This is a genomic window from Streptomyces sp. NPDC047974 (genome assembly GCF_040653375.1).
Lineage (GTDB): Bacteria > Actinomycetota > Actinomycetes > Streptomycetales > Streptomycetaceae > Streptomyces.
In genome coordinates, this window is the sequence record NZ_JBEZNU010000034.1 from 1 (window position 1) to 56389 (window position 56389).

General features: G+C 68.4%; 52 protein-coding genes and 6 pseudogenes (1 of these 58 cut by a window edge). 23 read left to right on the forward strand and 35 right to left on the reverse strand.

Going from position 1 to position 56389, the window contains the following annotated elements; genetic code table 11:
• Positions 1-542: 542 nt before the first annotated feature.
• Positions 543-701: a hypothetical protein gene (locus tag AB0E19_RS32630; RefSeq protein WP_362186650.1), complete on the forward strand. Its 159-nt coding sequence runs from the start codon at positions 543-545 to the stop codon at positions 699-701.
• Positions 702-1483: 782 nt separating this feature from the next.
• On the opposite strand, the gene AB0E19_RS32635 is transcribed toward AB0E19_RS32630, so the two are convergent.
• On the reverse strand, positions 1484-1750 hold the full coding sequence (locus AB0E19_RS32635; RefSeq protein ID WP_362186653.1) for a Tn3 family transposase: 267 nt from the start codon (positions 1748-1750) through the stop codon (positions 1484-1486).
• Positions 1751-1758: 8 nt separating this feature from the next.
• Between AB0E19_RS32635 and AB0E19_RS32640 the strand changes: the two are divergent.
• A pseudogene (locus AB0E19_RS32640) lies at positions 1759-2033 on the forward strand (transposase); the annotation flags it as partial.
• Positions 2034-2302: 269 nt separating this feature from the next.
• On the opposite strand, the gene AB0E19_RS32645 reads toward AB0E19_RS32640, so the two are convergent.
• From AB0E19_RS32645 to AB0E19_RS32660, 4 genes are all read right to left on the reverse strand, one after another.
• Positions 2303-3183 (reverse strand): IS5 family transposase gene (locus tag AB0E19_RS32645; protein ID WP_362186656.1). Its coding sequence is split into 2 segments (ribosomal slippage): positions 2303-2730 and positions 2730-3183, totalling 882 coding nucleotides; the frame shifts between segments, so codons are not numbered across the junction.
• Between the two features lie 510 nt (positions 3184-3693).
• Positions 3694-4641 (reverse strand): oxidoreductase, encoded by a 948-nt coding sequence (locus tag AB0E19_RS32650; protein ID WP_362186659.1) that lies wholly within the window; start codon positions 4639-4641, stop codon positions 3694-3696.
• Positions 4638-5243 carry a TetR/AcrR family transcriptional regulator gene (locus AB0E19_RS32655; protein ID WP_362186664.1) on the reverse strand — a complete coding sequence of 202 codons (606 nt, stop codon included), beginning with the start codon at positions 5241-5243 and terminating at the stop codon, positions 4638-4640. The genes AB0E19_RS32650 and AB0E19_RS32655 overlap by 4 nt, the downstream gene beginning before the upstream one ends.
• Positions 5240-5698, reverse strand: a complete 459-nt coding sequence (locus AB0E19_RS32660; RefSeq protein WP_362186667.1) for an ester cyclase — start codon at positions 5696-5698, stop codon at positions 5240-5242. The genes AB0E19_RS32655 and AB0E19_RS32660 overlap by 4 nt, the downstream gene beginning before the upstream one ends.
• A 485-nt stretch (positions 5699-6183) precedes the next feature.
• On the opposite strand from AB0E19_RS32660, the pseudogene AB0E19_RS32665 reads away from it, so the two are divergent.
• A pseudogene (locus tag AB0E19_RS32665) lies at positions 6184-6426 on the forward strand (hypothetical protein); the annotation flags it as partial.
• Between the two features lie 196 nt (positions 6427-6622).
• Positions 6623-7660, forward strand: coding sequence for a hypothetical protein (locus tag AB0E19_RS32670; protein ID WP_362186670.1), 1038 nt, complete (start codon positions 6623-6625; stop codon positions 7658-7660).
• Between the two features lie 57 nt (positions 7661-7717).
• Here the strand turns inward: AB0E19_RS32670 and AB0E19_RS32675 are convergent.
• The 4 genes and pseudogenes from AB0E19_RS32675 to AB0E19_RS32690 form a co-directional block, all read right to left on the reverse strand.
• Positions 7718-8525, reverse strand: a pseudogene (locus AB0E19_RS32675) (IS5 family transposase).
• Between the two features lie 128 nt (positions 8526-8653).
• Positions 8654-8878 (reverse strand): hypothetical protein, encoded by a 225-nt coding sequence (locus tag AB0E19_RS32680; RefSeq protein ID WP_362186673.1) that lies wholly within the window; start codon positions 8876-8878, stop codon positions 8654-8656.
• Positions 8879-9638: 760 nt separating this feature from the next.
• Entirely contained in the window at positions 9639-9965 is a 327-nt protein-coding gene (locus tag AB0E19_RS32685) for a hypothetical protein (RefSeq protein ID WP_362186676.1), read from the reverse strand.
• 345 nt (positions 9966-10310) lie between these two features.
• Positions 10311-11276, reverse strand: coding sequence for a winged helix-turn-helix domain-containing protein (locus AB0E19_RS32690; RefSeq protein WP_362186679.1), 966 nt, complete (start codon positions 11274-11276; stop codon positions 10311-10313).
• Between the two features lie 417 nt (positions 11277-11693).
• Between AB0E19_RS32690 and AB0E19_RS32695 the strand changes: the two genes are divergently transcribed.
• Positions 11694-12434 (forward strand): acetylhydrolase, encoded by a 741-nt coding sequence (locus AB0E19_RS32695; protein WP_362186681.1) that lies wholly within the window; start codon positions 11694-11696, stop codon positions 12432-12434.
• 78 nt (positions 12435-12512) lie between these two features.
• Here the strand turns inward: AB0E19_RS32695 and AB0E19_RS32700 are convergent, their stop codons facing one another.
• Complete coding sequence (locus AB0E19_RS32700; protein WP_362186683.1) at positions 12513-12731, reverse strand: IS30 family transposase; 219 nt, start codon at positions 12729-12731, stop codon at positions 12513-12515.
• A 15-nt stretch (positions 12732-12746) separates the two neighbouring features.
• A complete protein-coding gene (locus tag AB0E19_RS32705; protein ID WP_362186685.1) occupies positions 12747-12911 on the reverse strand; it encodes a hypothetical protein in 165 nt (54 codons plus the stop codon).
• Between the two features lie 936 nt (positions 12912-13847).
• On the opposite strand from AB0E19_RS32705, the gene AB0E19_RS32710 reads away from it, so the two are divergent.
• The 3 genes from AB0E19_RS32710 (at position 13848) to AB0E19_RS32720 (ending at position 15528) form a co-directional block, all read left to right on the forward strand.
• Positions 13848-14276 (forward strand): hypothetical protein, encoded by a 429-nt coding sequence (locus tag AB0E19_RS32710; RefSeq protein ID WP_362186688.1) that lies wholly within the window; start codon positions 13848-13850, stop codon positions 14274-14276.
• 145 nt (positions 14277-14421) lie between these two features.
• Entirely contained in the window at positions 14422-15171 is a 750-nt protein-coding gene (locus tag AB0E19_RS32715) for a transposase family protein (RefSeq protein ID WP_362186691.1), read from the forward strand.
• 27 nt (positions 15172-15198) lie between these two features.
• Positions 15199-15528, forward strand: a complete 330-nt coding sequence (locus AB0E19_RS32720; RefSeq protein WP_362186694.1) for a hypothetical protein — start codon at positions 15199-15201, stop codon at positions 15526-15528.
• A 254-nt stretch (positions 15529-15782) separates the two neighbouring features.
• Here the strand turns inward: AB0E19_RS32720 and AB0E19_RS32725 are convergent, their stop codons facing one another.
• Both AB0E19_RS32725 and AB0E19_RS32730 read right to left on the reverse strand, forming a co-directional pair.
• A complete protein-coding gene (locus AB0E19_RS32725) occupies positions 15783-16406 on the reverse strand; it encodes a YoaK family protein (protein ID WP_362186830.1) in 624 nt (207 codons plus the stop codon).
• A 515-nt stretch (positions 16407-16921) separates the two neighbouring features.
• Complete coding sequence (locus AB0E19_RS32730) at positions 16922-17527, reverse strand: helix-turn-helix domain-containing protein (protein WP_362186697.1); 606 nt, start codon at positions 17525-17527, stop codon at positions 16922-16924.
• Positions 17528-17671: 144 nt separating this feature from the next.
• Here AB0E19_RS32730 and AB0E19_RS32735 point away from each other — a divergent pair.
• Positions 17672-18677 (forward strand): annotated as a pseudogene (locus AB0E19_RS32735) (alpha/beta hydrolase).
• A 617-nt stretch (positions 18678-19294) separates the two neighbouring features.
• On the opposite strand, the gene AB0E19_RS32740 reads toward AB0E19_RS32735, so the two are convergent.
• On the reverse strand, positions 19295-19831 hold the full coding sequence (locus tag AB0E19_RS32740) for a DUF4240 domain-containing protein (RefSeq protein ID WP_362186700.1): 537 nt from the start codon (positions 19829-19831) through the stop codon (positions 19295-19297).
• A 415-nt stretch (positions 19832-20246) separates the two neighbouring features.
• Between AB0E19_RS32740 and AB0E19_RS32745 the strand changes: the two genes are divergently transcribed.
• Positions 20247-20753, forward strand: coding sequence for a hypothetical protein (locus AB0E19_RS32745; RefSeq protein ID WP_362186703.1), 507 nt, complete (start codon positions 20247-20249; stop codon positions 20751-20753).
• Positions 20754-21427: 674 nt separating this feature from the next.
• On the opposite strand, the gene AB0E19_RS32750 is transcribed toward AB0E19_RS32745, so the two are convergent.
• Positions 21428-21895 carry a PASTA domain-containing protein gene (locus AB0E19_RS32750; protein ID WP_362186706.1) on the reverse strand — a complete coding sequence of 156 codons (468 nt, stop codon included), beginning with the start codon at positions 21893-21895 and terminating at the stop codon, positions 21428-21430.
• A gap of 741 nt (positions 21896-22636) precedes the next feature.
• Between AB0E19_RS32750 and AB0E19_RS32755 the strand changes: the two genes are divergently transcribed.
• A complete protein-coding gene (locus AB0E19_RS32755; RefSeq protein WP_362186833.1) occupies positions 22637-23353 on the forward strand; it encodes an ISL3 family transposase in 717 nt (238 codons plus the stop codon).
• A 7-nt stretch (positions 23354-23360) separates the two neighbouring features.
• Positions 23361-23744: a hypothetical protein gene (locus tag AB0E19_RS32760; protein WP_362186709.1), complete on the forward strand. Its 384-nt coding sequence runs from the start codon at positions 23361-23363 to the stop codon at positions 23742-23744.
• A 5-nt stretch (positions 23745-23749) separates the two neighbouring features.
• Here the strand turns inward: AB0E19_RS32760 and AB0E19_RS32765 are convergent.
• Positions 23750-24609, reverse strand: a protein-coding gene (locus AB0E19_RS32765; RefSeq protein ID WP_362186712.1) for an IS5 family transposase whose coding sequence is annotated in 2 segments (ribosomal slippage) — positions 23750-24258 and positions 24258-24609 — 861 coding nt in all. Because the reading frame shifts where the segments join, the coding sequence is not laid out codon by codon here.
• A 71-nt stretch (positions 24610-24680) separates the two neighbouring features.
• Between AB0E19_RS32765 and AB0E19_RS32770 the strand changes: the two genes are divergently transcribed.
• Positions 24681-24875 (forward strand): hypothetical protein, encoded by a 195-nt coding sequence (locus tag AB0E19_RS32770; protein ID WP_362186715.1) that lies wholly within the window; start codon positions 24681-24683, stop codon positions 24873-24875.
• Positions 24876-24951: 76 nt separating this feature from the next.
• Here AB0E19_RS32770 and AB0E19_RS32775 read toward each other — a convergent pair whose 3' ends face one another.
• The 6 genes and pseudogenes from AB0E19_RS32775 to AB0E19_RS32800 all read right to left on the reverse strand — a co-directional run bounded on the left by AB0E19_RS32775 (position 24952) and on the right by AB0E19_RS32800 (position 28936).
• Entirely contained in the window at positions 24952-25701 is a 750-nt protein-coding gene (locus tag AB0E19_RS32775) for a transposase family protein (RefSeq protein WP_362186718.1), read from the reverse strand.
• A gap of 286 nt (positions 25702-25987) precedes the next feature.
• On the reverse strand, positions 25988-26284 hold the full coding sequence (locus AB0E19_RS32780) for a hypothetical protein (RefSeq protein ID WP_362186721.1): 297 nt from the start codon (positions 26282-26284) through the stop codon (positions 25988-25990).
• Positions 26285-26416: 132 nt separating this feature from the next.
• Complete coding sequence (locus AB0E19_RS32785; protein ID WP_362186724.1) at positions 26417-26593, reverse strand: hypothetical protein; 177 nt, start codon at positions 26591-26593, stop codon at positions 26417-26419.
• Positions 26594-26652: 59 nt separating this feature from the next.
• A complete protein-coding gene (locus AB0E19_RS32790; protein ID WP_362186727.1) occupies positions 26653-26856 on the reverse strand; it encodes a hypothetical protein in 204 nt (67 codons plus the stop codon).
• Between the two features lie 314 nt (positions 26857-27170).
• A pseudogene (locus AB0E19_RS32795) lies at positions 27171-27425 on the reverse strand (transposase); the annotation flags it as partial.
• Positions 27426-27532: 107 nt separating this feature from the next.
• Positions 27533-28936 carry a S8 family serine peptidase gene (locus AB0E19_RS32800; RefSeq protein ID WP_362186730.1) on the reverse strand — a complete coding sequence of 468 codons (1404 nt, stop codon included), beginning with the start codon at positions 28934-28936 and terminating at the stop codon, positions 27533-27535.
• 521 nt (positions 28937-29457) lie between these two features.
• Here AB0E19_RS32800 and AB0E19_RS32805 point away from each other — a divergent pair.
• Complete coding sequence (locus AB0E19_RS32805; RefSeq protein ID WP_362186733.1) at positions 29458-30498, forward strand: SGNH/GDSL hydrolase family protein; 1041 nt, start codon at positions 29458-29460, stop codon at positions 30496-30498.
• Positions 30499-31059: 561 nt separating this feature from the next.
• On the opposite strand, the gene AB0E19_RS32810 is transcribed toward AB0E19_RS32805, so the two are convergent.
• The 3 genes from AB0E19_RS32810 to AB0E19_RS32820 form a co-directional block, all read right to left on the reverse strand.
• A complete protein-coding gene (locus AB0E19_RS32810; protein WP_362186736.1) occupies positions 31060-31620 on the reverse strand; it encodes a hypothetical protein in 561 nt (186 codons plus the stop codon).
• Between the two features lie 49 nt (positions 31621-31669).
• Positions 31670-32062, reverse strand: a complete 393-nt coding sequence (locus tag AB0E19_RS32815; RefSeq protein ID WP_362186739.1) for a DUF6292 family protein — start codon at positions 32060-32062, stop codon at positions 31670-31672.
• Positions 32063-32236: 174 nt separating this feature from the next.
• Entirely contained in the window at positions 32237-32719 is a 483-nt protein-coding gene (locus tag AB0E19_RS32820) for a GNAT family N-acetyltransferase (protein ID WP_362186742.1), read from the reverse strand.
• Between the two features lie 310 nt (positions 32720-33029).
• On the opposite strand from AB0E19_RS32820, the gene AB0E19_RS32825 reads away from it, so the two are divergent.
• On the forward strand, positions 33030-33878 hold the full coding sequence (locus AB0E19_RS32825; RefSeq protein ID WP_362186745.1) for an IS5 family transposase: 849 nt from the start codon (positions 33030-33032) through the stop codon (positions 33876-33878).
• Positions 33875-34303 (forward strand): hypothetical protein, encoded by a 429-nt coding sequence (locus tag AB0E19_RS32830; RefSeq protein ID WP_362186748.1) that lies wholly within the window; start codon positions 33875-33877, stop codon positions 34301-34303. The genes AB0E19_RS32825 and AB0E19_RS32830 overlap by 4 nt, the downstream gene beginning before the upstream one ends.
• 43 nt (positions 34304-34346) lie before the next feature.
• Here the strand turns inward: AB0E19_RS32830 and AB0E19_RS32835 are convergent, their stop codons facing one another.
• The 3 genes and pseudogenes from AB0E19_RS32835 to AB0E19_RS32845 all read right to left on the reverse strand — a co-directional run.
• Complete coding sequence (locus tag AB0E19_RS32835) at positions 34347-34730, reverse strand: hypothetical protein (RefSeq protein WP_362186751.1); 384 nt, start codon at positions 34728-34730, stop codon at positions 34347-34349.
• 235 nt (positions 34731-34965) lie between these two features.
• Positions 34966-35136, reverse strand: a complete 171-nt coding sequence (locus AB0E19_RS32840; RefSeq protein ID WP_362186754.1) for a hypothetical protein — start codon at positions 35134-35136, stop codon at positions 34966-34968.
• Between the two features lie 262 nt (positions 35137-35398).
• Positions 35399-35761, reverse strand: a pseudogene (locus tag AB0E19_RS32845) (transposase); the annotation flags it as partial.
• 472 nt (positions 35762-36233) lie between these two features.
• On the opposite strand from AB0E19_RS32845, the gene AB0E19_RS32850 reads away from it, so the two are divergent.
• From AB0E19_RS32850 to AB0E19_RS32865, 4 genes are all read left to right on the forward strand, one after another.
• Positions 36234-38630: a M4 family metallopeptidase gene (locus tag AB0E19_RS32850; RefSeq protein WP_362186757.1), complete on the forward strand. Its 2397-nt coding sequence runs from the start codon at positions 36234-36236 to the stop codon at positions 38628-38630.
• A gap of 113 nt (positions 38631-38743) precedes the next feature.
• Complete coding sequence (locus AB0E19_RS32855; RefSeq protein WP_362186760.1) at positions 38744-41212, forward strand: M4 family metallopeptidase; 2469 nt, start codon at positions 38744-38746, stop codon at positions 41210-41212.
• Positions 41213-41430: 218 nt separating this feature from the next.
• Positions 41431-43749, forward strand: a complete 2319-nt coding sequence (locus AB0E19_RS32860) for a beta-N-acetylglucosaminidase domain-containing protein (RefSeq protein ID WP_362186836.1) — start codon at positions 41431-41433, stop codon at positions 43747-43749.
• A gap of 139 nt (positions 43750-43888) precedes the next feature.
• Complete coding sequence (locus AB0E19_RS32865) at positions 43889-44797, forward strand: ROK family protein (RefSeq protein WP_362186763.1); 909 nt, start codon at positions 43889-43891, stop codon at positions 44795-44797.
• A 69-nt stretch (positions 44798-44866) separates the two neighbouring features.
• Here AB0E19_RS32865 and AB0E19_RS32870 read toward each other — a convergent pair whose 3' ends face one another.
• From AB0E19_RS32870 to AB0E19_RS32890, 5 genes are all read right to left on the reverse strand, one after another.
• Positions 44867-46039 (reverse strand): extracellular solute-binding protein, encoded by a 1173-nt coding sequence (locus AB0E19_RS32870; RefSeq protein WP_362186766.1) that lies wholly within the window; start codon positions 46037-46039, stop codon positions 44867-44869.
• Positions 46040-46228: 189 nt separating this feature from the next.
• Positions 46229-47137 carry a carbohydrate ABC transporter permease gene (locus AB0E19_RS32875; RefSeq protein ID WP_362186769.1) on the reverse strand — a complete coding sequence of 303 codons (909 nt, stop codon included), beginning with the start codon at positions 47135-47137 and terminating at the stop codon, positions 46229-46231.
• Positions 47137-48051 (reverse strand): sugar ABC transporter permease, encoded by a 915-nt coding sequence (locus tag AB0E19_RS32880; RefSeq protein WP_362186772.1) that lies wholly within the window; start codon positions 48049-48051, stop codon positions 47137-47139. The genes AB0E19_RS32875 and AB0E19_RS32880 overlap by 1 nt, the downstream gene beginning before the upstream one ends.
• Before the next feature lie 28 nt (positions 48052-48079).
• Positions 48080-49339 (reverse strand): extracellular solute-binding protein, encoded by a 1260-nt coding sequence (locus AB0E19_RS32885; protein WP_362186775.1) that lies wholly within the window; start codon positions 49337-49339, stop codon positions 48080-48082.
• A gap of 308 nt (positions 49340-49647) precedes the next feature.
• Positions 49648-50448, reverse strand: a complete 801-nt coding sequence (locus AB0E19_RS32890) for a DeoR/GlpR family DNA-binding transcription regulator (protein WP_362186779.1) — start codon at positions 50446-50448, stop codon at positions 49648-49650.
• 387 nt (positions 50449-50835) lie between these two features.
• Between AB0E19_RS32890 and AB0E19_RS32895 the strand changes: the two genes are divergently transcribed.
• The 3 genes from AB0E19_RS32895 to AB0E19_RS32905 all read left to right on the forward strand — a co-directional run bounded on the left by AB0E19_RS32895 (position 50836) and on the right by AB0E19_RS32905 (position 53775).
• Positions 50836-51768: a 1-phosphofructokinase family hexose kinase gene (locus AB0E19_RS32895; RefSeq protein WP_362186782.1), complete on the forward strand. Its 933-nt coding sequence runs from the start codon at positions 50836-50838 to the stop codon at positions 51766-51768.
• Between the two features lie 119 nt (positions 51769-51887).
• Entirely contained in the window at positions 51888-52838 is a 951-nt protein-coding gene (locus AB0E19_RS32900; protein WP_362186785.1) for a sugar isomerase, read from the forward strand.
• 100 nt (positions 52839-52938) lie between these two features.
• A complete protein-coding gene (locus tag AB0E19_RS32905) occupies positions 52939-53775 on the forward strand; it encodes a ketose-bisphosphate aldolase (protein ID WP_362186788.1) in 837 nt (278 codons plus the stop codon).
• Positions 53776-53856: 81 nt separating this feature from the next.
• Here AB0E19_RS32905 and AB0E19_RS32910 read toward each other — a convergent pair whose 3' ends face one another.
• The gene (locus tag AB0E19_RS32910; protein ID WP_362186791.1) at positions 53857-56007 is read right to left on the reverse strand and encodes a family 20 glycosylhydrolase; all 2151 of its coding nucleotides are present in this window, start codon (positions 56005-56007) and stop codon (positions 53857-53859) included.
• A 345-nt stretch (positions 56008-56352) separates the two neighbouring features.
• Positions 56353-56389, reverse strand: the 3' portion of a protein-coding gene (locus AB0E19_RS32915) for an alkaline phosphatase family protein (RefSeq protein WP_362186794.1). Its footprint extends 1478 nt past the window's final position; 37 of the gene's 1515 nt are visible here — the last part of the coding sequence; its start codon lies beyond the right edge, outside the window; its stop codon occupies positions 56353-56355.

A 56389-nucleotide genomic window follows, 5' to 3' on the forward strand; every position in this document is an offset into this window, starting at 1 on the left:
GCTACGAGCGCAAGCCCGAGCACTTCCTCGCCTTCACGGCCATCGCCACCAGTCTCATCAACTACCGGCGACTCACCAAGTGAAACGAGGTCTAACGAGCCATGTACGTCCAGCGACAACCCGAGCGTGGAGTTAACAGGTGGCGCCCGTTCGGTCGGGACTGGTCCGGTGGCAGACGCTCTTTCCTTGATCTAGCCTGAGGAAAGGGGTAGTCGAGAAAATGAGTTCCGAACATCACCGGATTTCATCAACAAATTTCGACACGGCTCGGGCATGGAACATCTGCGCGCAGAGCTCAGATTGATCATGACTCTGCAGCCTATTTTCCCTAGTCGGGGCGGTGCTGCGGCAAGGGAGTCCTCATGTACGACGAGTTGGACACTGTGGATCCCATCCCAAAGGGATCTGAATCAAAATCCCAGATGGAGCCACGAGTCCTCGCCAGCTCCGTTGACCTCCTAGTACACTTTCGTACGTTCAACCCATACCAAAAATGGTTTGACTTCAATCTGCCCCCGTGTAAAAGCAGTTCCCTTATCGCCGTGACCGCCTTCGAAGTCAAGAACGGCTTGCCGATCCAGGGGTCCGCACCGATCTTCTGCATGAACACCATCGCACGAGATGGCAAGGTTTCCATGATGGTTTCTGTCGTCTGGGACACGCCCCTTCGCGTTGAATTCGATTTCATGATCTTCAACTAGGACTTGGCCAGCCGTGGGCGCCCCGCTCAGCAGTGGCTCATCAGTCAGAAACTCCACCGGCACGACCGGGCCGTAGCCAGCGGCGCCCGCAATGAACCGCACGATCCTCGTGCGCGGCCGGGGTGGAAGGGGCATGACCCAGGGCCTTGGCCGCACCAGAGGCAGCAGCGTTCCCCGACCGAGTCGGCGGGAGTGTCGTCCATAACCGGACGGTACGTCCGGCCTCGCCCGACAGCCAGGCGGCTGCAGCAGATCTCTCTTCGCCTACTCTGCGCGCATGAACAGCGAGATCCCCCTGCACGGGGGAAAGAAGGGCCAGCAGCACCGGGCGCCCCCGGACGATCTGCGGTCCTACTCGGTCAGCCCTGCCTCCTCAGTCACCGTGACGCGGGCCGACGGAACGACGGAGACCAAGGCGGCGAAATCTCCCCGCGAGACAGCGCCGGCGCCCCGGCGGCGCGGCCCGGCGGCGCTGCCCGGCGGTGTGCGCCATGTGCGCCGACCTCGTCGAGGGCACCGTCTGGGTCAGCCGCGGTAGGTGTAGCTCCAGGGCTCGGCCCCGAGCGCTTCCCTCTGCCCGATCCGCGCGAGCCCCCACGGCGCGTTCTCCTGCCGCAGGGTTCCTTGCTGGTCCATCCGTCGCCCTCCCCTTCTCGTCTCACCGCGGTCCGACTGCCCTCGTCTCAACGGCAGCACGACCGCTCGGGCACGTTACGGCACCTACTCCCTCCATGATCGTTCTTGGTGGAAACGACCGTGCCGATGTTTCCCGAGGCCGTACTTCATCGCTTCTGCATGGTCGATCGGGTGGCGGTGTCCACCGGGGTGCGGGGGCGGGGCACGGCGGCAGCCGTCCCCAGGTCGAGGCGCTTGTCCATGTCGAGACGGAACGTGCCGTACGGGTTGACGTTCGACCAGAACAGCGCGGTCAGGCCGCGCCGGTCCTCGTCGTTCGGCTTCTTCGCCCAGGCCGGTTCGGCCAGGACCTGCTGCACCAGCAGGGTGTTGACGTGCACGAGCGCGAACTGGAGCAGGTGCAGGGCGAGCATGGACGTCTCGGCGTGCCCTCGGCTGGACCTGCCCGAAGATCCGCACCCCAGAGGCAGCCGACCGATGGACCTGGCTGATCCTCGCCGCCTACACCCAACTCCGTCTCGCCCGACCCCTGGCAGCTGACCGGCGACGGCCCGGGGAGAAACCCGCACCTGTCGAACGTCTCACGCCCGCCCGCGTCCGCCGCGACTTCGGCACATCCGCCCGACAGCCACCTGCCCGGCCGGTGCACCGAAACCCTCCCGCCCCGGCCCCGGCAGGCCACCAGGCAGCAAGAACACCCGACCCACGACACGACGTCCACACAGTCCGCAAAACCGGCACCGCCACGTCCGGGAACAAGAAGTCGACGACCCCACGACCTCACCGCACAGGCTAAAGATCAAGTTAGGCCGCGTATCGAAAGTGGATCTTTATTCGTGAGACGGTGTGGTGACCGGGCTCGGGTATCGTCGTTCCTGGCTGCAATCCCGGTGCTGCAAAGACGGGCGATCGCGCAACGGAAGACCGGGAGTTCCCCTTGTGTGCGCCCGTACCAAACCTCTTTGTCACAACCACTCGTTGATGGCCGCGACGAGGACTGTCGCCTCGTGGCGGACCGCGAGTTTGTCGTAGCGCGTAGCGACAGCACGATGCCTCTTGAGGCGGTTGATCCCGCACTCCACCGCGTGCCGCACGCGGTAGTCGACCGCGTCGAAGCGCGGCGGCCGGCCACCGCGGGAACCGATCTTTCGGCGGTTGCGTGCCTGATCGGCCTTGTCGGGAATGGTGCAGCGGATCCCTCGGCGGCGCAGGTAAGCACGGTTCTTACGGGAGGCGTACGCCTTGTCCGCACGAACCCGGTGGGGGCGGACGCGTGGCCGGCCCGGCCCGAGGCGGGGCACGCGGACCTTTGCCAGGACGGGGACGGTTTCGAACTGCAGTGAGTCCCCGCGCTGCCCGGCGGTCACCACGATCGCCATGGGCTTTGGCCCTGCTCGACGGCCAGGTGCAGCTTGGTGGTGAAACCGCCACGTGACCGTCCCAGTCCGTGATCTCCGGGCTCTTCATGGACACCACCCGATGGTTCCTTCTGCAGCTCAGCCTGCCTTCGGGCGCCGGCCGCGTGCTGGTGGGCGCGGCAGACCGTGGAGTCGACGTTCAAATCCCACACGATCGCTCCCTTCGCGTCGGCTAGAAATTGAAGACGAGTGAGGATGCGGCGCCAGGTGCCGTTGCGTTGCCATCGGCGAAACAGGTCGTAGACGCGGTTCCACGGTCCGTACTCGGCCGGCACGTCCCGCCACGGAACACCGGTCCGGACTCGGACCCGTATGCCGTCGATCAGCTGCCGTCGAAACCAGACCGGTGGCCGCCCCGGCTTGGCCCCTCTCGGCAGCAATGGCTCCAGCGTTGCCCATTGCTCGTCTGTGAGATTTCCCCGACCCATGAACCGTGATCATGCACAGTCCAAGATCCACTTTCGATACACGGCCTAACCGCTTCGCGGTCTAGGACCATCCCCGCGGGCGCGGGGAGCAGCTGAGCTGGATCTCGGGAACGTCCCACAGCATGGGGCCATCCCCGCACGTACGGGCAGCAGGTCTTCAAGATGACCTTGGCTGCGGCGGCGTGGGGGCCATCCCGCGTGCGCGGGGAGCAGGGAACGGGAAGGCAGAACCGTCGTTGGAAGGGCACACATCGAGCAGCTTCCGGACGGCACGGCGATCACACTGGGGGTGTTCCTGAGCAACCAGAAGGCCAGGCATGACCGGCTGGGTGCGAAACAGCGGGCCGCCCTCGCCGAACTGGGCTACTCCTGGGCCGCGGAACAGTCCGGGCGCAGCTGGCGTTCCTCTGCGGTCGGGGGCGTCCGACGCACCGGCGGCATCCCGGCTCAACACCCTGCGCACTGGTGAATGCCCCCTGTCGCCACCCGGCGAAGAATCCGCGGCGCCCGTCAGTCGGCGGCGCCGTGCGGAGCGAAGTCGTATCGGACTCCCGTGAGCTGCTCCGACAGGTCCCACAGGCGGTGGGCCGTTTCGGGGTCGGTGGCGGATTCGGCCGGCTGCACGAGGGTGGGGTGCCCCTTGGCCTCGTTGCGTCCGTCGGGTCCGATGAACTGGCCGCCCTGGGCGTTCGGGGCAGCGGCCGCGTAGAGCTGGTTGAGCGCGCCCGTCTCGACGTCCTGGGCGACGAGCCGGTTGGTGACCTTGAGGATCGCCTTGAGCAGTCCGGTCGGGCCGGAGGACTGGAGGTTCGTGGCCGAGTATCCGGGATGGGCCAGGACGCTGCGGACCGGGACGGCGCTCGCACGCAGTCGCCGGTCCAGTTCCAGGCCGAACAGCACGTTGGCGTACTTGGACTGGGCGTAGAACCCGCGCGGTGTGTAGGAGCGTTGGCCGTCGAGGTCGTCGAAGTGGATGGCTCCGTTCTTGTGCAGGGTCGAGGAGACCGTCACCACACGCGGATCCCGTCCGGCGCGCAGCCGCTCCAGCAGCAGGCCCGTCAGAGCGAAGTGCCCCAGGTGGTTGGTGCCGAACTGGGCCTCGAAGCCCTGCTTGGTGAGGGAGCGTGGCGGCATCATGATCCCCGCGTTGTTGACGAGTACGTCCACGGGTGTGTCGAGGGCGCCGGTGAAAGCGTGGACCGAGTCGAGGTCGGCCAGGTCCAGGGCGCGCAGTTCCACGGCGGATCCGGGGAGCTCTGCGCGGAGCCTGTCCAGTGCGGCTGTGCCTTTGTCCGTGTTTCGCGCGGTGAGGATGACGTGGGCGCCGTGGCGGGCGAGTTCCCGTGCGGTGACGTAGCCCAGGCCGCTGTTGGCACCGGTCACCACGACCGTGCGGCCGGTCTGGTCCGGAATGTGGTCGGCCGTCCACCGGCCGGGGACGTCGAGGGCTGTGGTCATCGGGCGCCTCCATCTGATAGCTGCGGGGTGCGGAGCAGGTCGTCGACGCTTGCCGCCAGCAGCCGGTGCAGGTGGGCGCGGTCGACGGGGAGTTTGCGGATGGCGTGCAGGGCGGCGAGGCCGTGCGCGGTGGCCCAGATGCGGGCGATGCGGTCGTCGTGGGGGTCGGTGATTCCCAGGGCGTCCGCGATCACGGCGCCGACCTCGGCGCCTTCGGTGACGGTTTCGGCGGCGGGCACGTGGACGCCGCCGAGGCCGTACATCACCTGGTAGACGTCCGGCTCGTCGAGCGCGAAGTCCAGGTAGGCGGCCGCCGCGGCCTGGACCGAGGTACCGGACGAGCGCATGCCGGCGGCGAGCCGGACGAACCCGTCCTTGACGAAGGCCAGCAGGATGTCGTCGCGGCCCTTGAAGTAGCGGTAGGCGTAGTTGGCGGAATAGCCGATCCGGTCGGCCAGGCGGCGCATGCTCACCGAATCCCATCCATCGGCGCGGGCCATCTCACGGGCGGCCTGCAGGATCTCGGCCCGCGCTTCGGCACGTTCCCGCTCCCGGCGCTGCCGGGAAGGAGAGGGCTTGGGTCCCTGCTCGGGAGGTGTCATGCCGCGTCGCCCTCTTCCCGGCTCCGCAGTCCGGCGGGCTCACCGGGCATGTCCATCGGCGCCAGCAGGCCCAGCTGGGTGAAGAACTCGACGGTGTTGAGCTCGTCCCAGTGCTCGACCGCCATGCCGTCGTCCCGTACCCGCCAGATGTCCAGCGACCGCATCTCCACCAGCCGGCCGGTGGGCTCCTCCCCGAGCAGCGACCCGAGATGGGTCGCACGGTAGGTGAACCTGCCGGCCACCCGGCTGCCGTCGACCATGACGTCCTCGAGGGTCACACGGGTGTCGGGGAAGGCGGCGAACCAGCGGCCCCAGAAAGCCCGGTTGGCCTCCCGGCCGTCCTCGACGTAGGGGTTGTGGTTGACGTACTCCTCGGCCACGAAGCCGTCCACGGCATCAGGGTCGTGACCGTTCATCAAAGCGGCGAACGCGTGCGCAACAGTCGGGTAGGACATCAGAACCTCCGATCATCGATGTGGTTACACCGTACACGATGTGTACGGTGTAACCAATCGTTGACCGGCCCTGCCGGACGACGAGTCGGATCCGCTGACCACCCGAACTCACCAGCCCACGGCTCAGCCAGCACCTCGGCGCCCGTCCCCACCGACCAGCCCGACAACCCCTCCCCCCTGCCGCATCGCGGGACACGACCAGCCGCGACCACTCCACCCCGCGCCAGCACACCACCTCCACGAATACCGCCCCACGACAATGAGCCCCACCCCGAAAACAGACCATCACCAGCACGTCCGGCCGGGCCACGGAAGCCTTCCACAAGGACCTCCAAGCGCTACACACACGCCATGCCAACCACCTGGGATACGAGATCGACCTGCACCGCGTACACGCCACACCCCCCTCAGCCAGCCCAGCTCAACGCCCCACCACACGGCGAACATCCCTGCCGCGGCCCATGAAAAACCGTGCCGCCCATCAGTCGGAGAGCATCGAGCGGGGGATCTTGGCTGGCTTCGAGACCGACGTGCTGGAAATCCGGGACCCCTCGCCCGTCCTCGGGCTGTCAGAGGAGACGCTGCAGGGCCGACGACTGGCCCTGCTGCAGACCGCGCTCCTGGAGCACGCCGCGCGGCACAACCTCAAGACAGTGATGACGTTCCACCAGCGGATCGAGGAAGCCCGCGCGATCGCGGACAAGCTGCCGCAGACGGCAGATGAACTGCGGTCGCCGAACGAGCCGTTGCTGCCTGAGACGGCGCCGAGCAGGTGGAGGGTGTCGGCGTCCGCGTGCAAGTGCACAGGGCGGTACGCGGAAACGTGCACACCTCGTGCTGTGCGATGCAGAGTCCCAGTGGCCGTCCAGCAGCGGAGCCATCCGCCTGCAGACGACTTGCCGGCGGGTCGTAGACTCGCGCGCCATGGAAGAGACACTCGAGCTGGGGACCATCATGTGCCCGTCCGGGACCCTGGTGCTCATTGACGGTGGCCACCTGGGACTGTGGAGCGGGGACCGGTCGCCGGCAGACATCGATCCGGCTTCCTTGGGTATCGAGGACGCTGCCATGGCCGCCGACGTCACAGGCGCCATTGACTTCATGGTCACCGGGCCGGACGCTTCCGAAGCCGTCCGGACCTTTGGCCGGCAGCCGGGCTCCAGGCTCCATGACATCCCGGCCTCGAAGGCTGCCGAGTTCGAGGCGACGTTCAACAGTCACCGCCGGTCTGCCGGCCTCGACGCCCGGCTGGAGTCCCTGCCGATCCGGGAGTCCCATGCCCAAAGGGCCCGCCGGACGGGCGAAGAGGGCGGTGGCAGCTTCTTGATGTTCGGGGTTCCCGTCGTTGCCGTAGGCGGCGTACCCCGCGGCCGGCACCTGCCCGTGCTCGCTACACGGGTCGACCACGGCGACGGTGTCGGGGAACACTGGTCCGAGATCTCGATCCGCATGGGTGAGGGCCAGGTGACGTCATCGGTTTCCCTGGGTGACATCGGCGTGGACTGGGCACGGGTACTTTTCGGTGATGTCGACGCCTTGAACATCTGGCAGCACGATGAGCCGGTGGACGGCCTGGCCGATGTGGCGTTCTGGGGTGCCGCGGCAGACGAGGCGACCGCCACGTTTGCCGCACCCGAACTGGGCGAGCCCGGCGAGGATGGTGTTCGCGGGTGGACTGGCCTGCCCATCGCGGAGGCCATGGACAGGGCACGCGCTCTGTTGAGATGGAAGGACGAGACCGGACGGCGCATGGCGGTGGACTTCCGGCCTCACTCCCATCACTGGCAGATCATGCGCGAGGTACGTGCTTCGCACGTCGAGGCCGGATCCATGGACCTCGGTGATGCCCGAGTGCTGTGCGCGATGACGACCTGGGGTGACGGCTACTTCCCGGTGATCGCCGATCTGGATCCGTCGGGTGACCTCCTCGCAGTGCGCGTGCGATTCTCCGACGCTCCCTGAAAGGCCAGCCCAGAGTGCGCGGGATGGGTACATAGCGCCATACCTCATCGAGCACTTTCATCCTGAATAGCTGCAGGTCAACAGGGTGTGGACGGCCTGGACGATGGTGCTGATGCGTCGGGTGGAGCATCTGGCCCGGCGGAGCAGTCGCCAGGACTTCAACTGCGCGAAGGCACGTTCGCCGGGGGCTCTGAGGTGGGCGTGGTCGCGGTTGAACTGCTGGTAGTGAGCGGGCTGTTCGCGGTGGTGGTAGTCGGGGGTTCGGAAGGTGGCCCCGGCGCCCTGATAGGCCCGGTCCGCGAGAACGAGGATCTGCCGAGTCAGGCACGCTTGGACGATGCCATGGGCCCGGGCCGCGGTCAGATCGTGGGTCCGGCCTGGTGTCGCGCGGGAGCACCAGAGCGGTGTGCCGTCGGGGCGGGCGATGACCTGCACGTTCATGCCGTGCTTGCGGTGCTTCATGGAGTAGTACGGCTCGTTCGCGGAGATGCGGTCGATGGGGATCAGGGTGCCGTCAACGATGACGTGGTCGCCTTCACCGAGGCCGGTGAGCGCTTCGTGGAGGCCCGGCGCCCAGCCGGCCAGTACGTCCAAGGTCTCGTCTACGTACCGCCAGGCGGTGGCCTGGGATATCCCGAAACCGGCTCTGAGCTGCGAGAACGTCTCGTTCTTCCGCAGGTGCACCAGGGTGAGCAACGCCTGCTGGAAGCAGCCGAGCTTGCGCCAGCGGGTGTTGCGGGCCCGGCGATGTTCGTGCAGCAGCCAGGCGACATGCTCGACGAGCTCATGCGGGACGTCGAGCGTGGCAGGATACGGAACCAATCAGGGCCCCTTCGGTCGCCGGTGTGATGAGTGGAATCACCACGCCAACGACAAGGGGCCCTGCCTCGTCACCATCCCCACTGACCAGCCCATTTCACCCTCCAGCACAGGATGAAAGAGGCTCAATTAGGGGATGGGCTCAATCAGCTCATCCCCTAACGTCATCGAGAATCAACCCTGTTCGCGTCTCTTTACCTCGTCGAGGGCAGCGAGCACAGCTTGCTTGTCCCATTCTGAACTGCCCCCCTCTTCCGGGGCATCGGCGATCACCGCCCCCAAGAGGCTGACGAATTTCGGCAGCTCGCCACCACGGCGAGAAAGGATGTCCGCCAACCTTTCTTCTGCTTCCCTCAGATCTCTTTCTGCGTCACTTTCTCCTGGCGATGGTGATGCCATGAGCTTCCCCGCCTTCCTTTTCTAACTGACCGTAGGCGCTTTGCGCCGTTCGGTTCGTTCTGCGGGCCCGGACAGGACAGACTGGTTAGCGCTGTCCCGTAACTCCGAAAGCTGCTTGCCGTTGTCTGATTCGACTTGGTTGATCGGGTAGCTGTTGGAACCGCGGGTCAGTACAAAACCGGACGAGATGATCCGAAAGAGGCGATCCGCTGGCCTCTGTGCCGAGTTACGGGACAGCGTTTAACCCCGACGACTGTCCAGCTGGAATGAGGGGATGTCGGTCGCGAATTCAACGTCCCATTCCCCTTTGCTAAATCCGACAAAAGGCAGTCGGATGCATTGGGTGGTCGAGACCGAAGGTGGATCGGAAATAGTCACAAGCCGCGCGTCACCGCTAGCCCCGGGGATAGAATCGGCAGTCTTCCCGATCCTCATGGGAGACAGTGCCTAATCCCCCGCGCCCGCAAGGCTGACAGTATCGAGGCTACGGAATACGGCGTTACGTCAGCACGCCCTGATTGAATAATGCAAAGTTGAATTGCGTAACAGAGTTGCCCACTCGCAATCACATAGGGAAGAGGTCGTGAGAACTGCCTGACTAAAAGGTCATGCAACCTCCTTGCGCCTTTCCGCTGCACTTTAACGCTGCCGCGCCTTTTCAAACGCAATTGGACGGAGCAGAAGCCTGCGAAAAGGTCAGTGACTGGATCGTCCAGCAACTCCAGAACCGCTGGGATGGCACCCTGTCCAGCAGGGGCGGCTATTTCAGCAAGGCGGCTTTTATCGTGTAGTCTGCCCCGTCCACACTGTATTGAAGGAAGAACGGGATGCCGGGCGTCTGATTTGTTACGGGATTCCATCCGAGGAAGTCATCGCCTTCGACGTCCTGCTCGTATATCTCTATATTGACCTGTTGGTCATCGCCATAAACTATGGTGTCGATGCTAGAGATGTCTACCGTCTGCCCGTCGGTTATCCTGCCTGACCACCTGGTGACTCCATCGACGCGGATGTAGATGTCGTCCATTCCTGTGGCGTCTTCAGTCTTGCGGCAGCCTAGGCTGTACAGTTTGAGTTGCCTTGCCATGGCTCGCCCCTGTCGAATCGGTCCATGTGGTGGAATCTCAGACTCTGAGGTGATTCTGAGATTCCGAGACAACCGCACTTGCCGGGCTGGGAAAAGCCTACCTCGATCCAACCTGGATGAGTTGACAAGTGCATCGTCGTCGGCTGTGGATCTGTTCTTTCAGGATGCGTCATGTGAGCGGTTCCTGCATCAAGACCGGCGCTGTGAAGCGCCGGTCAGTGAAACTGCGTAGTCGGCATGTTGGTCCTGAACGGCCTGTGTCCCTCGGGCACCCTAAGACCTTCTCGGCGAACGTGGTCAGATACTTCACCTGAGTGGCGATCGTTGGCTCCGTCTTGTGGTGAACTACGGCGGCCAAGCGCCCGCAACCAACGTGCCGAGGGCCGTGCGCTGGTGGGTGACCGAGCGGCCTGCGCGGGTCGTCGTCGCCATGCCTGCCGATCTCAGCGCGGCCGCGTGGGACGAAGCCGTCGCGTTGCTGACGTGGAGAGCGCGGGCCAGGGATGTCGTGGTGTGAGGTTCTGCTAGGAGGCGCAGGGCGTCCAGCCGGGTGCGGCCCAGGATCGCGGCAAGGGCCTCGGCGGAGACGACCGGGCCCCCCGCGGTGGGCGGGAGCCCGGGACCGGCCGGGTACGTCAGGACCGCGGGATGGCCCGGGGTGTCCTGGAGAAGTGGGCCCGCCGGGTGGTGGAAGGTGGGCAGCAGAACCAGGCCACGCCCATTGAGGCAGACGTCGCGGTCCGGCGCTGTGCCGGGCCATTCCCACACGCCCTCGTGGAGCCGGCTGCCCGGGGCCAGGGCGGTCAAGGCGGCTGCCACGCCATGCTCGGCGACCGTCAGGGCGTAGCGGGTGAATTCCTCACGGTGCAGATCCTGCACGACGGACCAGACCGGGGCGAGGACCGTCTCGAACGCGGCCTGCTGGGCGCGGTGCAGGGTGTGCCAGGCGGTCTCGTCGCCCGCGTGCAGGCCCCGGATCCAGCGAGGAGCGGGCGCCGCCCCGTAGACCCGCTCCAGCTCGACTCGGACGAGACCGGGGCTGGTGGCTCGGATTTGTTCGAAGCCATCGGACATGGTGTCGCCGATGACGTCGAGGAAGGAGGGCGGGCGGCCCGCGGGAACCAGATCGGCGAGCGGGCTGCTTGCGGGTGGGAGGGAGCGCAGGATGCGGCCGCGCCATGGCGCGTAAAGCGGCCCGCCACGCTGGGTAACGGCTGTGGTCAGGGCTGCGTGCAGTTCCTGGAGCGGCGCCGGGCGGGGTGCGAACCGGATATGGGCGAAGTCCTCCGCGGTGAAGTGGACTCGCAGCACTCGCACAGCTCCTCGTCCTGGGCCAGCCTTTCGGCCAGGGCCTGAACCTTCGCGTCGTGACGGCCCCGCACCAAGGATGTTCGTATGACTTCTCGACGCACTCTTTTGAAGGGCACCCTATTCGGGAGTGCCGCCGCCCTGCTGCCCACGGCTGCGTCCGCATCCGGTGGCGGCCCAGTCCTCCGGCTGCCCGCACCCGCCGGCCCGTACCCCGTCGGTATGCGGACGGTCCATCTGACGGACCCGTCCCGGACCGATCCATGGGTGGGCGTTGTGCGGGAGTTGATGCTGACCGTCCTGTATCCGGCCCGATCGGTACACGGGTTCTCCCGGGCCCCTCAGCTCACCCCAGCCGAGGCAAGAGAGTTCGCCGGCCTCGCGCCCCACATCCATCCCGGACTGCCGCAGCCTGGAATGGTGGACTGGGGTTCGATCCTCACCCACGGGCACGTGGGCGCGCCGCCGCTCCCCGGGCGACGGCCGGTGCTGATGTACTCACCAGGCGGCGGTGACTCCCGCACGCTCGGCACCACCCTCGCCGAGGACCTGGCGAGCCACGGGCGAGTGGTCGTCCTCGTCGACCACCCCGGTGACGCTTCCCAGGTGGAGCTGCCGACCGGGGTGCGGACGACCGTCCTGTTCGGGCCACCGGACCCGGCAACCTTCCGCACGATGGTGGACACCCGGATCGCGGACCTCCGGCTCGTCCTGGACCGGCTCAGCGACCTTCCGCTCGCCCCGGTCATGGACTCCCGCCGGATCGGGTTGTACGGGCACTCCGCAGGCGGCACGGCGGCGGTGTACGCGGCCCGTGACGACCGCCGGGTCGGCGCGGTGGCGAACCTGGAGGGCTATCTCGACCTGTACCCGACGCTGGCCGGCCTCGACCAGCCGCTGCTGCTGTTCCGCACCGACGGATTCGACGGCGCCGCCCGGATCGAGTCGTCCTGGGCGGGCCTTCCCGGCCACCGCGTGCTACTCCCCGACGCGAACCACTGGGCGTTCACCGACTACGGCTCGCTCGTCCCACGACTCCAGACTTCCGGCCTCGTGACAGCGACGGCGCGAACCGCGCTCGTCGGTACCGGCGACCCTGCGGTGACACTGGCTGAGGTACGGCGCCGGATGGGGACCTTCTTCGCCCGTCATCTGTCGTAACAGGATTACAAGGCGGCGGCGAGCCGCCCGCTCCAGCTCACAGGTGCGTCGGTCGCCTGTCGGCAAACGATGGCGAGCTCAAGCGGGGCCGTGGGTCTTGCGCGGACGGTGGTTGAGCTCGTGGGCGATGGCGTCCAGGCCAGCCTGGCTGAACATGCGGAGGTCCGCGCCCTTGGGGAGGTACTGCCGAAGCAGCCGGTTGGTGTTCTCGTTGGTGCCACGCTGCCAGGGGCTGCGCGGCTTGCAGGGGTAGATCGGCATCCCGGTCTCGGCGGTGATGGCCCGGTGCTCGGCCATCCCGCGGCCCCGGTCCTAGGTGAGGGTTCGCCGCAGCTGGGGCGGGATGCCGAGGAGGCTTCGGGCGAGGTTCGGTGTGACCTGCTCGGCCTTGATGCCGTCCGGCGGCGGGACGATGGCGGTGTAACGGCTGGTGCGCTCGGCGAGCGTGGCGACAGCCGAGGGCCGGGTGCCCCTCACGAGGTCCCCCTCCCAGTGGCCGGTAACCTTCCGGCTCGCCCTGCATGACCAGCCGATGGGACCATCCCCGCGCGTGCAGGGAACAACCGTTGTTACCCGTCACCCACTGATGGGTCTCGGGTCCATCCCCACAGGGCACAGGGAACAGCAGACCCCCGGAACCCACCGCCACCGACCACGGGCCATCCCCGCGAGCGCAGGGAGCACACTCTGGCCGTCGCGCCCGAGCACGTCACGCAGGGGCATCCCCGCGCAAGCGGGGAACAGTACTGCGTCAACAAGTACGGAGCCCGTTTCCCGGGGCCATCCCCGCAGGCGCGGAGAGCAATGAGCTCAGTCCTACCCGACACCAGCCCGCCCCAAGCAACTTTCACCGAAACGGATAAACACTCGCAATAACCGGATAACCACCCATGGAGAGCACCGTGGTGAGTAGCCCCGCGCATGGTGAGCCCCGTGGTGAGCAACCGCGATGACCGCTCCCCCACTCACCACATCCACCGAGCACAGCGACCCAGGCGACCGAAGAACCGACACACCCACCACCAGAACCCCACTTCACACCCACACCCGAAGGCAAGCCCCAACAGCGCGGAACAAAGGACGTGGACGGCTGCCGCGATCTCGAGGTGGCGACCATCCCAGCCTGCGCGGGGAGCAGGTCGGCCGCAGGCTTGCCCCCGAAGCAGTGACCATCCCCTCACATGCGAGAAGCAGATGTCACCCATGCCGTGCGCGACGCCCGGGAAGGCACTCCGCAGGTGCTGGGAGCAGACTTCAACGGAGGCCGTCCCAGAGCCCGTTCGCGGCTCCTGGGCCGTCCTGGGCGGCAGGGGGCGATCAGTGACTGTGTAGGGTACACGCTACCTGCGTGGACGCCGCAGGTAGCAAAGGGGAAGCATGAGAACGTTGTGGGCTTGTGGTCTGGTACTGGGCATGATCGGTCTCGTCGGGTGTTCCGGCACGGTGGAGGATCCGAAGAAAACCGCCCCCACTCCCACACCATCCGCCGCTCGTCTCGCCATCAGCGGGGGGATCACCGTACTTCTGTCCACCGATGGCAAGGGCCCCGACACCGGCAAGCCGTGTGCGCCCCCAGCGGGTTCGAAGGTCAAAGCCGGCGCAGAAGTCCGCGTGACCGACGGTGAGGGCAAGACGCTGGGTACCCAGAAGCTCGGAGCAGGTCACGCCGGCGGCTCCACGCTCAAGACGTGCAACTTCTACTTCTCCTTCAAGGTACCCGGCGCGGCAGAGAACTACGAGATGAGCGTCGAAGGCTTCCCGCCGATGAAGTACACCCGCGAGGACATCCGCCGGGGGCTCTCCTTCTACGAAACGGAACAGGGCACACTCGCCCCCCAATAGAGCGCAACCGCAATCCCTCCGGAACCACTGAGCTCTTTCAGAGCGGCCACTGATCGAGTGACGGGCAGACGTTCCGCAACGCACGAGGCTCCCAGGCCGTTGAGGGAGGTGTTCGAAGTCTCAACTCATCAGCGCAGGCTCCTCGTTGGTTCCCTGTTCTGCCGCACTCGACCTGCCGCACGCCCTGGTCGAGTGGGTATCGATGCTCATCGCCACCCGTGAGGGTGGCCGCCGCTGCAAGCTCCCGCCCCACCAGCGTGCCCTCGTCGGCCTGGTCTACCTCCGCCGGCACGACACGCTCGCGCAGATCGCCGCCGGCTTCTGCATATCCGTCGGCACCGCCCACGCCTACGTCAAAGCAGTCGTCCGGCACCTGTCCGGCCGGGCACCCGGACTGCTGCGGGTTCTGGGTGAGACCGGCCCGGACTACGTCCTGCTCGACGGGCCCCTCGCCGAGTGCGACCGCGTCGGCGACAGCCGGGCCGACTTCTCGCAGAAGCACCACCGTCACGGCGTCAACGTGCAGGTCATCGCCGATCCCACCGGCAAACTGTTGTGGATCTCGCCCGCGCTGCCCGGCCGCACCCACGACCTGACCGCGGCCCGCACCCACCGCATCATCCGGATCTGCGAACGCCAGGGCGTCCCCGTCCTCGCCGACCGCGCCTACATCGGCGCCGGCCCGTGGGTGACCACACCCATCAGACGGCTCCCGAACCGCGACCTCACCACGACCCAGCAGACGATCAACCGAGCCCTGTCAGCGGCGCGGGCACCGGTCGAACGCAGCACCGCAAGGCTGAAGACCTGGCGAATCTTCCGCAAAGCCCGCTGCAGCCCCAACCGCATGACCGCCATCGCCGCAGCCATCCTCAACCTGGAGCGTCAACGCTGAAAACGCTCACTGGTCTCCGACCACGTCGTGCGCTCCCAGCGCAACAAGGCCCAGGGCTTCATCAAGGCCGGCGCCGCGCTCACGATCATCGTCTCCCCCCTCATCAGCCTCCTGGTCGTCGACCGCTCCCTGCACCTGGCGTTCGCGATCCCGCCGCTGCTGATGCTGATCATGCTCGGACTGTCGTGGACGGCGGCCCATCAGAACCTGTGCTCGGGCACCAGCGCGAGTACGGTCGCGGTGGGGCGGCGTACAGGACGGCCGCTCCACCACTCCAGCGGGGTCGGGCCCTTGAATTCGCCGAGCGGGGCTTGGCGCCTTCCGGCTCTTCGCACGCAGTCGGCGCCCGCGGTGTGAATCCGGGTCTCATTCGAACTCGCCGAGGGTGAGGTACCCAGGCGATGCCGCCGGCCGTGCTCTCCATTCTTGGTTCAGCAGAGGGGCGGGGCCGGCGTTGTCGCTGAGAGGACGGCTACGAGGCGCTGGCCGCACTGCCCGACGGCCGTACCTGGCGGACCACCGGCTTCGACGGCTACGGAACCTGCCAGCGACCTGGGCTGTCCTTGCGACGGCCCGGCCCGGCCCGTCCCGCAGGTGGCGGGCCTACCCGCCTACCCGTCCCCGGGCAGCCGCGGACGGCCGCTGGCGAACCCCTCACGCCAGGGGCCGGCGGCCACAACGACGCCCAGCAGGAGAACCAGTACGACGACCAGGACGCCCACCACACCAACCCGCGCGTGCAGGAGGCCTCCTGCGAGCGCCCCTGCGGCCAGCATCACTACCGACGCGGCCCGTCGCAGGCCGGCAGGCCCGGGCCCGTCCACTGCGAGGCCGGTCAGTGTCCGCGTCATCACCGTAGTCGTCAGGTCCGGCACCCCCAGGCGGTGCACGACGGCGTTCTGCAGCCCCATCCCGCACGCCAACGGCACCAGGACGGCGTACCGGCCCCAGCCGGCCATCTGGGCACCGAACGCGCACGCGACCAGGAGGGACTGCAACCCGGTCAGCCAGGCAAACAACGCTCCCGGCTCGCTCCGGCGGCGCCACGCACCCCCGGCAGCAGCTCCGGCCACAAACCCGGCCAGCGCCACCGCCGAAGCCAGGACCGACAACTGCGCCACCCCCGACAGAGCGAAGCCGAGAAACACCACGTTGCCGGTCATGTTGGCCACGAACACCCGACCCAGCCCGAGGAAGCTCGCCGCGTCCACCAGTCCGCTAACGAACGTCAGCACCAGCAACAGGGGAACGAACCGTGCATAGCGGTGCCCCTCGGGGAACAGCCACCGGGCCGACCTGCCTCCTCCGCTCACCGCGGCCTCCCCTCACCGGTACGCCCCAGCCACCCGCAGGCACAACCACACCAGGGGCTACCGGCCTCGGTGATGTCGTGTGTCCCTTCCACCCGCTCACTGCAGCAGAAGAGGCCGGGGCAGTCGGGATTCCCACGCCGGACGCAAGCCGGGTTTGCATCCCGGCGAGAACGATCATGATCGTCTGGTGCAGGGGCGGGGGGCGACGGAAGATCCTCGGTTGCGGCGGGGCCTGGCTGCCGACCGTCGCATGGCGGTACGCCGGTACGCCGATCGACGGTGTACGAGCAGGTGGAGGAGATCTCGGCGTCCGCGCTGGGGCGGGGTGAACCTGTCCCGGGTGCCGGTGAACAGGCCCCGATGCCGCTGAGGGCGACGAGGAAGAGATCCGGCATCCTGGGTATACCCGGGACGTCAGCCCGTTGGTTCGCTGCTTGCTACCAGGCCATGCGGCCGGGGGCGGGCAAGGTGCGCGGTCGCAGGCGCTCTCCCTGCGGCCCGAACATGATCAGATACTCGACCGGGCCGCCGGAGCCGGCGTTCGCGACCCCGTGGGGAGTGCGGGTGTCGAACTCGGCAACGTCTCCGGCACTCAGGACGAGGTCCTGGCCGCCGAGTGCGAGCCACAGCCGCCCGTACAGGACGCACAGCCATTCCCAGCCGTCGTGGGAGACCTGCCGGGGCCGCGCGGGCGGCTCCTGGACGGCGGGGAGGACATGTTTGTGGGCGTGCGGGCCCCCGACATACCTCGTCAGCGGCCGCACCGCCTTGTCGTCGCCGAACCGCTGGAGCGCGGAGATGCGGGGCTCGGCGGCGGGGACGGTGCCGGCCAGCTCGTCCAGGGAGACGCCATACTCCTTCGCCAACTTCAGCACCACTTCAAGGGTGGGCTTGCGGCGGCTTGTCTCGATCCGGGACAACGTGCTCAGGGAGATGCCGGTCGCGTCGCTGACGCCGGTGAGTGTGGCGCCGCGGTGCTCACGCGCGGCCCGCAACCGGGGGCCCATCGCCGCCAGCATGCCGGCCACGTCCTCGCCTGTCACCCGCTCTGCTCCCTTCCGAACGGCGCCTTCCACCGCCCTGTCCTGCAAGTTTGCCAGCGCGGCAAGGGAAATCGCGGTGGACGGTCGCTGCGCCGCATGATCGATGCGTACCCGCAGCCGCTCGCGAACCGAGGAGAAGCCCCTATGCAACCCGAGCCGTCCGCCGCTCTGCGTCACCGCACCGTCGAGGCCCCGGCCGGGCGCCTTCACCTGGTCGAGCAGGGCACCGGCCCGCTGGTCCTGCTCGTGCACGGCTTCCCCGAGTCCTGGTACTCCTGGCGCCGCCAGCTCCCGGCCCTCGCCGCGGCCGGCTACCGGGCGGTGGCGATCGACGTACGCGGCTACGGCCGCTCTTCCAAGCCCTCGCAGACCGATGCCTACCGGATGCTGGACCTGGTGGAAGACAACGTCGCCCTCATCCGCGCCCTCGGCGAGCAGACCGCGGTGGTCGTCGGCCACGACTGGGGCTCCAACATCGCAGCCACCTCCGCCCTGCTCCACCCCGAGGTCTTCCGGGCCGTCGCCCTGCTGAGCGTCCCGTACGCGCCGCCCGGCGGCCCCCGACCCACCGATGTCTTCGGTCAGATCGGCGGCCCCGAGCAAGAGTTCTACGTCTCCTACTTCCAGGAGCCCGGCCGCGTAGAGGCGGAGATCGAGCCTGACGTGCGGGGCTGGCTCGCCGGCTTCTATGCGGCTCTGTCCGCCGACACCATGCCCGTCCAGGGCGAGCCCGACCCGCACTTCGTCGCCCGCGGCGGCCGGCTGCGTGACCGTTTCCCCGCCGGCACCCTCCCGGCCTGGCTGACCGAGGACGACCTCGACGTCTACGCCGGAGAGTTCGAGCGCACCGGTCTGACGGGCGCCCTCAACCGCTACCGCAACATGGACCGCGACTGGGAGGACCTCGCCCCCCCACCGCGGCGCCCCGATCACACAGCCCGCCTTGTTCATCGGCGGCGCCCTGGACGCCTCCACCACCTGGATGTCCGACGCCATCGACGCCTTCCCCACCACCCTCCCCGGCCTGAGCGCCTCCCACCTCATAGAGGGCTGCGGCCACTGGATCCAGCAGGAACGCCCCGAGGAGATCAACCATCTGCTGACCGACTGGCTCAACAGCCTCACGGGCTGGACCGCCAGGCGTGGGTGACCCGAATCTCGCGCAGTCTGGGAGCGGAGACGAGCAGTAAGTTCCTGTACAGCACTACCTACACGCGGAGTCCACTGGACCGGCCTCTCTACCCGACACCGGCCGACGTTCGAGCAACTTTCACCGACACAGACGAAACGGCCCCCAGGGGCCCGAGAACCACCCTTGGCGAGCACCGCGGTCAGCCCCTTGGTGAGCACGGCGGTAAGTAGCCCCGGGCACGGTGAGCACGGTGGTGAGCAACCACGATGGCGACTCCGGCCCTCACCACGGCCGCCGACAGCAGCGACTCAAGCGACCGAGGAACCAACACCACCCCACCATCCAAACCCGGCCTCACCACCCACACCGAAGGCGCAGACCGCCATTAGTCGTGGGATGACCCATCCCCCGCGGGCAAGGGCGAAGAGCGCCGTGGGGGGCTCGTTCGGGCCGAGGGGTCCGGCGACTATGCCCCCCAGGCAAGTCCCCTTCTGGTGGGCGAGAGAGGACCGCAGGCCAGTCGCGCACCCTCTTTCGAAGCCACCTCATCGTGCTAATTCGTCAAACCATCAGCTGCGGGTATTCGAACAGCGATCACACATAGAGCTTCTCAGCGGATGCGGAACCTGCACGACTTACTCCAGGAAGAGAGCAGCCAGACGCGGCAGTCGGCGAGCCATCTCATCTGAGTCCGAGAAGTCGAAGTTCCAGGCAGGATCCAGCTGCGGGTAGCAGATGGTGAGTGTGTCCGGTGGAAGCCGATCACCGGCTGCCGTGATGTGCGCGTTCCATGCGATGACCAGCATGCCTTCGCCGTCCAGGTCGCTGCCGGCAGCTGCGGCGCCTTGGACTACGGGCAGTTTCGCAAGGGCGTCAGGATCAGCGACGACGCGCTCGAAGACTTCACGGCCCTGAGCGATCAGCCAGCCGCGGAAGTAGTCGAAGCCGTCGTCGGAGCAACCATCGTTGACGATGTACGCAGCGGCCCACAGAGGATTGGTGTAGGACTCAACCATCAGGTCCCACAGCACCTCCTCGGCGGTAATGATCTCCTCGACCGGCCGGGCGGCCAGCAAAGAGGTTGCTTCGCGGGCGATCGCCTCGCTGTCGTGTGGGGTGATCGCCCGGTCGCGGGCCTGCGCGATGACCTCCCAGAACTGCTCCTTGTTCATGGCGGGGAGCATGCCATCTCGTACTGACAGAAGACGTTCTCGGCCGTTGGAGATCAGGTTGCCACCTTCTCCGCCCCCAGGGTCAAGGTCGAGGTCGGAGTCGGGGTCGAGGTCGGATAGGCGACCAGCTCATCGAAGACCGTGCGCTCCTGGTGGCAGCAAGGACTCGCCGAGCATCCGGTTGAAGAGGTTACGCAGAGCGGCCCCGTTCCTGCGTCCATCCCCGCCATCACGGGAAGCAGTACTCAACCTCTTCGCTCTCATCAACGTTAGGGGGACCATCCCAGCGCGAGCGGGGAGCAGCCGTAGGCAAGAAACAGACCTTCGCCACACGGAGGTCCACCCCTGCCGGCGTACACGTCGGTGCCTTCGTTGCGGAAGAAGTGAGGTGGGGCTCGTGGTGTGTGATGGAGACATGGATGATCGCTTCATGATGCGAGGTGCCTTCCACGACGTCCCTTTGCCAGCGCTCTTTCCTTTCCTGTCACCTGCGGATGAGGACTCCTTGAATCCGACGGCCGGCATGGTCGACGCGATTCGTGCGGGCAGAGCCATGGCGGATTGGGAATGGGGCCTGGGCCATGTCGTCTTTGCGGGCGCGCAGCTGGGGACGCCGGTCGTCCTGGGGCTGGATGTCATCGAGCACACTGCGGAAGGTGACCAGCTGGAGTTCCTTCTTCAGGTGGTTAATCCCGCCCCCGGCCAGCTTGCGGTCGATGCGGCGGTGAACGTGGCCTGCTGGTGCGAGACCGAACATGCCACCCATGACGTCGACGCTCTCAGGCTTGTGGTCGGCGAGGAGATTTCGTTGCCCGATGCGTTCCGTGCTGGCGCTGAACGTCTGACCGGCTGGCTGGCCGATCCGCAGGACCCCGACTACTGGCGCGCCAAAGCAGGGCTACCTCCCAGGAGGATCAGCTGACGATGCTTGCCTGGCACGTTCGCCGGCTCTGTTGCTGATCTTGTGATGTCGGAGCTGTTCGCTCGTTTCGGATGGGTGTGCGGTTCAGGGGGTTTGCGGGAGGCCCTGCCGCAATTGGCGGACGTGGTGGTCGAGTCGGTGCACCGGGACGTGGGCGTGGTCGTGCCGCGTGCACGATCTCGTATGCGTTCGGCGCGGTGTCCGGGATGCGGGAAACTCTCAGGCCGACTGCACAACCGGTACGAACGACGGCTCGTCGGATGCGCCGTTGGGTGGGAAGCCGGTGGTGATCGTGATGCTGGTACGGCGGTTCAAGTGTCTGGCGGCCGAGTGCCCGGCGGTCACCTTCGCCGAGCAGATTCCGGGACTGACCCGGCCGCACGCCCGGCATACGCCCGTTCTTCGGGACCTGCTCGGCCCCGTCGCCGTGGCGATGGCCGGACGGCCTGGTGCACGGCTCCCCCGAAGGCTGGGCATGACCGCGGCGAAGGACACCCTGCTACGGCTGCTGCGGACCACCGCGCTGGCCCACGCCGGGACCACCCCCGCGCCTGTGCCCGCCCTGTCACTCCCTCGCGCCGGCCGACCAGGCCAAGAAGAAGGCGCCCGCGCTGAGTCGGTCGCGGGACCGCCCGTGGCGGGCGCGGCGGGCGCGGCGGCCGCAGGGAGTCAGGTCAGCAGGACTCGTCGAGCTTGACCGAGTAGATCGCGACGCGCAGGGCGTCCGTCGGACCCGGCTGCGGGTCCTGGCGGCAGACCTTCCAGTTGGAGTTGTTGAGGATCATGCGTCCCTCCGGGCTGGCGTCCTCCTCGTTCACCATGAAGCCCTCGCTGCGCAGCAGGCTCTGCGCCTCGGCGTGGTTCATGCCGACGACGTCGGGGACCTCGGCTGTCTCGGCAGCCGGGGCCTCCTCGGTCTGCTCCGGGGTGGTCGGCTCCGGGGTCATCTGTTCCGGGGTGGCGGGCGCCGGGGTCGTCGGCTCCGGGGTCGTCGGCTCCGGGGTGACGGGCTCCGTGGCCGGCCCTGTCGTGGCGGTCCGCGCCGGCGCCGGACCGGCAGACTCCGGACTGCAGCCGGCGAGCGCGACGACGGCGAGCACGGCCGTGGCGGCAGCGGCGACGGTGCGGCGGGTCACCTTCATGCGGGTATCTCCTTGATGGGTTTGTGCTGCTGCGCGCCGCTGTGACGCGCATCGTGCCTGTCCCTGATGTGATTCCAGAGCCCGAAGTTTCTACAGAGGCAAGCCGGTTCGGGCTCTCCTCATGATGGATCAAGGTCGCGCGGCGCCGCTGATCAGGGGGCTTTGACGGCGGCACGGCAGCTGGCTGGGGCAGCCGCCGGCTTCGCCGCCCGACAGCCCGGTCACCGGCGACAGTGAGACTGGACAGGCGTCGTTGCTGCAGAGGCCAGACCGCTGTTCTCCAAGGCCGCGTGCTAGCGAATCACTTCCCGGCAAAGGAAGTCCTCGACGTCCTGCGGCCGAGCACCGGCCACGCCAAAGCCCTTCTCACCCTCGCATGACGGGGGCCATCCCCGCCCAGGCAGGGAACAGCCCTCGATACCCCTCACCCACTGATGAGTCTCGGGGCCATTTCCGCGGATGCGGGGAGCAGTCGGAGTACCTGGGGCAGCTGGACGATTTCGCGGGTCCATCCCCGCAGGCGGGGTGGGGCCCATCCCCGCGCGGGGAACAGACCGAGCCCGAAGAGGGGGCCAGAGATACTGTCGGGACCATCCCCGCGCAAGCGGGGAACAGCCGAACTCAGCGACACAGCAAGGAGTCGCGACGCATTCATCCTGGCTATGTTCATGTTCAGCGGTTCTGGCTCGCTTTCCGGGCTCTGTCGCTAATTTGGGGGTGGTTGGGCAGCTATCAGGCATGATGGGTGGGGTTCAGGTCGCGGACCTTCTACTGCCTGGTGTCGGGGTGAAGGTCGACCGGCTGGTGCTGACGGATACGGAGGCCCGGGTCACCGTGCGATCACGGGCCGCCTCGGCGGCCTGTTCCGGATGCGGGCAGAGATCTTCGAGAGTGCACTGCTACTACCCGCGGACGCTGGCGGATCGTCCAGTCGCGGGCCGACGTGTACGAATCGAACTGCGAGCGCGTCGACTCGTATGCGGGAACGAGCGTTGCGCCCGTTGGACGTTCGCCGAGCAGATACCGGCCCTGACCCGTCGCCACGCACGCCGCACGGACGCTCTCACCGCCCAGCTCACCGACGTGGCCCTGTTCCTGGGCGGCCGCCCAGGCGCTCGCCTGTCCCAGCGCATGGCCGTCGGCACCTGCAAGGACACTCTGCTCCGGCTGATCCGGGCACAGCCGCTTCCCTCATCAGGACTGGTGCCGCATCTCGGCGTCGACGAGTTCGCTGTTCGAAGGGGACGGACCTACGCGACGGTCCTCATCGACATGGCGACCCATCGCCCGGTCGATGTCCTGCCCGATCGGACCGCAGCGACCTTCGCGTCCTGGCTGCGGGACCATCCTGAGGTCCGGATCATCTGCCGCGATCGTGCCGGTTCCTTCCGCGACGGGGCCCAGGCCGGGGCTCCGCAAGCCAGGCAGGTAGGGCCTGTCTCTTGGATCCGTCCGTGAGATCGTCGTGCTCGTGATCGAGTCTTGGGTGATCAATGACGACAGCCCTGTCCCTGTGTCGTCGGCGGGGGTTGTGGAGGCTCTTCGGTCGAGGATCGACAGCGGACAGCTTGAGACGTGGCTGACCAGTTCGTCTGGTCGGTTGCTGGCCTTCGTGACGAATGCCGAGCGAGCGATGGTGGTGCTGCTCGAAGCCGAGGGTGATCCCGGCGAGCACGCCGTGGCCCCCGGAACTGCGGGGACGAGCGACGGGTTCGTCCTCTCCAACGGGCAGGGCGACGAGTATCCGGATGAGGACACCGTCCCCATCCGTGAGGCATTCAGGCTTGTGGAGCACATCGTTGGCACGGGCTCTTGGCCTGCGGATGCACGTTGGGTGGTCGATCGCTGAGCGGGCTATCGCCGTGCCCAGATGAGGATCGCGGCGAGGTGGAGCGCGGCCTGGTAGGCGATGGCGAGCTTGTCGGTCCGCATGGCCAGGCCGCGCCACTGCTTGAGGCGGTTGATGCATCGCTCGACCGCGTTGCGCTGCTTGTACGACTCCGCGTCGAAAGCCGGTGGTCGACCGCCCGCGCTGCCTCGCCGCAGACGGTGGCCGATCTGGCCGGATGGCTGGGGGATGACAGCGCGGATTCCGCGTTGGCGGAGGTGACTTCGGATCGCGCGGGATGAGTACGCGCGGTCCGCGAGGACGGCATCGGGGCGGGTCCTCGGTCGTCCGGGGCCGTTTCGCGGAACGTGGATGGCAGCCATGACGGTCTCGAAGGCCGGGGCGTCGCCCGCCTGGCCTGCGGTGACGCGGAGGGCCAGGGGCCGTGCACGGGCGTCACTGGCGAGATGGATCTTCGTGCTGAGGCCGCCGCGGGAGCGTCCGAGCGCGTGGTCGTCGGGTTCGGCCCGGCCTGGAGCCCCCTTTTCCTGGCGCCGGCGGAATGCTGGTGAGCCCGGCAGACGGTGGAGTCCACCGACACGGTCCAGCCCATGTCGTCAGCGTCGTCGGCCGCTGCCAGGACCGCGGCGAGGATGCGTTCCCAGGTACCGTCCACGGCCCACCTGAGCAGGCGTTTGTGGGCGGTCTGGAACGAGCCGAGCTCGTCGGGCAGGTCCCGCCAGGGCGAGCAGGTGCGGTACTTCCACGCGATGGCCTCAAGGGTGCGGCGGTGATCGGCCCACCTCCGCCCACGGACCGGATCGGCCGGCATCAACGGCTCGATCCGGTCCCACATCGCATCAGTGATCACTAACCGGACAGACACATCCGATCAACTGACCAACCGATCAAAGAGACACGCTCTACTGGCGCGCTGCGGCGCTGCTCGATGCGCTCGTGCTGCTGCGCCCCTTGCCGGCCCGGAACGCGTTCTTCGCGTACGGCGTGGCCGTGGCGTACATCCGGGCGTCCGGGAAGAGCGTCGATGACGCCTTCGAGCCGTGGGAGACCCTGGTCCGCGACATCCGCGGGCTGCGGCTGTCGGTGTACGACATCGCCGACCGGCTGCGATCGATGCAGCCTGAGGTGTAGCAGAACCGGCTCCCAGTCCGTCTGTCCAGTACCGCCTCCCGCACCCGGCAGGGGGCTTTCGTAACAATAGGGATCTTCAGCGTCGTCTCTCGAGGGTGAGGACGGCTTTGGTGATTGACGTGAGTCGGTTGGGGCTGATCCGGGCTTTGCGGAGGATCCGCCAGGCCTTGAGGCGGGCGAAGGCGCGTTCGACGGGGAAGCGGAGGCGTGCGTGTGCTCGGTTGACGGCTGCTTGTCTGGTGGTGAGGGGGCGTCCGAGGTGGCGTTTGAACGGCACTTGGAAGGTTCCGCCGGCCCCGGCGTAGGCCTTGTCGGCAAGCACGGGGATCCTCAAGCGTTCACATACAGTCACGATGCGGTGGGTGCGGGCCGCGGTGATGTCGACCGTGCGGCCGGGCAGCGCCGGCGAGTACCAGATGAGCTCGCCGGCAGGGCCGGTGACGGCCTGGATGTTCACTCCGTGCCGTCGGGCCTTGCCCGAGTAGTCCCGTTCGTGGTCGCCGACACGGTCGCACTCGGCGATGGTGCCGTCCAGCAGAACGCACTCGGGACGCGCCCGGCGAAGGGCCTGGGTGAGAGATGGAGCTTTCGAGGCGAGGAGTTTGATCACGCTCTGTACGTAGGCGTGGGCGGTGCCCTCGCTGATCCGGAAGCCCGCGGCGAGTTTCGCGCAGGTGGTGTGGTCGCGCAGGTTGATCAGGGTGATGATGGCGCGCTGCGAGGGCCGCAGTTTGCACCGGCGGTCACCCTCGCGGGTGACGATCAGCATCGTGACCCACTCCACGAGCGCGTGCGGCAGGTCGAGTGCGGCAGGATAGATGACCAACGAGGCCTCCGGTCACAGCGGTTGAGACGTCAGACATCTCGAACCACTGCCCGAAGGCCTCGTCTGCTATCCGCCCTTGGCCGTCATCCGATCGGTGACCACTCTGAAGATCCTTAGTGATCACTAAGCTCTTTCAGCTTGACTGCACGGAGGGCGGTTCCATGCCGCCGACCTGCAGCGCTTCATGGCCCTGCCATCCGATCGGTGGCCACTCTGAAAGAGCTCAGTGATCACTAGCGGGACGGACATATCCGATCAACCGACAAGCGGATCAAGGAGACACGCTCTAGCCGACCTCGGGCCAGGCCGAGCTGATGAAGCAGCTTCGCTGGTCAACGATGCTGGTGGTGGTGGCCCAGTTGCCGTAGATCTTGGTCCGGTACGGGTACCTGTCCAGGTCGCACCATGCCGCCACACGTACGGGCCCGTTGCCGTCGCATGTCACCATGGCGGAGTAGCGATCCGGCGAGATGTGCGTGTCGCAGTTCCAACTGGCTGCGTTGGCCGAGGCCGACGTTCCTACGACAGCGGTAGCGGCGATAACGGTTGCGGTCAGAAGGTTGGCGGCGGTGCGGAGCTTCATCGGCTAAATCCCCCTGGTGACGCCAAGGGCGGTACGCACCTGGGCGTGATCTTGTCGGTCAGGCAGCCGACCCTAGGTGAAGTCGATCAACGGACGAAAGCGTTCCGTGAGGGTGTGTCGTGGCTGCCACCGTCAGCTCTCTTCTCCTGCTGGCAGCCGTAGGGCCAGGTCGCGTGCAAGTGCTCCGGCTGCCTGTGCGTCCTCGGTCTCGTCCTGGAAGTGAAGCAGCAGCCTGACCGTCTCGCGGGCCTCGCCGAGCGAGGCGAGCGGCAGGCGTGGTCCGTAGTCCTCGGCGTAGTCGTCGTCCATGCCCGGTCAACCTCCAGCTCGGGCACGAAGTAACGCAACGCAACTGAATTTGAAGGTCGTTAGGCCGCGTCCCATTCATGGGCTCTGCCCCCGCGCCATTCGACCCATGCTGGGTCGTCGATCGCCCTCTCCGGGGCGAGGATCCCCGCAGCCTCCAGGAAGACGGTCAGGTCGAGGATCTCGTCGCGCCCGCCGAGGTGCACGGTCACCCTCCGTCCTCCAGAGGGTAACGGACGGTGCACGATGATCGGCGCGGCGCTCATCACTCCAGGGTCACCCCGAAGCCGCGACGCGGCCAGCCGGAGGCCCGAGACCACGAAGAGCAACCATATGACTGACGAGTGCGCCTGCGGCTGTGCCGCCCGAGCAGCGCTCGACCAGACCCAGGGCGACCAGCTCCCACAATGGATCAAGGCGGTCCGCGCTGACGCCCTGCCCAGCTCCACACCTTCGTCAACGGCCTCGAACGCGATCTCGCCGCCGTGACTGCCGGTCTGACCCTGCCGTGGAGCTCGGGCGTCGTCGAAGGACACGTCAACCGGATCAAGATGTTCAAGTCGCTTCCCCGTTCCGCGCGCTTCTTCAGGCACGGCCGGTGCTGATGGCAGGTCTTCTCGACCGCGTATGAGAGTTTCCGGAGCAAGTGCCAGCGGTCCGCGACTTCCATGGCATCCGGCGCGACTTCCTTGATCGCTTTCGTGTAGGCGCTGGCACGATCCCGGCAGATGATCTCCGCTCCGGGGTGGGCGGTCAGCCAGGCCCGGTCCCCGGAGCGGGGCCGGTTCTTCCTCGGCCAGCGTGGCGAGCCGCCGCAGAAACACCGCGAGGCCATGTACACCCGGCCGCGGGAAGACCTCACCACTACCCCAGCACCGCAACCTGCCAGCCACCCACCAGCGGCGATTCAGTCTCAGCGCACGACCCGGCTGGATGTCCCTGTCAGCCAGAGCGGCGCACACGCCTCACTCCCCACACGGCCACGACCGTGAGGACCATGGCGGTGGCAGCGCCTGCTGCGAGGAGCATGGGTGTCTTCGGCTTCCGGTCATTCGCTGTGGTGGTGCTGGTGGGTGGCGTGGGCGCCGTCTGCGAGCTCGGGGGTGTTTCCGATTCCGTCGTCTTGGCCGGCGTTGGTGGCAGCGTGGTCGGCACGTAGTCGACCGGCTGGATGAACTTCGGCATCTCGCCGCGGTCCGGCGCCCCCGGGTTGCCCAGCCCCCGGTTGATGTGTGCGCCGGGGCGGATGACGCCGTAACCCACGTAGCTGCTGACTGTCCCGGGCTCCCAGTCGTCGCCGCGGCCTGCGGAGTCGTACATGACGCGCAGGACCTGGCTCGCGGTCCAGTCGGGGTGCAGGGACCAGATGAGGGCGGCGGCGGCCGAGGCGAGGGCCGCCGAGACGTGAGTGCCTCCTCCGCCGGGGCAGTAGCGCTGGAAGGAGGCGTCGCACCAGCGGGGGATGTCCGTTCCGGGAGCCGAGATGTTCACGCGTTCACCGTGCTGGGAGAAGCCGGCGACCCTGCCCTCCGGGTCGGTCGCCGCGACGCTGACGACCTCAAGGTATTGGGCAGGGAAGAGGGGCTTGTTGCCCTTCTTGGCGTTGTCGCCGCTTCCGGCGAAGACCAGGACGTCCTTGGCGAGGGCGTCTTGCAGCGAGTAGTTCTGTCCGGTCAGACCGGCGCCGATGGCGTATTGGCTGCCGAGCGAGATGGTGATGATCTTCGCGTCGAGTTTCAGGGCCATTCTGATGGCCTGGTCGAGGTGGTCGTAGATGCTCGGCAGTTCGTCGTGCTTCAGCATGGGCACGCGGATCGGGATGATCTTGGCGCCGGGAGCGAGGCCCTGTAGGCCACCGCCCTTGCCTGTTCCCGCGATCAGCTCGGCTGTCGTGGTCCCCTGACCGGTTCGGTCGCTGGTGTCGGGGCCGCCGCCTTCGGGGATGGACGCGTCCCGCCCAGGCAGGACCTGGCCTCTGAGAGAGGGTGTCGAGGGGTTCACTCCCGAGTCGATGACGGCGATCTTGATTCCTTCGCCGGTCGTCTTCTTCCAGATCTTGTCGACATCCATGCGGTCGAGGTACCACTGCTGGTCCCTTGCTCCGTCCGCATGCGCCGCTGGAGCCTGCCCGGCCAGTCCCGTTGCCGCTACGAGGGCGACGACCAAAACGCGCCCCCACACGCCGCGACGTCGAGCGATGGCGGTGGGCCGTCGCCCCTTCGATCCGTAGGTGGGTTTCAGGAAGGATGCCATGCAGTCGATTGGATCACGACGTTCCGGGTTCGATTCCAGCGATTCCGAATGGCTCCCCGCTGCCTGGCCGGTACTCAGCTGCCGCAGATCCATGCACAGGTCCCAGCCCGCCTCACAACCCCTGATTGGGAGCGCCCTGAAGCGAAGGTGCAAGGGGCGGGATTCCGGCGCGTCAGTGCCACAACTCCATCAGGTCGCCCCTTCCCGGCACCGTAGACCTTGATCTTCTTCTGGGCACAGCGGTTCTTCCCACGGGCCGGTTGCCCGGCAGAGCGGCAAGTGGGCCCGGCGAGAGTCCGTCGGCCGCATGCGAGGCTTGTGTGATTCGAGTATGTGCTCGGCGGCCTCATTGCCGGAGGGCGGCTGGGTGTCGGAGCTGGAGCGACTGCGCCGGCCGCCGACTTCCGTATCCGGCCTCCCCCGTCCAGACTTTCGGCACCGCACCGCACGGGCCGGCGGCCGGGCAATGTGAATGATCTGATCATTTAGCTCGATCGTGGGTGATCGGCCCGATTCGCGGAGCGGATGATTCCAAGGCCTGGATGATCTTGGGCATTGTCTTCGCCCGGGGCGCGTTCCGTCCTTGGGCGTCTTTCGTCGACTCTGGAGCATCCGTGCGACACTCTGTCTCCCGCCCGCGCCTGCGCGCCCTGACCGTGGGGCTCGCGCTGGCCGCGTCCGCCCTCCTGCCTTCCGGTTCGGCCGGTGCGGCCGACCAGTACGAATGGGCCGCGCTGGGCGACTCGTACACCGCCGGCGTCTTCGTCGGCGACCCGCTGCCCGCGCTGGGCGACGCGTCCCGTGACGGCTGCGACCGCACCAGCGGCGCCTACCCCGGCCTGGTCCAAACGGAGCTGGACGAGTTCCCGCCGGGCAAGCCCGTCCACCTGACCAACGTCAGCTGCGGCGCCGCCGTCATCACGGACATCGCCACCACCAAGCAGAAGCCGATCAGCCCGGTCGAGCAGCCCGAGGCCGGCTGGCCGGCGGTGGACACGCAGATCAAGCGGGCCGGTCTGAACGACCAGACCGACGTCGTCACCATCGGCGTCGGCGGCAACAGCCTGCCCTTCGGCGGCATGCTCCTCAAGTGTCTCGAAGAGGGCGCCGAGATCACCGGCTCCTGCCGCGAGCACTACACCAACCCCCCGGAGGGCGAGGAGAGCATCGAGGAGAAGCTCGCCCGCGTCCAGGACGAGTACATCGCGATGCTGGCCCAGGTCCACACCGCCGCACCCAACGCCAAGGTGATCACCGTCGGCTACCCGGCCGTCCTGCCGGAGGACGGCAGCGCCTGCAACCGCCTCGCCCTGACCGAGCTCAGCCTCATCAAGCATGCCGACGTCGACTGGCTCCGCGACGACGTGCTGAAGCAGCTGAACACCACGATCCAGCGCGTCTCCAACTTCTTCGGCGACCAGTACGTCGACATCTACTCCTCCAGCGTCGGCCACGACGCCTGCCAGCCCGCCGACGAGAAGTGGGTCGAGGGCCTCTGCGGCGACGCCGGGGACTACTGGCCCGCCGCGATCGGCAAGCTGAACTGCGGCATCGTCGGCAAGCGCGCCACCCTGGTCCACCCCAACGCCGCAGGCCACCAGAACGCCGCGAACCACGTCGAGCGAGCCATCCGCATCGCCCTCCTCGAACGCTGACCGACACCGACACCGGAGCCCCGGGACCCGCGCGAAACCGCGGCCCGGGGCTCTGCCGTCCCTCCTGCGGCTTACGGCGGCGCAGGAGCCGGCCTCGGGCCGCGGCGTCTGCCTGTTCGCCGCGGAGAGGTGGTTCTGCGGCTGGGGGCTCGTCCTGCGACGGATCCCCAGCCGCCGCGTCGCCGATAAGGAGGGACTCCCACACCGGCTCGTGGAGCGTGTCCATGCACGGACCGCAGGCACACATCGGGGTCTGCCGCGCCCGCGGTGCGGCGAGGTCACGGTGCACTTCTGGGGCGACCCACTCGGGCGGGACTGGTGCCCGTCCTGCAACTGGGATCCGCCGGAGGAGGTCTGACCTGGGCTGCGGGTACCGAACTCCGCGCGCAGGGCCTCCGCCGGATCGGGCGCAGGGTGTATGTGGTCGATGTCCATGGCCAGATCAACGAGGCAGCCCACAGCTGAGCCACCACCTGGCCGTGATCGTTCTCATCGATAACCACGGTTCCATTGATCCCCGAGGCCGGAGAGCCCCGCGGGTTCAGGGCAACCGAAGCTTGTTCAGCGGGAACTCACAGGTCGGTCCGTGCGTATCAGCTCCGTGGCTCCGTGGCTCCGTGGCTCCGTGGATTCGGCGGGAGCGGTGGGGTAGGCCGCGAGGCGGCTGGCTTCGGCCGTGACCTCTGCATCGACCTGAGCTACTGCTCCGACGTCGCCGTCTTCGAGCATGCCGTACTCGTCATCGAGCTCGGCAAGCCGCTCAGCCAGGTGCAGCTCGTGCCCGTAGCGATGGTGAACCCGGAAGGTGAGCTCCCAGGGTTTCAACTCGCCGGCGAGCATGCGCCGTGCGAGCGCCCGCACGGCGGCTTCCTGGCAGGCCGCGCCGCCGACTGGCTGGAGGGGGAGGCCGAGTTCGGCGAGTGCCGGGGGAAGCAGGTCGTGGACGTCGTAGTCCGCCTCTGCGCGCGTGCAGGCGGCGAGGACCCGAAGGCTGGGGGTGTCGAGTCCGGCGACGAGCGCGTCGCAGGCGGAATCGACCACCTCGCTCGCACTGATCTCCCCCACACTCCAGAGGGCGGCATGGTCCTGTAGAGCGATTGTTGCTGCCTCGGTCGACGTCACTCGCTCATGATTCCCTTCACGATCCGTCCCGGTCGAGCACATTTCGTGGTCAGGCGGAGAGTGCTGCCAGGACGGCGTCGGGGGCGGGTTGGAGGGTTCCGGGAAGGAGGGGATGGGTGTCGGGTGCGGTGTAGGGGTGGCGGCGGGACGCGGTGCGCCAGCCGGTGTTCTCTTCCCAGACCACGGCGGGGGCCGGTGCGTCGGGGGTGAGCAGGATGGCGGCGCGGAGGGTGCCGGCGCGGGTCTGCTCGATGGCCGGGGTGGGGTCGGTGGTGAGGCCGGCGGTGTGGAGGGATGCGGCGACGTCCGCGAGGTAGGCGCGGACGGTGCGGGCGCGGAGTTCGGTGAGGGCCTGGCGGCGGACTGCGGTACGGACCTGGCCGGCGGGGTATCCGAGGCCGAGAGCGGCCTGCTCGACGGTGAGGCCTGGATCGGTGGACATCAGGTCGGCGATCCGGCCGGCGCGCAGCTGGTTGAGGGCGCGGGTTGCGGTGCTGGGGTGCGTGCCGAGGGCTTCGCTGACGTCTGCGGCCGTGATGGCGGGGTCGGCGTCGAGGAGGGGTGCCGTGCGCGGGAGGTGATGGGCCGCGCCGTCTCGGTGCTGCGCCGGGCGGCGTTAGGTGCCTGCGCGGTTCTTGGTGTACTCGAATCTGGTCGGCCCCTCGCCCTCCAGTCGATCCCCAAGGACCCAGCCGCACGCCTCATAGAACGAGATGGCCCTGGCGTTGTCCGGGAAGGTCTCCAGCCGGATGGTCGGGTACTGGGCGGGGAGGGTTTCTTCTGCGTGCCGAAGCAGGAGGCGGCCCAGCCCTTGGCGGTGATGATCCGGGTCGACCATCATCAGGTCGACCGTGGGGCCATCGAGGATGGAGAGGCCGATGATCCGGCCGTCCTGGCTGAGGCAGTGCACGCCGCCCTGCTCCAGGTGACTCTTCACGTGCTCGTCCGAGGCGCCACTGCCGATGAACCAGTCCACTGCCTCGTCGCCGAGGAACCCTCGGTAACAGGTGTCGATCGTGCGACGTGCGAGAGCCTGGAGATCACCAAGATCTTCCCCACGAGCGGGGCGGATAGTGGGGCGGTGCTGTCCCGTCGACATGGTGATTCCAGCTTCTACAGTGAGGGGCGAGCTCCCGACTCTAGCCGCTCGGCCGTTCCTCATCGAGACGTCGTGACCGGCGTGGAGGACCCAGGGCGGCGTCGCACCGCGACGGGGTAAACGTTGCCTGATGTGCCACTAGTCCATGAGCAGCCGGGGCGACATCGTCGTCTCGGGCCGTCCCTACCCGACCCTTCCGCCCTACTCAGAGGGCGGTTCGTGAGTCTTCGGGTGGTTCTGGCGTCGCCTGATGGTGTGGGCGCGGGCCAAATCTGCCGGTGCCCGGCCGCTGATCTGATGGTGTGATGAGGTGACTGAACGCGAGCCGTACCCGAGTGACTTATCGGACGGGCAGTGGTCGTTGATCGAGCCGGTGGTCACGGCGTGGAAGGACCGACACCGCTCGGCCAGCGGCCACCAGGGCGCCTACGCGATGCGGGAGATCGTGAACGCGATCCTCTACCAGGGCCGGACCGGCTGCCAGTGGGCCTACCTCCCGCACGACCTGCCTCCGAAGAGCGCCACGTGCTACTACTTCGCCGCCTGGTGGGACGACGGAACGGACCAGGTCACCCACGAGCTCCTGCGCTGCCAGGTCCGCGAGAAGGCCCGCCGATTAGAGGACCCGACCCTGGTGCTCCTGGACACCCAGAGTGTCCACGCTGCCGCCGGGGTCCCCTCCTCAACGACCGGCCGCGGCGCCGCGAAACGGGTCCCGGGCCGCAAACGGGGCCTGGCCGTGGACGTGCTCGGCCTGGTCATCGCGGTCGTCGTCCTCGCCGCGAGCGCGCACGACAACACCGCGGGCATCGCCCTGCTGGACCAGGTCGCCGACCACACCGGCGGAACCGTCAAGAAGGCCCTGGTCGATCAGGGCTTCAAGAACCAGGTCGTCGCGCACGGAGCCGGCCTGGGCATTGACGTCGAGACCGTCACGCGCAACCCGCAGGACAGGGGGTTCGTTCCGCAGCCCAAGCGATGGAGGGTCGAACAGATCTACGGGATCCTGATACTGCACCGGCGCCTGGTCCGCGACCACGAACACCACCCGGCCTCCTCTGCCTCCCGCGTCTACTGGGCCATGACCCAGGTCATGGCCCGCCGCCTCACCGGCGCGAACACCCCGACCTGGCGCGATCCACAGACGGTGACCACGTGAGCATCCAGCCCCTCCTTGACGCGCTCGGCATCCAGGAGGACGCCGCCCGGGCCCTGGCCGACGACCTCCGCATACAGATCGGCGAACTGCAGGGCCGGCTACGGGAGGCCGAGACCCACCTCGAACACCTTGCGATCACACGGAAGACCGTCACCGGCCTTGCCGACCGGCTCCCGGCCGCCCTCCCGGACCTGCCCGAGCACCCGGACTACCCTTGCATCCTCGCCGTCTTCCACAACGCGACCGGACCGCTGCGGGCCCGGGACGTCTGCGAAGCCCTCGACCACGAACTTCTGCCGAAGAACACCGAGCGCACCCGCGCCAAGCTGAAACGCCTGGTCAAGCTAGACATCCTTGCCGAGGTCGACACCGGAAGCTTCACCAGGAAGCAGCAGCCAGCCGAGCACCACGACCAGCAGCTGTGACCACGACCGATAGTCGGACCACCCCGGATCGGCGCCGCCCTTGCTACCAGATCCACATCCCGCCGAGGACAGAAGCCCGGCCGCTCTCGTCGACGCCGACCATGTGGGCCGCCTCGGGGCCACCGCTTGAATCGGAGTCCAGCGGAATGACGAAGCGGTGCTCTCCGAATTGCAGGGCGAGAATCCGATCCGGATCCAGTTCATAGCCGTCGACGGTCTTGCCGATGTAGCAGCGCATGAGCTCCAGCGACCCTGGTGCGGGAAAGCGCCACTCGCGGCCCCCATACACCCCCGAGGGGTCGCTCAAGGCCCGCAGAATCGGTCCATCGAAGTGCAGCTCGACGTAGTCGCGCACGAAAGACACGGCGCTGACCTCCAAGCCCATCAGCAGCTGAAGCGGGTCGTCCGAGTCGTTCGCAATGGTCACAAGCCCATGCTGCCAGAGGCCTCCGCCCGCCCCATCACGCGTCCGCCCGCTCGCCGACTCGGAATCGAAACGGCCAACTACCGATCGACGTCACAGTAGCCCCCTCCCAGCCTCACCCGGACCTCCTGTCCGCGAATCGCGGACAGGAGGTCTCACCGGCTGATATGGCTCCTTATAGTGGATCGGCGGCTGTGCTCCTGGAACGTTCTCGCCGATGTCCCGGAGCGGTTCTTGCCTACGCCACGATCTGGCGCATCCCAAGGGTGACCGCCACAGCGGCACCGAGGGCGGCCAGCGGGCTGGCCACGGTGAGGACGATGGCTCCCGCCACGACCCCGGCCAGCAGGATGAGCGCCCGGCGCTGCGGCAGGGGCTCGGGGGTGTTCTGGTTCTGCGTGTTTGCCATTAGGCTCCTAGGCGAGACGTGAAACTCAGACGGCCCCGGGCGGCAACCCGGGGCCGTTCGCGTTTGTCGCGAACGGCGAACCGTCGCGCCCTGCTTCCGGCGCTGGGCACACCTCAATCTTCAGCCCCTGCTGGAGCACGGCTCCCGAGTGCGGCTGTGGCCTCCACGAGTGGTGTCGTGGAAGCCACAGTCTGTGCGTCTATGTCACTGGTGTGCCGTGTGCGGGTCTGTCAATCGAACGGTGCAACGAGGGTGGTTGGGGTTACTGGCGGGTTGCGGAGAGCCGGCCGTCGAAGGTGATGTCGAAGGCGTTCAGGGCGGTCTTCCAGCGCAGGGTCCAGCGGGTCTGTCCCCTGCCGGTCGGGTCGAGCGACATGATGGCCATGTAGACGCATTTCAGGGCGGCGGTCTCGTTGGGGAAGTGTCCGCGGGCCTTGACCGCTCGCCGGATCCTGGGGTTCACGGACTCGATCGCGTTGGTGGTGCAGACGATGCGGCGGATCTCGGTGTCGAACCGCAGGAACGGGGTGAACTCCTCCCACGCGTTCTCCCAGAGCCTGACAATCGCCGGATACTTCCGGCCCCAGGTGTCGGCGAACTCGGCGAACCGTTCGAGTGCGGCCTCCTCGGGGTACCAGTCGATGCCGCGGTCCCGCAGTCAAGCCGCCGTCGGGTGGCCTGGCTTCGGGTAGCCGGTGACGTTCTCGAAGCGGAAGAGGGTCACCCCTTCGGAAGGCTGATCGCGCATGGCGACATCTTGCCGCAGTGTGCGAGTCGGCCGCTTGCCCCCATCCCTTCACGCGGACCCGCTTACACAGCGCCGATGGCCCTGCGCCACAGGTGCGACCATTCGCAGGTCCAGACCACAGAGGGCATCTGGAAGCACGCATTCCAGCCAACTTGTGTGGGCGTAATGACGAGTTAACGCAACCATGGCACTCTTCTGAGCAATCTGACGCAGAAAACATGCTCGCAACGCGCATGCTCTTGGCGGCAGTTGATCGCGCACCACTTCGTCGTTCCGTCGAGGCGGCTCGGACCGAGCCGCCCGATTCCTCAACGGCCGAGACCCTCGGTCGTCAGTCAAGGAGCTCAGAGTGAGACGTTCTTCCCGAAAGGCTGTCAGCGCGGGAGTGCTGATAGCCGGTGCCGCCATGGTCGCCGCGACGCTTCCGGCCGGCACTGCGCACGCCGGCTCTCCGGCCCCGGCTGGGGCGCAGGCCGCTTCCGCCGGTGTCACGCCCCGGGCCGGTGCGCTGCAGGTCAGGCTCAGCCCTGCCGAGCGGGCGGCCCTGGTCGCCGACGCCACGGCCGGGCGCGCTGCCACGGCCGAGGCCCTGGGCCTGGGTGCGCAGGAGGCGTTGGTGGTCCAGTCCGTGCTCAAGGACGCGGACGGCACGGTGCACACGCGTTATGACCGCACCTACGCCGGTCTGCCGGTCCTGGGCGGCGAGCTGATCGTGCACGCGGCAGCGAACGGCACCGTCAGGGACGTCACCAAGGACACCAAGGCCACGATCAGCGTCGCCTCCACGAAGGCCGCAAAGAGCGCCGAGTCGGCGAAGGCCGTCGCGCTGGCCAAGGCCAAGGCCGAGGGCGCGAAGGCTCCGAAGGCCGGTCTGGTCCGCAAGGTGGTCTGGGCCGGCTCGGGCAAGCCGGTTCTGGCCTGGGAGGCCGTGGTCGGCGGGCTGCAGCACGACGGAACCCCCAGCCGGATGCACGTGATCACCGACGCGACCACCGGCGCCGAGATCTTCGAGTACGACGAGATCCACACCGGCGTCGGCAACAGCCAGTACAGCGGCCAGGTCACCATCGGGACCTCGGGATCCGCCGGCAGCCACACCATGAACGACACCCCCCGTGGCGGTCACAAGACCTACGACATGGGCCACTCGACCAACGACAGCCAGCAGGGCACTCTGTTCACCGACGCCGACGACGTCTGGGGCAACGGCCTGCCGGCCAACACGCAGACCGCCGGCGTGGACGCGCACTACGGCGCCCAGGTGACCTGGGACTACTACAAGAACGTCCACGCCCGCAGCGGCATCAGGAACGACGGGGTGGCCGCCTACTCCCGCGTCCACTACGGCGACGCCTACGTCAACGCCTTCTGGGACGACTTCTGCTTCTGCATGACCTACGGCGACGGGGCGGGCAACGCCAAGCCGCTCACCTCGATCGACGTGGCCGCCCACGAGATGACGCACGGCGTCACCGGCAACACCGCCCGCCTCATCTACAGCGGCGAGTCCGGCGGCCTGAACGAGGCCACCTCCGACATCTTCGCCGCCGCGGTGGAGTTCTCGGCGAACAACGCCAACGACGTCGGCGACTACCTGGTCGGCGAGAAGATCGACATCCGCGGCAACGGCACCCCGCTGCGCTACATGGACCAGCCCTCCAAGGACGGCAAGTCCAAGGACTACTGGTACTCCACCCTCAGCCAGGTCGACGTCCACTACTCCTCCGGCCCGGCGAACCACTGGTTCTACCTGGCCTCCGAGGGCAGCGGCGCCAAAACGGTCAACGGCGTCGCCTACAACAGCCCGACCTACGACGGGCTGCCGGTCACCGCGATCGGCCGGGACGCCGCGATGAAGATCTGGTACCGCGCGCTCACCACCTACATGACCGGCTCCACCAACTACGCCGGCGCCCGCCTCGCCACCCTCCGGGCCGCCGCCGACCTGTACGGCGACGGCAGCGCCGCCTACGTCCACACCGCCAACGCCTGGGCCGCCGTCAACGTCGGCGCCCGCCTCCCCCTGGGCGTGAGGATCACCGACCCCGGCAACCAGTACACGGCGATCAACACCACCGGGAGCCTGCAGATCCAGGCCATCAGCACCAACTCCGGCCCGCTGACCTACTCGGCCACCGGCCTGCCCGCGGGCCTGTCGATCAACGCCTCCACCGGCCTGATATCCGGCACCGCGACCACCCTGGGCACCAGCAACGTCACGGTCACGGTGAAGGACACCGCCAACGCCTCCTCCACCGCCACGTTCCCCTGGAAGACCTACACGCCCGGCCCGTGCAACCCGGCGCAGCTGCTCGGCAACCCCGGCTTCGAGTCCGGTGACACGGCATGGACCGCCACCGCCGGCGTCATCGACAACGGCATCAAGACGCAGCCGCGCACCGGCACGTGGAAGGCCTGGATGGGCGGCTACGGCCAGACGCAGACCGACACCCTGGCGCAGACGGTGACCATCCCGGCCGGCTGCCCCGCCACCCTGACGTACTGGCTGCACATCAACACCGACGAGATCATGAACACGGTGTACGACACGCTGAAGGTCCAGGCGAACGGAACCACCCTGGCCACGTACTCCAACCTGGACAAGAACACGGACTACGTGAAGAAGACCTTCGACCTCTCCGCCTTCGCCGGACAGAGCGTCACCCTGAAGTTCACGGCTGCGGAGGACTACGGCTTCCAGACGTCCTTCATGCTCGACGACGTCACCCTCACCGTCACTCCCTGACCTCGCGCACGACCGATGCCCCGGCGCTGAACATCGGCGCCGCTCCCCGGGCGGGCTCCGTCGTCCGCCCGGTGTCCGGCCGAGCCCCTCGGCCGCCGTCCTAGGAGTTCACTGTGAGACATTCCCCCCGCAAAGTCGTCGCCGCGGGTGCCCTGATAGCCGGCGTCGCCATGGTCGCCGCCGCGCTTCCCGCCTCCGCGCTTCCCTCTTCCGCGCTTCCCTCTTCCGCGCTTCCCTCCTCCGTACTTCTCGCCTCCACAGCCACGGGCACCCGAGCGCCGGCCGCTCCCGTCAGCCCGGCGCCCCGAGCCGGTGCCCTGAAGGCGGATCTCACCCCCGCCCAGCACGCGGCGCTCCTCGCCGACGCGCAGGCGCACCGAGCCACCACCGCCCATGCCCTGGGCCTTGGCGCGCAGGAGCAGTTGCTGCCGAAGTCCGTCCTGAAGGACGTCGACGGCACGCTGCACACCCGCTACGAGCGCACCTTCGCCGGCCTGCCGGTCCTCGGCGGGGACCTGGTCGTGCACTCGGCCGCCGACGGCGCTGTCAAGAGCGTCACCAAGGCCACCCGGGCGACGATCGCCGTCGCCTCCACCGCCGCGGTCAAGACGGCCGATTCGGCGAAGTCCTTCGCACTGGGCCGCGCCAAGTCCGAGGGCGCCACGTCCCCGAGGGCGGACTCGGTCCGCAAGGTCGTCTGGGTCGCCGCCGACAGACCCACCCTGGCCTGGGAGACCGTCGTCGGCGGCGTGCAGCACGACAAGACCCCTTCCGAACTGCACGTCATCACCGACGCGAAGACCGGCGCCCGGCTGTTCGAGTACCAGGCCGTCAAGAACGGCGTCGGCAACAGCCAGTACTCCGGGCAGGTCTCCCTCGGCACCACGGGGTCCGCCGGCAACTACAGCCTGGTCGACAGCGCCCGCGGCGGCCACAAGACCACCGACCTCGCTCATGCCGAGGACGACCCCTTCGGGGGCAGCATCCCCGTCGGCACGACGTTCACCGACTCCGACGACGTCTGGAGCACCGGCGCACCCGGCCACAACCAGTCGGCCGGTGTGGACGCCGCCTACGGTGCGCAGCTGACCTGGGACTACTACAAGAACGTCCATGCCCGCACGGGCATCCGCAACGACGGCGTCGCCGCGTACTCCCGCGTCCACTACGGCGACATCTACCGCAACGCGTTCTGGTGGGACGTCTGCTTCTGCATGACCTACGGCGACGGCTACTACAACACCAACCCGCTCACCTCGATCGACGTCGCGGCGCACGAGATGACGCACGGCGTCACCTCCAACACCGCCGGCCTGATCTACGACTCCGAGTCCGGCGGCCTGAACGAGGCCACCTCCGACATCCTGGCCACCGCGGTGGAGTTCTGGGCGAACAACTCCTCCGACGTCGGTGACTACCTGATCGGCGAGAAGATCAACTACGACCTCGACGGCAAGCCCCTGCGCTACATGGACCGGCCGTCCAAGGACGGTTACTCCAAGGACTCCTGGTACTCCGGCATCGGCGGCATGGACGTCCACGGGTCCTCCGGCCCGGCGAACCACTGGTTCTATCTGGCCTCCGAGGGCAGCGGCGCCAAGACGGTCAACGGCCTCGCCTACAACAGCCCGACCTACGACGGTCTGCCGGTCAACCCGATCGGCCGGGACGCCGCCGCGAGGATCTGGTACCGGGCGCTCACCACCTACATGACGAGCAACACCGACTACGCGGGCGCCCGCGTCGCCACCCTCCAGGCCGCCGCCGACCTGTACGGGGCGAGCAGCCCCACCTACAAGAACGTCGGCAACGCCTGGGCCGCGGTCAACGTCGGCCCCCGCGTCACCCAGGGCGTGACGCTGACCAACCCCGGCAACCAGGTCTCCTCGACCGCTACGGCGGTGAACCTGCAGGTCCAGGCCACCAGCAGCAACGCCGGGGCGATGACCTACACGGCTACCGGCCTGCCCGTCGGCCTGAGTCTCAACGCCTCCACCGGCAAGATCACCGGTACGCCCAGCGCGGTCGGTACCGCCACCGTCACGCTCACCGTCACGGACTCCACCGGGGCCTACGACGTCGTCTCGTTCTCCTGGCTCATCTACACCGCAGGCGCCTGCGCCACGACGCAGCTGCTCGGCAACGCGGGCTTCGAGTCCGGCGTCACCACGTGGAGCACGACCGGTAGCGGCCCCGTCATCACCAACGACAACTCCTGGCTGCCGGCACGCACCGGCACCTGGAAGTCGCTGGTGGGCGGCAACGGTTCCACGGCCTCCGACAAGCTGACGCAGACGGTGTCCGTCCCCTACGGCTGCAAGGCCACGGTCAGCTTCTGGCTGCGCATCGTCACCAACGAGGGCACCACGACCGTCCCGTACGACAAGATGACCGTCGCGGCCAACGGCACCACCCTGGCCACCTACTCCAACCTGGACAAGAGCACCGGCTACGTCCAGAGGACGTTCGACCTCGCCCAATTCGCAGGGCAGAACGTCACCCTGACGTTCACGAGCGCGGAGGACGGGTCCATCCCGACCTACTTCCTCATCGACGACACCGCGTTCACCGTCCACAGCTGAACCACCCATCGGCCGCTCGGTCCGGCTCGGAACGAGTCGAGCCGAGCGGCCGGCATGTGCCGCTCGAATTTCGGCAACACCCTTGTCAATTCCAGCAGTTGTGCAGGGCTCCGGTCCGGAGCCCTGCCTCTCCCCCGCCGGAGGCAGCCGTGAAGAGACCTCGCTCCCTGCTCAGTGCCCCGCTCCTCACCATCGCGCTCGTCGCCGGACAGACGGGCCTGGGACAACCGGCCCACGCCGTCCCCGTCGTCCCCGCCGCACTTCCCCCCGTCTCCCCCACGCCCCAGTCCATCGACAGGTCCGGAAAGGACGCCGTGGTCACCGGGCGGGTCCTCGTGGCCGCCGACGACCGCACCGACCGGGCCGCGCGCGACCGCCTCGTACGCGAGTTGCGGGCCCACGGAGCCGAGAGGGTGGACGTCGTGGCGCCGGGGCACGCCGGTGCGCGCGGTCTGCTCACCGTACGGCTGGGGCCCGCGTCGAGGCCCGACATCGCCGCGGCCCTCGCCGGCACGACCGTTCCCGGCCACGCGGAGGGCTACGCGCTGCGGGTGACCGCGGACGCCCCGGAGCGGCAGGTCGCGCTGGGCGGCACGGACGGCTCCGGGCAGTACTACGCCGTCCAGACCTTGCGGCAGCTCTTCGTCCGCACCGCCGACGGCGGCTGGAGCATCGCGGGCGCCCGGGTCAGCGACCATCCCTCCATGCCCCTGCGCGGCACGATCGAAGGCTTCTACGGTGCGCCGTGGACCCCGGCCGAGCGGCTGGACCAGATGGACTTCTACGGCGACGTCAAGGCCAACACCTACGTGTACGCCCCGAAGGACGACCCGTACCACCGGGACAGGTGGCGTCAGCCGTACCCGTCGGACAAGCTCGCCGAGCTGGGCGGGCTGATCGAGCGGGCGAACGCCAACCACGTGGCGTTCACCTTCGCCGTGTCGCCGGGCGCGTCCATCTGCTACTCCGACCCCGCGGACCGCGCCGCGCTGAAGGCGAAGCTGGAGACCGTCCACGGCCTGGGCGCCCGGGCGTTCTCCATCCCGCTGGACGACATCGACTACACGTCGTGGAACTGCGACGGCGACCGGAAGGCCTACGGGTCTCCCGGGCGTGCCGCCGCCGCACAGGCGCAGGTGGACCTCCTCAACGACGTCCAGCGCACCTTCGTCGCCGCCCGCCCGGGGACGCGGCCCCTGCAGATGGTGCCCACGGAGTACGGGGACCTCGGCGACTCGGCGTACAAGCGGACCCTGCGCGCGGCCCTCGACCCCGCGGTCGTCGTCATGTGGACCGGCACCGACGTCGTTCCCCCGTCGATCACCAACGCCCAGGCGGAGGCGGCCTCGAAGCTGTTCGGCCGCAAGGTCTTCGTCTGGGACAACTATCCGGTCAACGACTTCGGCGCCACCAGCGGCCGGCTGCTGCTCGCTCCGTACGACAAGCGCGAGGCCGGACTGTCCGCGCATCTGAACGGCATCGTCGCCAACCCCATGAACCAGCCCTACGCCAGCAAGATCGCGGTGTTCGGCGCCGCCGACTTCGCGTGGAACGACCGCGGTTACGACGCCGGCACGAGCTGGACGCGGGCCATGGACCATCTCGCGGGCGGTGACGCCACGGCCGCCGCGGCGCTGCGCGTCTTCGCGGACCTGGAGCACCTCGCGCCCACCTTCGGAGCGACGCCGTGGCAGGAACAGGCGCCCGAACTGAGCCGCAGGGCCGAGCGTTTCTGGACGGACTGGAACGCGGGTCTGCGCACCGAGGCCCTGGCCGCGCTGCGGATGTACGCCGTCTCCGTCGCAGAGGCTCCGGCACGGATCCGGGCCGGAGCGGTGCAGGAGGGCTTCGTGACCGACGTGGACGCGTGGCTCGACGCCACGGAACTGTGGGGACGCGCGACGGTCGCCATGGTGGACGCCGTCTCCGCGCGCCGTACGGGCGACCGGGATCGCTCCCAGGCGCTGCTCGCCCTCTCCCGTGACCTCCAGGAACAGGCCGGTGCGGTACAGGTCGACCCGGCGCGCAACACCTGGGGGAAGGCCCGGACCAAGGTCGGCGACGGCGTCCTCGACGCCTTCCTCGTACGATCCGACGTCATGCTGGAGCTGTGGGACGTGGCCGGCGGCGGCGAGAACCTCGCGCTGAAGGGCACCGCGACGGCGTCCAGCGTCGAGGCCGGCCTCGACCGGCTGGCCGCCCGTCACGTCAACGACGGTTCCACCGGCACCCGATGGGCCTCTGGGTACGGCGACGACGAGTGGGTGCAGGTCAGGCTCGCGACGCCGGCCCGAATCGCCGCGGTGACCCTCGCCTGGGAGGCGGCGTGCGCTGCCGAGTACCGCATCGAGACCTCCGAGGACGGCGTGAACTGGACTTCTGCCGCCACCCGCCGACCGTCGGCCTGCGGCAACGACGTCATCCGGCTCGCCTCCGACCGACCCGTCACCCACGTCCGCATGCAGGGCGTTGCGCGCGCCACCTCCTGGGGCTACTCCCTCTACGAGATGGCCGTCTACGGCGCTCCCGTGACGTAGCGAGTTCCGGCAGGTGGGGCAGGAGCAGGGCGATGGCGTGTCACGGGCGCCCCACAGACCCAGAATTGCCCAATAGTGCTCACTAGGGCTATAAATAGCCCATGTTCGAGCACTACTAATGCAAGAAATGGATCGGTGTATGAACGTCGTCGCTCTGGAGGTTGGCGGGGCGTACATCAAGGGCTGTGCGCTCGGCCCCGACGGCATCCTGCGGGAACGGGAGCGCTGGTTCACCCGCCCTGAGCGAGGGCCGGATGCGGTGCTCGAGACGGTACTGGAATGCGCCGCCACCCTTGCCCGGCGCAGCCGCGCGGTGGCGGCGGGGATCGTGGTGCCCGGCGTCGTGGACGACAGGTCCGGCAGGGCGGTTCTCGCCGGTGCGCTGGGGTGGCGGGAGATGCCGGTGCGGGGTTGGGTCGCCGAGCACCTGGAGATGCCCGTGGCCTTCGGCCATGACGTGCGCGCCGGTGGGCTTGCCGAGGCTCGCCTCGGGGCCGGCCGGGGCTGCCGGAACTTCCTGTTCGTCTCCGTCGGCGCGGGAATCGCCGCCGCGTGGGTGCTCGACGGTCAGGTCGTGCCGGGGGGTCAAGGCGGAGGAGGCGAGCTCGGGCACCTCGTGGTCCGGCCCGGCGGCGAACTCTGCCACTGCGGTGGGCGGGGTTGCCTGGAGACCATCGCCTCCTCCCTCGCGCTCACCCGTCGGTACTCCCTGCTCACGAGGTGGCGCGGGGTCGGCGCGGGCGAGCTGTACCACCGCGCCGACGCGGGCGATGCCGTCGCCCGCGCCGTCTGCGCGGAGGCCGTGGAGGCGCTGGCGGCCACCCTCGCGACGGCCGTCACCCTGTACGCCCCCGAACGGCTGGTCATCGGCGGAGAACTGGGAGCCGCAGGTGAGGGGCGCCTCGCCCCGCTCCGGGACGCCCTGGCACGGCGGCTGACCTTCCAGGCCATGCCCGAGGTGCTGCCCGCCGCCTTCGGGGACCGCTCGGGGTGCATGGGAGCGGCCCTCCTCGCCCAGGAACTTCGGCGCGAGGTCGCCGCCGCCTGACGGCGGCGACGGTGGCGCGCATGGGTCGGCTCGGCACGGCGATCCGTGCCCGCCAGGGGTCTTCCGCCCCTATTCTTCGTGTGCCTGCTCTGCCAGGGAGGCGTCGCCGGCGATCCGGCGCAGGACCTCGGCGGGGCTCCCCTCGTCGGTCATCGCGCTGCCGATGGTTTCCTTCGTGCTCTCTCCCACGGCGCCCCACGAGGTCTTGCCCACGGGTGGCAGGACCGACGTGGGCAGCTCGTGCAGGAACTCGCGGAGGTCCCGGTGCCGGTCGTCCGCCTCCATCCGCTGGGTGACCGAGACGGTGACCGGCAGGAGGTTGTTGCGTGCCGCGAACTCGCGGACGTTCTCGTCGCTGAAGAGGAAGTCGAGGAAGCTGCCGATCTCCTGGGGGTGTTCGTTGTGCTTGAACGCCATGATCCAGTCGACCACCGCGGGTGCGGCATGGGACTTGCCGTCGCGGCCGGGCACGGGCACCTTGCCGACGTCGATGCCGGCGGCCCGCGCCGGCTGGAGGAGGGATGGATGCCCGTTGACCATGCCCACCTCGCCGCGTACGAACGCCGCGTAGGCGTCCTTGCGGTTGAGGCGTTCGGGCGGGACCGGACCCGTGAGTCCCGTCTTCACGAGGTTCTCCTTGACCCAGTTCAGGCTGTCGACGTTCCTCTGTGAGTCGATCTCGTAGGAGCCGTTCAGTGCCGTGTAGCCACCGCCGCCTCCGAGCATCCAGGCCATCGCCTCGATCTGCGCCTCCTCGGGGCCCAACGGCACTGCCATGGGGTACGCGATGCCGGTGCGCTTCTTCAACTGCTCGGCCGCAGACTTCAGTTCGGCCCACGTCGTCGGCGGCTCGTCGATGCCCGCCCGGGCGAACGCCTGCTCGTTGTAGAAGAGGAGCCGCGTCGAGGACGTGAACGGCATGCCGTACTGCGCCCCCCGGTACCGCCCCTCTTCGGCGAGTGCGGGCAGGAAGTTCGCTTCCACGGGGATCGAGAGCAGGCTGTCGACGCGGTGGAGGTCGCCCCGCTCGGCGAACTCCGCGTACGAGGCGATCTGCGCCATGTCGGGAGCCTCGCCGGCCTTGACCATGTCCGCCACCTGGCGGTCGATGTGGTCCCAGGACACGATCTCCACTTCGACGTTGATGCCGGGATGGGCGGACTCGTAGGCACGGACGACCTCCGCCCAGTACCGCTCGGTGCTGTCGGACCGGCCGGCGGCCACTTCGTAGTCGGCGGCCACCAGCCGCAGGGTGACCTCGCCGGAGGTTTCCGCGCAGCCTGCCGACGTTAAACAGAGCACGAGAGCGGTGGCGGCTGCGGTCAGGGCATGTCGGTGCTGGGGCACGGGTTCTTCCCTTTGCTGTGCGCGACGTGAAGGCCCGCCCCTTGCCGGTCGTCGGGAGGGCGGCAGGGAGCGGGCGGGCGGTGGTTACTTGACGGAGCCGGCGGTGAGGCCGGAGACGACCTTGCGCTCGATGAGCGCGAAGAGGACGACCACGGGCACGATGGCGATGACCGAGCCGGCGAACAGGTAGTTCCACTGGACGGTGTAGTTGCCGATGAAGCTGTTGATGCCCACCGTGAGGGGCTGGTTCTCCGGAACGGTGGAGAGGGTCAGGCCCATGACGAACTCGTTCCACGCGGCGATGAAGGTGAAGATCATCGCGGTGACGACGCCGGGCATCGCCAGCGGCAGGGTGATCCGCAGGAGCGCGCCTCCGCGCCCGAGTCCGTCGATCATGGCGGCTTCTTCGAGTGCCTCCGGGATGGAGGAGAAGTACGCGGTGAGGATCCAGATCGCGAAGGCCAGGTTGAAGGCCCCGTTGCAGAGGATCAGGGTCCAGACCGAGTTGAGCATGTCCAGCTGGTAGAACTCGCGGTAGAGGCCGACCAGCAGCGACGTCGGCTGGAACATCTGCGTGATGAGCACCAGCAGCAGGAAGAGCTTGCGCCCGCGGAACTTCATCCGGGCGGTGTAGTACGCGGCGGGGATGGCCACGAGCAGGACGAGCAGGGTCGATCCGGCGGAGACGAGCAGGGTGACGCGGAGGTTGTCCCAGAGGTGGGACTCGCGCCACACGTCGATGAAGTTGACCCACTCGAAGTCGCTCGGCAGGTAGGTGGCGTCCCTCAGTTCGTGGGCCGGCCGGAGCGCGGTGACGATCATCTCCAGGTACGGCAGCAGGAACACCGCGGCCAGGAGCCACGCGGCCGCCGCGGTCAGCAGGACGCGCGGGGTGACGGCCCGCGGGCGCCGGGCCCGCGGGGGTGTGGAGGGGGTCGTGGGGTGGGGGGCGGGGGCCGTGGACCGTACGGCGGTGAGGGTGCGCTGCGTCATCAGTTCTCCTCCTGGTTCCAGCGGGCGGCCTTGAGGAAGAGGACGACCATGACCACGACGAGGGCGAAGTTGACGACGGACATCGCCGCGGACTGGCCGATGTCGGCGTTCTTGAGCTGGTACATGAAGACCGTGGTGGTGGCGGTGTCGCTGTCCGGGCCGCCGCGGGTCATGCTCCAGATGATGGGGAACGAGTTGAAGACGTTGATCAGGTTGATCACCATGCCGATGAGCAGCGCCGGGCGCAGCAGCGGCAGGGTGATCCGCAGGTACGTCTGCCAGGTGTTCGTACCGTCGACCTTGGCCGCTTCGTAGACCTCGGCGGGGATGGTCTGGAGTCCGGCGAGCAGGGTGTAGGTGGTGAAGGGCAGCGAGACGAAGACGGCCACGAACATCATCCACGGCCAGGCGGTGGACGGGTCGCCCAGCCAGTCCTTGGGGCCGTCGACGAGGCCGAGGTCCTTCATGAGGGTGTTGAGGACGCCGGAGGTCTGGTTGAGCATCCACTTGAAGCCGATCGCGGTCATCACCAGCGAGGCGGCCCACGGTGCGATGAGCGCCCAGCGGGTGACGCGGCGGCCGGGGAACCGCTGGTTGAACAGCTGGGCCAGGGCCAGGGAGACCACCATCGTGGTGGTGACCACGACGAGGGTCCACATGACGGTGGAGACGACGACCGAGGGCAGCGCCGGATCCTCGAACAGCTGCTTGTACTTGTCGGTTCCGGCCGAGCCGCGGACGAAACCGCTGCTGCTGATCTTCAGGAACGAGGTCCGGACCATCTCGTAGACGGGCCAGAGCACGACCAGGACGATGAGCAGGGTCGCGGGTCCGATCCAGGGCAGTGGGCCGAGGCGGGCCAGGCCGCCCGGGCCCTTGCGGCCGGGGCGGGTGGCGGATGAGGTGGTGGACACGAGGTGCCTTCCGTGACGTGGCGCGGGCCTACTGGTCGGCGACCGCTGCCTCGGCCTTCTTCTGGAGCTCGCCCAGCACCTTCGCGGGGTCGTTCACGGCGGTGCCGCCGCTCTTCTTGATCTCGGCCGAGACGGCGTCCCAGGTGGTGTCGCCCAGCGGGTAGAAGACGGCGTTCGGCAGCAGTGTGAAGAAGGGCTCGAGGTCCTTGTGCTTGCCGTTGGCGGTCATCTCCTGGAGCGTGTCCTTCGTGACCGGCATGAGGTTGTACGTCTCGTCGAACTTCAGCGTGTTCTCCTTGGAGTACGCGAAGTCGAGGAACTTGCGGACCTCTTCCTTGTGGCCGCCGTCCTTGAACGCCATCATCCAGTCGGCGACGCCGAGGGTGGACGCCAGGGCTCCGGACTTGCCGGGGATGGGCGCGACGCCGTAGTCGACCTTCCCGTCCTTGGACATCTGGATCAGCGAGGGGTGTCCGTTGAGCATGGCGGTCTTGCCCGCCGCGAAGTCGGCGAAGGCGGTCTTGCGGTCGGTGGTGGCGGGGTTGGCGTAGGTGAGGCCGGGGCCGACGAGGTTCGTCTTCAGCCAGGAGAACGCCTCGACGTTGGCCTTGGCGTCGAGGGTGTAGCCGCCCTTGGCGTCCGTGTAGCCGCCGCCGTTCCCGAGCTCCCAGATCAGGGACTCGCCCTGTGCCTCCTCGGGGCCGAGGGGAAGGGCGTACGGGGTGACGCCGGGGACCTTGGCCTTGACCTTCTGCGCGGCGGCCTTGAGTTCGTCCCAGTTCTTGGGCGCCTCGGTGACGCCGGCCTTGGCGAACAGGGTCTTGTTGTAGAAGAAGGCACGCGCGGAGGAGACGAACGGGATGCCGTACTGCGTGCCGTCGACCTCGCCGGCCTTGGCGAAGCTGTCGATGAGGTTCTTCCGGGTGGACTCCGACAGCACCTCGTCGGCCTTGTACAGGAGGTCGTCGGCGACCTTGTCGGCGTAGCCGCCCGTCTGGAGGACGTCCGGCACGTTGCCGCTCTGGATCATCGTCTTCACCTGGGAGTCGATGTCGTTCCAGTTGATGACCTGGACGTCGACCTTGATCTTCGGGTTGGCGGCGGTGAAGCGCTGTGCCACGTCGTTCCAGTACGCGGTCGAGCTGTTCGACGCCTTGTCTCCGTAGTCCGCGGCGACGAGCTTCAGGGTCACCTCGCCGTTCGCCGAGGCGCCGCCGTCCTTGCCACCGCAGGCCGTGAGGGTGAGCACGCCTATGGTGCAGGCCGCCACGAACATCCGCTTGTTCATCGTCAGTACCGCCTTTGTGTGTACCGGCCGTCGGACGATGTGCGGCCGGTGGGGTGCAGGAACGACAGCAGCTCGGAGCATGCATGAACCTGGGCGCTATTCCAGGTTTTCGCTCAGTAACGAGCATCTGCTGCGGTGGAAGTAAACACGATGATGGGGCTCCGATGCCAGGGGCCGTTACGCGAACGATGCCGAATCGTCCGGATGTTGGGCGTCGTGGGGGGGTCCCGGGGCCGGACAGCAGACCGCCCCCCGTGCGTCCTGGGACGCACGGGGGGCGGTGTGGGGGTGTTCGGTGGCGAGTGCCCTCAGACGGTGATCACTTCGATGCCGGCCTCGGTGAGCCTGGCCGTCATCTCCGGGGCGATCCCCGAGTCGGTGACGACGGAGTCGATACGGTCGAGGCCGCAGATCCTGGCGAAGGCGCGCTTGCCCATCTTGGAGGAGTCGGCGACCAGAACGACCCTGCGGGCGCGCTCCGCGAAGAGCCTGCTGATGCTGGCCTCGTCCTCCTGGTGCGTCATGACCCCCAGTTTGGGGTCCACGCCGTCGGCGCCCAGGACCGCGACGTCCAGCACCACCTCGTTCAGCACCCCTGCCGCCAGCGGCCCCACCAGCTCGTAGGACTGCGGCCGGGCGACCCCACCGGTCACCACGATCTTGAACTGTGGACGGACCGCCAGCTCTCCGGCGATGTTCAGCGCGTTGGTCACCACGGTGTACAAGGGGCCGGAATGCCCGTCTCCCGCATCGCCCGCGCCTCCGCCCGTCCGCAGGGCCAGCGCGCGGGCCACCTCGGTGCTCGTCGTCCCCCCGTTGAGACCGATGACGTCTCCCGCCGTCATCAGGTCCGCCACCGCCCTGGCGATGCGCTGCTTCTCGGAAGCCCGGCGGGAGGACTTGTAGCGCAACGGAAGCTCATACGACACGCCGTGCGCGATCGCCCCGCCGCGGGTGCGGACGAGAAGCCGCTGCTCGGCCAGTTCGTCGAGGTCACGGCGAATGGTGGCGGGCGACACGTCGACGACGACCGCGGCCTGTTCCACGTCCAGCCTGCCCTCCACCGCCAGCAATTCGAGCAACCTGCTCCACCGCTCCTGCTTGGACATGTGCCGCAACCCTTCCCTGCCCCTGAAACGTCCGAACCGCACGCCCGAGTCCCCGACGGTCCGCCGGCCCGCATGGAGCCGTCGTACCGATGCGGCATGCGCGAAGTTGATCGTAGCGCGCCCGCATCGAGCATCACGGTGGACAGGTCGCCATCGCTCGCGGGGAGCGCTTTCTGCCCTGTGCCACTTCCCGCACGGGTCCGCTCGACAGCAGATACAAGCATCTGGACTGATTGAACATGCTCGTTTTATGCTCAGGGAGCGCAGGATCAATCACTCCGAATGGCCCCGGCCCTGGCCCTGGCTGTCCGTACCCCACGCCCGCTTGCCGCCCTCGAAGGGGCGGGGCCGCCACGCACACGCTTCTTTCGCAGGAGTCCGCACACCATGATCGTCACCGTCACGCTCAACGCCGCCCTCGACGTCACCTGGGAGGTCGCCGAGCTGCGGCCCCGCACGTCCCACCGTGTCCTCGCGGCCCACGAGCGGGCCGGAGGGAAAGGCGTCAACGTCGCCCGGGTGCTCGCCTTCCTCGGGCACTCGCCGGTCGTCACGGGCCTGGTGGGGGGACCGACGGGCCGCCTGATCCACGACGGTCTGCGGTCCGCCGGGATCGATGCCTCCTTCGTCTCGGTGGCGGGCGAGTCCCGGCGTACGGTCACCGTGGTCTCGCGCAACGACGGTGATGCCACCGTCTTCAACGGGCTCGGCCCGGAGGTGACCGCCACGGAATGGGCGGCCTTCGTCACGCACTACGCCACCACGGTCCGAGGTGCGAGCGTCGTCGTCCTGAGCGGAAGCACTCCCCCGGGCCTGCCACCGGACGCCTACGCGGTCCTGATCCGGGTCGCCGCCGAAGCGGGGGCCCTGACCGTCCTCGACACCTCCGGCCCCGCCCTGACCGCCGCCCTGGAGGCGGGGCCGGATGTGATCAAGCCCAACGCGGCCGAGCTCGCGGAGGTGACGGGGTGCGATGATCCGGCGGCCGCCGTCACGGAGCTGCGGCGCCGCGGCGCGCGCACGGTCGTGGCGTCGGCGGGCCCGGACGGTCTGCGGGCCGCCACGCCGAACGGCGCGTGGCTGGCCGCTCCTCCCGCGTTGCTCTCCGGCAATCCGACGGGCGCGGGAGACGCCTGCGTCGCTGCGATCGCGTCCGGTCTCGCGGCCCGCGCGGCCTGGCCGGACATCCTGCGCGAGGCGGTGGCCCTGTCGGCCGCAGCCGTGCCCTGTGCGACCGCGGGCGAGGTCGATCCCTCGGTCTACTCACACTTCCGGCAAAAGGTCAGCGTGGCCGAACTCGCGCCGCCGTGTCACCCGTGAGGCACGGAGACGACCCGCCTGACCGCCGCCGTGTCCAGACGTCTCCGTCCGACCGACCACGGCACTTCCAGCACGTCACCAAGCATGCACAGCCCGCCCTACGCACCTCAAGGAATCGCATGACCACCTTCCGGACCTCCCGTACGTCCGTCGAGATCGACTCCCAGCCGGACACCTGGCGCCGCGCGGCCGCCTCGGTCGCCTCCTTCTCGGACGCCCTGCCGCGCCGGGGTGAGCGCGTCGCGGTCGTCGGCTGCGGCACCTCCTGGTTCATGGCCCACGCCTACGCGGAACTGCGCGAAGCGGGCGGACACGGCGAGACCGACGCCTTCGCCGCCTCCGAGTTCCCGCACGGCCGGAACTACGACCGCATCCTCGCGATCACCCGTTCCGGCACCACCACCGAGGTCCTCGACCTGCTGACCCGGGTGAAGGGGTCCCTGCCCACCGGCGCCATCACCGCCGACGCCGCCACCCCCGTCATGGCGGCCGCCGACGCCGTCGCGGTCCTCGACTTCGCGGACGAACAGTCCGTCGTCCAGACCAGGTTCGCCACCACGGTCCTCGCCCTCCTGCGAGCCCACCTCGAAGCCGAGAACGCCCTGCCGGCAGGCGTACGTCCGCTGGCTCAGGCCGTCCAGGACGCCGAGCGTGCCGTCGCGGAGCCCCTCGACCCGGACGTCCGCGGCGCCGAGCAGTTCACCTTCCTCGGCGCCGGCTGGACCTACGGCCTCGCCCTCGAAGCCGGACTCAAGATGCGGGAGGCCGCCGGGGCCTGGACCGAGGCGTACCCGGCCATGGAGTACCGCCACGGTCCGATCAGCATCACCGGCCCCGGCCGGGCCGTCTGGCTCTTCGGCGCCGCGCCGCAGGGCCTGGCCGACGACATCGCCCGCGTCGGCGGTCTGTACGCCGCCGGGTCCGGTGAGGAGCCCGGCGCTCTCGACCCGCTCGCCGACCTGATCCGGGCCCAGCGCCTCGCCGTCCACCTCGCCGAGGCCCGTGGTGACGACCCGGACCGTCCTCGCAACCTGACCCGCTCCGTGATCCTCGAGGACTCCGGAGCCTGAGGCCCACGCTCCTCCCCCTGCCCGGCGTGCGAGGTGGACACCGCCGTCCACCTCGCACGCCGTCTGCTCTGCATCCGTCACCACTCCGTGGAGAACTCCCATGCCCCTGACCCCCACCGACGACATCGTCGGGCCCGCCCGCGACGCGAACACCGGTGTCGGCGCCTTCAACGTCGTCCAGATCGAGCACGCCGAGGCGATCGTCGCCGGGGCCCGGCAGGCGGGCCTGCCGGTCATCCTGCAGATCAGCGAGAACACGGCCCGTTACCACGGCGCCCTCGCCCCCCTCGCCCTGGCCACGCTGGAGATCGCCCGTGCCGCCACCGTGCCGGTGGCGGTCCACCTGGACCACGCCGAGTCCGCCGAACTCGTCCGGGAAGCCGTCGAACTCGGCTTCACCTCAGTCATGTTCGATGCCTCGAAGCTGTCGTACCAGGCGAACGTCGACGCGACGCGCGCGATCACCGAGCACTGCCATCGGGCCGACGTCTGGGTGGAGGCGGAGCTCGGCGAGGTCGGCGGCAAGGACGGCGCCCACGCCCCCGGTGTCCGTACGGACCCGGACGAGGCACGCGAGTTCGCCGCCGCGACGGCGGTGGACGCGCTCGCCGTCGCCGTGGGCAGCTCGCACGCCATGATCATCCGGGACGCCGTGCTCGACCTCGACCTCATCACGCGTCTGAAGGAGGCTCTGGACATCCCTCTCGTCCTGCACGGTTCCTCCGGCGTCGACGACTCGGACCTCGAGAAGGCCGTGGCCGCCGGCATGACGAAGGTGAACATCTCCACCCACCTCAACCAGCTCTTCACCCGCACGGTCAGGGAGCAGCTCCACGCCGCTCCGGCGGTCGCCGACCCGCGCAGGTACCTGGGTCCGGCGCGTGAGGCGGTCGCCGCGGAGGTGGCCCGGCTGCTGTGCCTCCTCGCCGGGCGCTGACCCGGGGGGTGTGACGCGAGGAGGGCCCGGCTGCGGTGGCAGCCGGGCCCTCTTCGCTGTCGAGCCGTCAGGCCCGGTGGGTCAGCCGATGGTCCAGCGCTGCAGCGCCGATCCGCTGTCGGGCTGCTGGGCGACGAGCGCGCCGTTGGCCGTCGAGGCGGTGGTCAGCAGGAGTCCGCTCTTGACCGATGCCAGGGTGTGGGTGCCGCCGGCGACCGGCGTGATCCGCCACCGCTGGTTGGTGCCGCCGGTGCACGTCCACTGGACGACCGGGGCGCCCGCGGACAGGGAGCCGCCGCTGACGTCGGCGCAGAGCCCGGAGGCCACGTTGACCAGGGTGTAGGAGCCGTCCGACTGCTCGGTGAGGGTCCACTTCTGGTTGTTGCCGCCGTGCAGGGCCCAGGTCGTGAGCCGCGTGCCCGGGGACGTGGAGCTGCCGGGTACGTCCAGGGCCTGGCCGCCGGTGGCGAAGGTGTGGACGCCGTTGAGGTTCCCGCCGGAAGGGCTGCTCCAGGGGACGTCGGGGGCGGCGTAGTAGCCGATTCCCGCCGCGGTCCAGCGCGGTCCGTGGGTGCCCAGGCGGCGGCTGAAGTCGGTGTAGTCGTGGGTGGACTGGGGCGACCAGCCGATCTCGGCGATGGCGGGCAGGCGCGGGAAGGTCATGTGCTCGGCGTAGACGTTCGGCTCGGGGAACTGGCTCGTGGACGTGGGCAGCTCGTTGCTGCCGGCGTACGCCCGGTCGGTCCACAGGGCCGCTTCGACGCCGGCGATCTTGTCGGCCGGGACGAGGGAGCCGGTGCCGTTGGGCTTGGCCGTCGAGGTGGTGGGGTCCCAGTCATAGGCCTTGCTCAGCGGGACGTAGCCCTGCCAGGACAGGCCGTAGGGCGTCGAGGAGTCGTACTTCATGTCGAGGTACGCGTGGTCGGAGGGGGACATGACGAACCGGGCGTTCTGCTGGACGGCGTTGCGGACGAACTGGATGTCCTCGGTCTCACTGCCGGTGCCGATGGTGGCCCGGTCGTCGGCGTCGCCCCACCACTGCATGATGCTGTTCGCGGGGATCGTGGACTGGCCGAGCTGGTGCCAGGCCATCACGGTCTTGCCCTTGGCGGTCGCGGCCGCGGTGGCCGCGGAGACGTAGGCGTTGTACTGGGTCGAGGTGGCCTGCGGGGTCTCGTCGCCGCCGAGGTGGACGTAAGGTCCGGGCGTCATGGCCGCCACCGTGTCGATCACGGTGGTGAGGAAGCCGCTGACGTTGGATATGTGCTGGGCGTCGCTCAGACAGTAGAGGCTGATGCCCACGTCGAAGCCCGAGTACGGCTTGATCGCCTTGTTGTCGCAGTTGAGGTTGGCGACGGACGCCAGGGCGGCGCTGGTGTGGCCGGGGCCGTCGATCTCAGGGACGACGGTCATGAAACGGGACTTGGCGTAGGCAACGATCTCCTGGTACTCCGCGGCGGTGTAGTACCAGGTGGTCCCGCCGGTGAAGCCGCTCTGCGTGCTCGCGCCGATCGTGGTGAGGCTCGGTATGGCCCCGATCGCGATGCGCCAGCCCTGGTCGTCCGTCAGGTGCAGGTGCAGCGTGTTGATCTTGTAGGCCGCGGCCTGGTCGATGTACTTCTTGAGCTGGGCCATCGGGAAGTAGCGCCGGGCCACGTCCACCATGACGCCCCGGTAGGCGTACCGGGGCGTGTCCGAGATCTGCACGGGGGCGACGGTCCAGGGACCCGGTTTGACCGTCGTGGACTCGATGGCCGCCGGCAGCAGTTGACGCAGGGTCTGCACCCCGCGGAACAGGCCCTGCGCTCCGTGCGCGGTCACCGTCACGCCGGTGCTGGTCGACGACAGGGTGTAGCCCTCGGCACCGAGGGCGGCCGGGCCGTTCGGGTCGAGGACGATGGCCTGGCTCCCCGACGGGGACGTCGAGGTCACCGGCAGGGTGTAGCCGGTCGCCGGTGCGAGCAGCGCGGCGAGGTACGTGCCCACGCCCGCCGCGTCGGGATCGCCGGACGGGACGACGTTCACCGACGTCTGCGCGGTGAGGGCGAAGCCGCTGCCGGTCAGGGTCGTCTGTGACACGGGCTGGGGTACGACGGCCGGGGCGGCGGCGGCCTCGGCGACCGAACCTGTTGCGGCTGTCGCCGTCGCCATCCCCGGAAGGGGGGTGGCGAGAGCGAGGGCGAGAGCGGCGAGGGTGGAGAGGTTTCTCCTCCGCCAACGCGACGAACGCATGGATGACTCCTTCGTTGGAAGGGACGCACACCTGTGGGCGCGGCTGAACACGCGCATCACGCCAGGAGTGCGGCGACGACACCGGAAAGGACAGTTGAGAACATTGATCATGCTCAGTTCTGCATGATCGGACCGGTTCCCGAGCACTTTCGAACGAACCGTCGCAGTAGCGGAGTGGGGGCGTCAAGGCTTACCGGGCCGTAGCTTCCTTGCGTGCACGGCCCGTTGCGAACAGGAAGGCAAGAGGGGAAGTTCTCGACATTTTCCCTTGCCGAGACGACGATGGTTACGCAACCATTGAAGGTTGCGTAACCACCTGACGCGCCTCTTGGGCGCGCCTGGACGTCAGGAGGTCAGGGTGACCTGATCGACCGTCCAGAAG

Excerpts from the sequence above, each read along its gene's own strand:
- AB0E19_RS32635 (WP_362186653.1), bottom strand. The coding sequence starts at position 1,750 with ATGCTCGCCCTGCACCTGCTCCAGTTCGCGCTCGTGCACGTCAACACC.
- AB0E19_RS32650 (WP_362186659.1), bottom strand. The coding sequence starts at position 4,641 with ATGACCACAGCCCTCGACGTCCCCGGCCGGTGGACGGCCGACCACATT.
- AB0E19_RS32655 (WP_362186664.1), bottom strand. The coding sequence starts at position 5,243 with ATGACACCTCCCGAGCAGGGACCCAAGCCCTCTCCTTCCCGGCAGCGC.
- AB0E19_RS32660 (WP_362186667.1), bottom strand. The coding sequence starts at position 5,698 with ATGTCCTACCCGACTGTTGCGCACGCGTTCGCCGCTTTGATGAACGGT.
- AB0E19_RS32670 (WP_362186670.1), top strand. The coding sequence starts at position 6,623 with ATGGAAGAGACACTCGAGCTGGGGACCATCATGTGCCCGTCCGGGACC.
- AB0E19_RS32680 (WP_362186673.1), bottom strand. The coding sequence starts at position 8,878 with ATGGCATCACCATCGCCAGGAGAAAGTGACGCAGAAAGAGATCTGAGG.
- AB0E19_RS32685 (WP_362186676.1), bottom strand. The coding sequence starts at position 9,965 with ATGGCAAGGCAACTCAAACTGTACAGCCTAGGCTGCCGCAAGACTGAA.
- AB0E19_RS32700 (WP_362186683.1), bottom strand. The coding sequence starts at position 12,731 with ATGGCCGAGCACCGGGCCATCACCGCCGAGACCGGGATGCCGATCTAC.
- AB0E19_RS32710 (WP_362186688.1), top strand. The coding sequence starts at position 13,848 with ATGATCGGTCTCGTCGGGTGTTCCGGCACGGTGGAGGATCCGAAGAAA.
- AB0E19_RS32740 (WP_362186700.1), bottom strand. The coding sequence starts at position 19,831 with ATGAACAAGGAGCAGTTCTGGGAGGTCATCGCGCAGGCCCGCGACCGG.
- AB0E19_RS32745 (WP_362186703.1), top strand. The coding sequence starts at position 20,247 with ATGGATGATCGCTTCATGATGCGAGGTGCCTTCCACGACGTCCCTTTG.
- AB0E19_RS32750 (WP_362186706.1), bottom strand. The coding sequence starts at position 21,895 with ATGAAGGTGACCCGCCGCACCGTCGCCGCTGCCGCCACGGCCGTGCTC.
- AB0E19_RS32755 (WP_362186833.1), top strand. The coding sequence starts at position 22,637 with ATGGGTGGGGTTCAGGTCGCGGACCTTCTACTGCCTGGTGTCGGGGTG.
- AB0E19_RS32780 (WP_362186721.1), bottom strand. The coding sequence starts at position 26,284 with ATGAAGCTCCGCACCGCCGCCAACCTTCTGACCGCAACCGTTATCGCC.
- AB0E19_RS32785 (WP_362186724.1), bottom strand. The coding sequence starts at position 26,593 with ATGGACGACGACTACGCCGAGGACTACGGACCACGCCTGCCGCTCGCC.
- AB0E19_RS32790 (WP_362186727.1), bottom strand. The coding sequence starts at position 26,856 with ATGAGCGCCGCGCCGATCATCGTGCACCGTCCGTTACCCTCTGGAGGA.
- AB0E19_RS32800 (WP_362186730.1), bottom strand. The coding sequence starts at position 28,936 with ATGGATCTGCGGCAGCTGAGTACCGGCCAGGCAGCGGGGAGCCATTCG.
- AB0E19_RS32815 (WP_362186739.1), bottom strand. The coding sequence starts at position 32,062 with ATGTCCACCGATCCAGGCCTCACCGTCGAGCAGGCCGCTCTCGGCCTC.
- AB0E19_RS32820 (WP_362186742.1), bottom strand. The coding sequence starts at position 32,719 with ATGTCGACGGGACAGCACCGCCCCACTATCCGCCCCGCTCGTGGGGAA.
- AB0E19_RS32840 (WP_362186754.1), bottom strand. The coding sequence starts at position 35,136 with ATGGCAAACACGCAGAACCAGAACACCCCCGAGCCCCTGCCGCAGCGC.
- AB0E19_RS32865 (WP_362186763.1), top strand. The coding sequence starts at position 43,889 with ATGAACGTCGTCGCTCTGGAGGTTGGCGGGGCGTACATCAAGGGCTGT.
- AB0E19_RS32875 (WP_362186769.1), bottom strand. The coding sequence starts at position 47,137 with ATGACGCAGCGCACCCTCACCGCCGTACGGTCCACGGCCCCCGCCCCC.
- AB0E19_RS32885 (WP_362186775.1), bottom strand. The coding sequence starts at position 49,339 with ATGAACAAGCGGATGTTCGTGGCGGCCTGCACCATAGGCGTGCTCACC.
- AB0E19_RS32890 (WP_362186779.1), bottom strand. The coding sequence starts at position 50,448 with ATGTCCAAGCAGGAGCGGTGGAGCAGGTTGCTCGAATTGCTGGCGGTG.
- AB0E19_RS32895 (WP_362186782.1), top strand. The coding sequence starts at position 50,836 with ATGATCGTCACCGTCACGCTCAACGCCGCCCTCGACGTCACCTGGGAG.
- AB0E19_RS32900 (WP_362186785.1), top strand. The coding sequence starts at position 51,888 with ATGACCACCTTCCGGACCTCCCGTACGTCCGTCGAGATCGACTCCCAG.
- AB0E19_RS32905 (WP_362186788.1), top strand. The coding sequence starts at position 52,939 with ATGCCCCTGACCCCCACCGACGACATCGTCGGGCCCGCCCGCGACGCG.
- AB0E19_RS32910 (WP_362186791.1), bottom strand. The coding sequence starts at position 56,007 with ATGCGTTCGTCGCGTTGGCGGAGGAGAAACCTCTCCACCCTCGCCGCT.